The organism is uncultured Duncaniella sp., from assembly GCF_910578445.1.
Lineage (GTDB): Bacteria > Bacteroidota > Bacteroidia > Bacteroidales > Muribaculaceae > Duncaniella.
The window spans coordinates 47,135-99,426 of record NZ_CAJTQC010000009.1 but is presented as its reverse complement, the minus strand read 5'-3'; the positions used below and the strand labels follow the sequence as shown (position 1 = coordinate 99,426).

General features: G+C 50.9%; 37 protein-coding genes, 1 tRNA gene and 1 rRNA gene (1 of these 39 cut by a window edge). 19 read left to right on the top strand and 20 right to left on the bottom strand.

What is annotated here, in order from left to right:
• The 3 genes from QZ311_RS05840 to serC all read right to left on the bottom strand — a co-directional run.
• A 16S ribosomal RNA gene (locus tag QZ311_RS05840) occupies positions 1–83 on the bottom strand; its annotated part reaches 219 nt to the left of the window's first position; the annotation flags it as partial.
• Between the two features lie 657 nt (positions 84–740).
• On the bottom strand, positions 741–1,661 hold the full coding sequence (locus tag QZ311_RS05835; RefSeq protein WP_297065316.1) for an NAD(P)-dependent oxidoreductase: 921 nt from the start codon (positions 1,659–1,661) through the stop codon (positions 741–743).
• Positions 1,662–1,698: 37 nt separating this feature from the next.
• Positions 1,699–2,769: a 3-phosphoserine/phosphohydroxythreonine transaminase gene (gene serC / locus QZ311_RS05830; RefSeq protein WP_297065312.1), complete on the bottom strand. Its 1,071-nt coding sequence runs from the start codon at positions 2,767–2,769 to the stop codon at positions 1,699–1,701.
• Positions 2,770–3,238: 469 nt separating this feature from the next.
• Between serC and QZ311_RS05825 the strand changes: the two genes are divergently transcribed.
• The 3 genes from QZ311_RS05825 to QZ311_RS05815 are packed head-to-tail and all read left to right on the top strand — an operon-like array spanning position 3,239 to position 9,044.
• Positions 3,239–4,525 carry an efflux RND transporter periplasmic adaptor subunit gene (locus tag QZ311_RS05825; RefSeq protein ID WP_297065309.1) on the top strand — a complete coding sequence of 429 codons (1,287 nt, stop codon included), beginning with the start codon at positions 3,239–3,241 and terminating at the stop codon, positions 4,523–4,525.
• 2 nt (positions 4,526–4,527) lie between these two features.
• The gene (locus QZ311_RS05820) at positions 4,528–7,668 is read left to right on the top strand and encodes a multidrug efflux RND transporter permease subunit (protein ID WP_297065307.1); all 3,141 of its coding nucleotides are present in this window, start codon (positions 4,528–4,530) and stop codon (positions 7,666–7,668) included.
• The gene (locus tag QZ311_RS05815) at positions 7,665–9,044 is read left to right on the top strand and encodes an efflux transporter outer membrane subunit (RefSeq protein WP_297065304.1); all 1,380 of its coding nucleotides are present in this window, start codon (positions 7,665–7,667) and stop codon (positions 9,042–9,044) included. The genes QZ311_RS05820 and QZ311_RS05815 overlap by 4 nt, the downstream gene beginning before the upstream one ends.
• 104 nt (positions 9,045–9,148) lie before the next feature.
• Here the strand turns inward: QZ311_RS05815 and QZ311_RS05810 are convergent, their stop codons facing one another.
• The 4 genes from QZ311_RS05810 to QZ311_RS05795 all read right to left on the bottom strand — a co-directional run bounded on the left by QZ311_RS05810 (position 9,149) and on the right by QZ311_RS05795 (position 14,927).
• The gene (locus QZ311_RS05810) at positions 9,149–10,435 is read right to left on the bottom strand and encodes a replication-associated recombination protein A (protein ID WP_297065301.1); all 1,287 of its coding nucleotides are present in this window, start codon (positions 10,433–10,435) and stop codon (positions 9,149–9,151) included.
• A 692-nt stretch (positions 10,436–11,127) separates the two neighbouring features.
• On the bottom strand, positions 11,128–11,682 hold the full coding sequence (locus QZ311_RS05805) for a DUF308 domain-containing protein (RefSeq protein WP_297065298.1): 555 nt from the start codon (positions 11,680–11,682) through the stop codon (positions 11,128–11,130).
• 207 nt (positions 11,683–11,889) lie between these two features.
• On the bottom strand, positions 11,890–12,819 hold the full coding sequence (locus tag QZ311_RS05800; protein WP_297065295.1) for a transporter substrate-binding domain-containing protein: 930 nt from the start codon (positions 12,817–12,819) through the stop codon (positions 11,890–11,892).
• A gap of 131 nt (positions 12,820–12,950) precedes the next feature.
• Positions 12,951–14,927: a putative porin gene (locus QZ311_RS05795; protein ID WP_297065292.1), complete on the bottom strand. Its 1,977-nt coding sequence runs from the start codon at positions 14,925–14,927 to the stop codon at positions 12,951–12,953.
• A 2-nt stretch (positions 14,928–14,929) separates the two neighbouring features.
• Here QZ311_RS05795 and QZ311_RS05790 point away from each other — a divergent pair, with 2 nt between their 5' ends.
• A complete protein-coding gene (locus QZ311_RS05790; protein WP_297065289.1) occupies positions 14,930–15,079 on the top strand; it encodes a hypothetical protein in 150 nt (49 codons plus the stop codon).
• A gap of 145 nt (positions 15,080–15,224) precedes the next feature.
• On the opposite strand, the gene QZ311_RS05785 is transcribed toward QZ311_RS05790, so the two are convergent.
• The 7 genes from QZ311_RS05785 to QZ311_RS05755 all read right to left on the bottom strand — a co-directional run bounded on the left by QZ311_RS05785 (position 15,225) and on the right by QZ311_RS05755 (position 24,364).
• Entirely contained in the window at positions 15,225–16,709 is a 1,485-nt protein-coding gene (locus tag QZ311_RS05785) for a leucine-rich repeat protein (protein WP_297065287.1), read from the bottom strand.
• A gap of 8 nt (positions 16,710–16,717) precedes the next feature.
• On the bottom strand, positions 16,718–18,511 hold the full coding sequence (locus QZ311_RS05780) for a leucine-rich repeat domain-containing protein (protein WP_297065284.1): 1,794 nt from the start codon (positions 18,509–18,511) through the stop codon (positions 16,718–16,720).
• A gap of 34 nt (positions 18,512–18,545) precedes the next feature.
• Positions 18,546–19,178, bottom strand: a complete 633-nt coding sequence (locus QZ311_RS05775; RefSeq protein ID WP_297065281.1) for a hypothetical protein — start codon at positions 19,176–19,178, stop codon at positions 18,546–18,548.
• 1,296 nt (positions 19,179–20,474) lie between these two features.
• Positions 20,475–20,987: an ECF transporter S component gene (locus QZ311_RS05770; protein ID WP_297065277.1), complete on the bottom strand. Its 513-nt coding sequence runs from the start codon at positions 20,985–20,987 to the stop codon at positions 20,475–20,477.
• Between the two features lie 14 nt (positions 20,988–21,001).
• A complete protein-coding gene (locus QZ311_RS05765; RefSeq protein WP_297065275.1) occupies positions 21,002–21,439 on the bottom strand; it encodes a DUF1893 domain-containing protein in 438 nt (145 codons plus the stop codon).
• Positions 21,439–22,851 carry an aldo/keto reductase gene (locus tag QZ311_RS05760; protein WP_297065272.1) on the bottom strand — a complete coding sequence of 471 codons (1,413 nt, stop codon included), beginning with the start codon at positions 22,849–22,851 and terminating at the stop codon, positions 21,439–21,441. The genes QZ311_RS05765 and QZ311_RS05760 overlap by 1 nt, the downstream gene beginning before the upstream one ends.
• Positions 22,852–22,864: 13 nt before the next feature.
• Positions 22,865–24,364 (bottom strand): 4Fe-4S binding protein, encoded by a 1,500-nt coding sequence (locus tag QZ311_RS05755; RefSeq protein WP_297065269.1) that lies wholly within the window; start codon positions 24,362–24,364, stop codon positions 22,865–22,867.
• Positions 24,365–24,726: 362 nt separating this feature from the next.
• Here QZ311_RS05755 and QZ311_RS05750 point away from each other — a divergent pair, with 362 nt between their 5' ends.
• The 9 genes from QZ311_RS05750 to QZ311_RS05710 all read left to right on the top strand — a co-directional run bounded on the left by QZ311_RS05750 (position 24,727) and on the right by QZ311_RS05710 (position 37,843).
• Positions 24,727–25,770 (top strand): endonuclease/exonuclease/phosphatase family protein, encoded by a 1,044-nt coding sequence (locus QZ311_RS05750; protein WP_297065266.1) that lies wholly within the window; start codon positions 24,727–24,729, stop codon positions 25,768–25,770.
• Positions 25,771–25,781: 11 nt separating this feature from the next.
• Positions 25,782–26,450, top strand: coding sequence for a cytidylate kinase-like family protein (locus tag QZ311_RS05745; RefSeq protein ID WP_297065263.1), 669 nt, complete (start codon positions 25,782–25,784; stop codon positions 26,448–26,450).
• Between the two features lie 177 nt (positions 26,451–26,627).
• Entirely contained in the window at positions 26,628–29,387 is a 2,760-nt protein-coding gene (locus QZ311_RS05740; RefSeq protein WP_297065260.1) for a carboxypeptidase regulatory-like domain-containing protein, read from the top strand.
• Positions 29,388–29,447: 60 nt separating this feature from the next.
• Positions 29,448–30,821, top strand: coding sequence for a DUF5689 domain-containing protein (locus QZ311_RS05735; RefSeq protein ID WP_297065255.1), 1,374 nt, complete (start codon positions 29,448–29,450; stop codon positions 30,819–30,821).
• 20 nt (positions 30,822–30,841) lie between these two features.
• Positions 30,842–33,319 (top strand): DUF6359 domain-containing protein, encoded by a 2,478-nt coding sequence (locus QZ311_RS05730; RefSeq protein WP_297065250.1) that lies wholly within the window; start codon positions 30,842–30,844, stop codon positions 33,317–33,319.
• Positions 33,320–33,677: 358 nt separating this feature from the next.
• Positions 33,678–35,141 (top strand): Na+/H+ antiporter NhaC family protein, encoded by a 1,464-nt coding sequence (locus QZ311_RS05725; protein WP_297065247.1) that lies wholly within the window; start codon positions 33,678–33,680, stop codon positions 35,139–35,141.
• Positions 35,142–35,226: 85 nt separating this feature from the next.
• Positions 35,227–36,261: a linear amide C-N hydrolase gene (locus QZ311_RS05720; RefSeq protein WP_297065244.1), complete on the top strand. Its 1,035-nt coding sequence runs from the start codon at positions 35,227–35,229 to the stop codon at positions 36,259–36,261.
• Positions 36,262–36,539: 278 nt separating this feature from the next.
• Positions 36,540–36,860, top strand: coding sequence for a T9SS type A sorting domain-containing protein (locus QZ311_RS05715; RefSeq protein WP_297065241.1), 321 nt, complete (start codon positions 36,540–36,542; stop codon positions 36,858–36,860).
• A 20-nt stretch (positions 36,861–36,880) separates the two neighbouring features.
• Positions 36,881–37,843, top strand: a complete 963-nt coding sequence (locus QZ311_RS05710) for a diacylglycerol kinase family protein (RefSeq protein ID WP_297065239.1) — start codon at positions 36,881–36,883, stop codon at positions 37,841–37,843.
• A gap of 169 nt (positions 37,844–38,012) precedes the next feature.
• Here QZ311_RS05710 and QZ311_RS05705 read toward each other — a convergent pair whose 3' ends face one another.
• On the bottom strand, positions 38,013–38,564 hold the full coding sequence (locus tag QZ311_RS05705; RefSeq protein WP_297065236.1) for a DJ-1 family glyoxalase III: 552 nt from the start codon (positions 38,562–38,564) through the stop codon (positions 38,013–38,015).
• Positions 38,565–38,807: 243 nt separating this feature from the next.
• Here QZ311_RS05705 and QZ311_RS05700 point away from each other — a divergent pair, with 243 nt between their 5' ends.
• From QZ311_RS05700 to QZ311_RS05680, 5 genes are all read left to right on the top strand, one after another.
• Positions 38,808–39,833: an FAD:protein FMN transferase gene (locus tag QZ311_RS05700; RefSeq protein WP_297065233.1), complete on the top strand. Its 1,026-nt coding sequence runs from the start codon at positions 38,808–38,810 to the stop codon at positions 39,831–39,833.
• A gap of 1,042 nt (positions 39,834–40,875) precedes the next feature.
• Positions 40,876–42,012 (top strand): vWA domain-containing protein, encoded by a 1,137-nt coding sequence (locus QZ311_RS05695; RefSeq protein WP_297065230.1) that lies wholly within the window; start codon positions 40,876–40,878, stop codon positions 42,010–42,012.
• A gap of 264 nt (positions 42,013–42,276) precedes the next feature.
• Entirely contained in the window at positions 42,277–44,373 is a 2,097-nt protein-coding gene (locus QZ311_RS05690; protein ID WP_297065322.1) for a prolyl oligopeptidase family serine peptidase, read from the top strand.
• 109 nt (positions 44,374–44,482) lie between these two features.
• Positions 44,483–45,409 carry a hypothetical protein gene (locus QZ311_RS05685; RefSeq protein WP_297065227.1) on the top strand — a complete coding sequence of 309 codons (927 nt, stop codon included), beginning with the start codon at positions 44,483–44,485 and terminating at the stop codon, positions 45,407–45,409.
• 96 nt (positions 45,410–45,505) lie between these two features.
• Positions 45,506–46,234: an MBL fold metallo-hydrolase gene (locus tag QZ311_RS05680; RefSeq protein WP_297065225.1), complete on the top strand. Its 729-nt coding sequence runs from the start codon at positions 45,506–45,508 to the stop codon at positions 46,232–46,234.
• A 236-nt stretch (positions 46,235–46,470) separates the two neighbouring features.
• On the opposite strand, the gene QZ311_RS05675 is transcribed toward QZ311_RS05680, so the two are convergent.
• The 4 genes from QZ311_RS05675 to zupT all read right to left on the bottom strand — a co-directional run bounded on the left by QZ311_RS05675 (position 46,471) and on the right by zupT (position 51,170).
• Positions 46,471–47,481, bottom strand: a complete 1,011-nt coding sequence (locus QZ311_RS05675; protein ID WP_297065223.1) for an ROK family protein — start codon at positions 47,479–47,481, stop codon at positions 46,471–46,473.
• Between the two features lie 171 nt (positions 47,482–47,652).
• The gene (locus tag QZ311_RS05670) at positions 47,653–49,833 is read right to left on the bottom strand and encodes a TonB-dependent receptor (RefSeq protein ID WP_297065220.1); all 2,181 of its coding nucleotides are present in this window, start codon (positions 49,831–49,833) and stop codon (positions 47,653–47,655) included.
• A 125-nt stretch (positions 49,834–49,958) separates the two neighbouring features.
• The gene (locus QZ311_RS05665) at positions 49,959–50,276 is read right to left on the bottom strand and encodes a hypothetical protein (protein ID WP_297065217.1); all 318 of its coding nucleotides are present in this window, start codon (positions 50,274–50,276) and stop codon (positions 49,959–49,961) included.
• A 90-nt stretch (positions 50,277–50,366) separates the two neighbouring features.
• Positions 50,367–51,170, bottom strand: a complete 804-nt coding sequence (gene zupT, locus QZ311_RS05660; RefSeq protein WP_297065214.1) for a zinc transporter ZupT — start codon at positions 51,168–51,170, stop codon at positions 50,367–50,369.
• Positions 51,171–51,255: 85 nt separating this feature from the next.
• Here zupT and QZ311_RS05655 point away from each other — a divergent pair.
• Positions 51,256–51,329, top strand: a tRNA-Arg gene (locus QZ311_RS05655).
• Positions 51,330–51,414: 85 nt separating this feature from the next.
• On the opposite strand, the gene QZ311_RS05650 is transcribed toward QZ311_RS05655, so the two are convergent.
• Positions 51,415–51,585, bottom strand: coding sequence for a hypothetical protein (locus QZ311_RS05650; RefSeq protein WP_297065211.1), 171 nt, complete (start codon positions 51,583–51,585; stop codon positions 51,415–51,417).
• Between the last annotated feature and the right edge of the window lie 707 nt (positions 51,586–52,292).

Genomic DNA, 52,292 nt, shown 5'->3' with positions numbered 1-52,292 from the left:
CTACTCCCCCGCTGCCCCTCGACTTGCATGTGTTAAGCCTGTCGCTAGCGTTCATCCTGAGCCAGGATCAAACTCTTCGTTGTTGTCTATTCTTTATTTTCTCTTTTCTATTTTATAAATAGAGCATGGAAAGCAAGAAAGACCGTCTGTTCTGTTCTTTATTTTGCCTTCACAGAAACAGCGCCGGATCCTGTCTGACTTATTCGGTTGAACACCGGATTTTTTTTTCGGAAATTTGACAGAGTTCACTTTTAAATTATGACTCTTGTACTACTTCGTTATTGTTGCAATTATTTCAATGTTCTCTTTATCGCTCTCTTCAGAAGCGCCTCTCGTGGCGTCTATCGGAAAACTTTGCAAAGGTACGTCTTATTTTCGAAACCTGCAAATCTTTTCGAGATTTTAACATTTGTTTAACATTTCATCGTCGAACAATTCAATGTCTTTCAGCGTTTCAATCTCTAGCCCCTCACCGCTGTGAGGTTTGCTTCTCAAAAGCGAGTGCAAAGGTAGGAACTTTCTACATTCCCTCCAAATTTTATACGGTATTTTAACAGAATTTTAACACTTTTCCGCGATTTTGCCTCAAAATAGCCCTAAAACGGTCCTTTTTCATGCAAAATCGCCTATTTTTAACATAGCCCTCTCCTATTGCAAAAAAAGCGCATCAGCAATAGACTTGCCGATGCGCTACATAAAAACATTTAATTTTTTATCCGTTCTTTTTTTCGAAAAGAAGCTTATTTGTTAACACGGAAACGCTCTTCACCGGTGGTGAGGAAAGAAATCACCTGACGCGCGGCTGCAATTCCGGCGTTGATATTTGCTTCCGAAGTCTGCGCTCCCATCTTTTTGGGAGTAAAGAACACCCGGTCGCCAAAACGCTCCTTAATCTCTGCGGCGCGGTCAGGAGCAACATCAGCCGCATACTTGATGTCGCCACGCTCATCAAGAGCCTTGATGAGACCTTCCTCATCAATCACCTCCTTACGCGCGGTATTAATAAGAAGACCGCCCTTGGGCATTGACGTGATAAGCTCATAACCGATCGACTTGCGCGTTTCGGGAGTTGCAGGGATGTGAATCGACACAACCTTATTGTTGCGATAAAGCTCCTCGACGGAATGCACCGCAGAAACACCGGCATCTTCCATCACGTTGTCGGGACAATACGGGTCAAGAGCCGAGACATTCATCTCGAAGCCACGCGCTATGCGGGCCACATTACGTCCCACCTGTCCGAATGCCTGTATTCCGAGCGTCTTGTCTTTAAGCTCAGAACCGGAAGTGCCGTTATACATGTTGCGACACATCATCACGGCCAGACCGAACACAAGTTCAGCAACGGCATTGGAATTCTGCCCCGGAGTGTTCTGGACACATACACCATGTTCGGTAGCAGCAGCGAGATCCACATTGTCGTAGCCGGCTCCGGCTCTCACCACCACCTTGAGGTTGGGTGCGGCAGCGAGAACTTCGCCATCGACTTTGTCACTGCGGATAATCAGCGCATCCACATCGGCAACCGCAGCGAGAAGTTCCTTGCGGTCGGTATATTTTTCAAGAAGCACGAGTTCTGCTCCGGCATCCTCGATAACCTTGCGCATTCCGTCGACTGCGACAGCTGCAAAAGGCTTTTCTGTTGCTATAAGGACTTTCATAGTTGAATTGTCTTATCTGAATTTATAAATCGTGCGATCAATGAGCCTTTTCGAAATCATTCATCGCGTCGACAAGTGCCTGCACGCTTTCAATGGGGAGTGCATTGTAGAGCGACGCACGGAAACCGCCAACCGAACGGTGGCCCTTGATGCCGACGATGCCTCTGGCAGCGCAGAAGTCAACGAAGTCTTTTTCAAGTTCCTTGTATTCGGGTGTCATTACGAAAGTGACATTCATGATTGAACGTGAATCAGGATCAGTCACAGTGCCGACAAACATCTTGGAGGCATCGATAGCATCGTAGAGAACCTTGGCCTTGGCTACATCGCGCTTTTCCATCTCTTTCACGCCACCCATTTCCTTATAATAACGGAGGGTCTGGAGTGCGGAGAATACGGGAAGCACAGGAGGAGTGTTGAACATCGAACCCTTCTTGATGTGGGTGCGGTAGTCAAGCATGGTGGGAATCACACGGTCCACATGACCGAGAGCGCTCTCCTTGACAATCACAAGTGTCGCACCTGCCGGGCCGAGATTCTTCTGCGCGCCGGCATAAATGAGATCATATTTGGAAACGTCGACTGGACGCGAGAAAATATCTGACGACATGTCGGCAACCAGAGGCACTTTCACGTCGGGATCTGTGCGCAGCTCTGTTCCGTAAATAGTATTATTGGTGGTGATATGGAAATAGTCGAGATCTTCAGGCACTGTATATCCCTTCGGATAATAGGTATAATTGGCCTCCTTTGATGAAGCAAGCACTTCTACCTCACCAAAAATCTTGGCTTCCTTGATAGCGTTAGCCGCCCATGTTCCGGTGTCGAGATAGCCGGCCTTGGTGCGCAGGAGGTTAAAGGGAGCCATGCAGAACTGAAGGCTCGCGCCACCGCCGAGATAAAGCACATGATAACCCTCGGGAACATCAAGAAGTTCCTTAACCAACGCCTGAGCTTCGTCCATTACAGCTACAAACTCTTTGCCGCGGTGTGAAACCTCAAGAAGAGAGAGACCTGTGTTGGCAAAATTAATGACAGCTTCGGCCGTATTCTTAATAGTGTATTCACTAAGAATTGAAGGGCCGGCGGAAAAATTATGCTTCTTCATATTATTATATAAATTTGTATGAAAGTTGACGTTTACAATTGATGTGATGAACTACATGAATAATGTGTGTCATGTTGGTTCACTTTTTATATTCCGCAAATATAGCGATTTTTTCATTCGAGCCAACAAAAATTATGAAAATTATGGAAATTTTTCATTAATCCATGTTGACAGTCAATTTTTTTCTCATCCACTACTTCCGACAGTCAAATCCATCAATCCACCGGCGACCATCACTCCACTCTTGCTTCGGCACGACATTCATTGTCACATTCCGTGCGTTCATTGACACATGCTTTGCCGCCTCAACTTTTAAATTTAACTTTACTTCCGAAGCAAATATACCGGACTATCCGACATTAAACATTTTTTAATACATAGCCATTCAACTTTATGGCTACTTCGGTGTTTATACAATGTTTTAGTTCTACCGGTGCAAAAAAATAATAATCATCACTCAACAGACACAATGAATCTAAACTTTAACGGCAAATCTCTTGGCTCGAAAGTATCCACTGGCCTCAAAACCGTAAAAAGCCATTCGCCCCATACCACTAAAGCTTGGCTCGTAATAATCCTCGCGGGACTCATTGTTGCCGCCGCGATATATTTTTTCACGCGCCCAAAGACACAGCCTGCATCAATCCCGAACGTTGAAGTCGAGACTGTCGGCACAGCTAACGTAAATATATATGGTGAATACGTCGGCCGCATCCGCGCACAGCAGTTCGTCGAAATCCACGCCCGTGTCGAAGGCTATCTTGAAAGCATGCTCTTCAAGGAAGGATCATACATCGAAAAAGGCCAGACCCTTTTCGTGATTGACCCTCGTCTCTATAAAGCGCATGTCAACAAAGCACGCGCGCAGCTCAACAAGGCACGCGCACAGGCACAGAAAGCCGAACGCGACCTCAACCGCATTAAGCCCCTCTATGCTCAGAACGCAGCATCGCAGCTCGACCTTGACAATGCTACGGCAGCCTACGAAAGCGCCACCGCTGAAGTCATCGTCAGCGAGGCCGATCTCACACAGGCCGAACTCACTCTCGGCTACACCCGCGTCAGCTCTCCGATTTCAGGCTATATCTCCGAACGAGTGGCCGATATCGGCACTCTTGTCGGCCCGTCAGGAGGCAAGTCGCTCCTCGCCACAGTGGTGAAAAGCGACTCCGTGAGAGTCGACTTCTCGATGACAGCACTTGACTATCTCCGCAGCAAGGACCGTAACGTAAACCTTGGCGAGGCCGATTCGAAACGCAAATGGAATTCATTTGTGACCATCACTCTCCCCGACGGTTCTGTCTATCCCCACAAGGGTCTTGTCGACTTCGCCGACCCACAGGTCGACCCGAAGACAGGCACATTTTCCGTCCGCGCAGAGATGCCCAACCCCGACCGCAGCCTGCTGCCGGGCGAATTCACCAAAGTGAAAGTGCTTCTCGATGTACGTGAAAATGCAATCGAAGTCCCGACAAAATCACTTGTTATAGAAAAAGGTGGAGCCTACGTCTTTGTCGTGCGTCCTGACAGCGTGGTCGAAAAGCGCTTTATCGAGCTCGGACCTGAAGTCGGCAACAAGACAATCGTCGAACGCGGTCTTGCCAAAGGCGAGAAACTCGTAGTGGAAGGTTACCATAAGCTATCACACGGAATAAAGGTAAATCCGATTCCAGCCCCGAAGAAAAAAGAAGAAGAAACTACCGACGAAACCGCCGACGTAGTCATCACACAGCAAACTGAAGTCAAGGAGGATTGAACATGAAAAAGAACTTCTTTCTCGAACATCCGGTATTCTCCATCGTAATATCCATCGTGATATTCATCATCGGAGGTATCGGCCTGACTCTCCTGCCCGTTGATCAATATCCCCAGATAGTCCCTCCGGTCGTAAAAATCAGCGCATCCTACCCCGGCGCCGACGCACAGACCGTAACTCAGGCCGTGGCAACTCCTATCGAACAGGAACTTAACGGCACACCGGGCATGATCTACATGTCGTCGACAAGTTCCAACTCCGGCGGCTTCTCGGCACTTGTGACATTCGACATCGACACTGACCCCGAACTCGCCGCCGTCGACATACAGAACCGCGTCAAGAAAGCCGAATCCCGTCTTCCTGCCGAAGTCGTACAGAACGGCATATCCGTCTCAAAAGAGACCGCAAACCGCCTCATGACGATTTCAATCCTGTCAGACGACCCTAAATTTGACGAAATATATCTCAGTAATTATACCACCCTCAACGTTCTTGACCCGATTCGCCGTATTCCCGGTGTCGGTAGCGTGAGCAACGTCGGCAGCCGTTACTATGCAATGCAAATCTGGGTCGAACCCGACAAGCTCGCCGATCTCGGACTCACCGTCAAAGATGTGCAGAATGCCCTAAAGGACCAGAACCGCGAATCGGCAGCCGGAGCGCTCGGACAAGCACCGGCGACAGACATCGACGTGACAATGCCGATCATCGCGCAGGGCCGACTATCATCGGTCGGTGAATTCGAGGACATCGTGCTCCGCGCCAACCCCGACGGCTCGTTCATCCGTCTGCGCGACGTCGCCCGAGTATCTCTCGAGGCTTCCAGCTATGCAACCGAGAGCGGTATCAATGGCGGCAACGCAGCCGTGCTCAACATCAACATGCTTCCCGGCGCTAACGCCATGGAAGTGGCGAAAGCAGTCAAGGCCGAGATGGAAAACATTGCGAAGAACTTCCCTGAAGGCATCAGCTATGAGATTCCGTTCGACATGACCACATATATATCGGAGTCTATCCACCACGTCTACCGCACATTCTTCGAGGCTCTCATACTCGTGATTCTCGTGGTGTTTCTCTCTCTTCAGAACTGGCGTACCACCCTCATTCCGATTATCGCCGTCCCGATTTCGCTTGTCGGCACGTTTGGTGTAATGCTCATATTCGGGTTCTCGCTCAACATGCTCACCCTCCTCGGCCTCATACTTGCAATCGGTATCGTGGTCGACGATGCCATCGTAGTCGTCGAAAATGTCGACCGCATCATGAACACCGAGCATCTTTCGCCCAAGGAAGCCACGGCAAAGGCCATGAGCAATCTGGGCAGCGCCCTCATCGCAATGTCCCTCGTACTATGTGCCGTGTTTATCCCTGTGAGCTTCCTCCCGGGAATCACCGGACAGCTCTACCGTCAGTTCACCGTGACAATCGCAGTGTCGGTCATCATCTCGACAATCGTTGCGCTCACACTATCGCCTGTCATGTGTGCCAAACTGCTTAAACCTGCGTCAAAACGCAAGAAGGCAAAGATTTTCCGTCTGATCAACATCTGGCTTAACCGCGGCAACAAGACATATTGCCGCATGATAGCCCGGACTCTCAACCATCCCAAGCGCATGTACACGGCTTTCGGACTTGCACTTGTATTCATCTACATGATGAATTCACTGATGCCACGAAGCTTCATGTCGCAAGAGGATCAAGGCTACTTCACAGTCGAACTGGAGCTGCCTGAAGGATCGACCATCGAGCGTAGCCGCGAGGTGACGGAACGAGCCATGGACTATCTGCTTGCCGACCCCGACGTGGCCTACGTGCTCAACGTCACAGGTTCGTCGCCACGCGTCGGAACTAACCCGGCCCACTCACAGCTGACAGTCATACTGAAGCCGTGGGAGGAACGCACCACACACGACATAACCGAAATCCGTTCGCGTGTCCACGCCGAACTGTCTAAATATCCCGAAAGCCGCGCCTACGTGTTCTCTCCCTCAATCATCCCTGGCCTCGGAAGTTCAGGCGGTTTTGAAATGGTGCTTGAGGCCAGAGGCGACGCTACATACGCCGACCTGCAAAATGCTGTCGACACTCTGCGCCACTATGCCTCCACCTGTCCCGCCGTGGCCGACATCTCGACATCAATGCAGGCCGATATTCCTCAGCTCTATTTCGATGTGGACCGCGACCGCGCGAAAATGCAGGGAATCCCCGTCAGCGACATATTCTCGACAATGAAGGCTTTCACCGGCTCAATCTATGTCAACGACTTCAATATGTTCAACCGCATATACCGTGTCTACATACAGGCTGAAGCCCCCTATCGCTCACGCCGCGACAACATCAATCTCTTCTTCGTGCGAGGAGCCAACGACGTGATGGTCCCCATCTCATCGCTCGGGACATCCCATTTCACCACCGGCCCGGGCACTATCGGACGATTCAACATGTTCAACTCCGCCACGATATCAGGAGAAGCAGCCCACGGCTACAGCACCGGTCAGGCTATGGACGCGCTTGAAGATATAGTACGAGAGCACCTGCCCGAAAACATCGGCGTGGAGTGGAGCGGCCTGTCATATCAACAAAAACACGAAAGCGGAAACACAGGACTCGTCCTCGGACTGGCATTGCTGTTCGTCTTCCTGTTTCTCGCCGCGCAGTATGAAAGCTGGAGCGTACCACTCGCTGTCATCCTGTCGCTTCCGATAGCCGGCGTTGGAGCATATCTCGGCATCTGGGTGTGCGGACTTGAAAACAACATCTACTTCCAGATCGGACTCGTGATGCTCGTCGGACTCGTCGCAAAAAATGCCATCCTAATCGTCGAATTCGCAAAGGAGGAAGTCGACAAGGGTGTCGATGCAGTCCATGCGGCACTGACTGCGGCGCGTCTCCGTTTCCGTCCGATTGTAATGACTTCGCTGGCCTTCATGCTTGGCCTTCTTCCGCTTCTTTTCGCCTCAGGACCCGGCTCGGCCGCACGCCGCGACATCGGCACAGGCGTGTTCTTCGGAATGCTCGTCGCCATTACAATAGGCATCGTATTCGTACCGTTCTTCTTCGTAGCCATCAACCGTCTGACAAAACGTGGCTCGAAAAAACAGATTGAAACTACAAAAGCCAACTCTGAAAACGCTCAACAATGAAAAAATTAATATTTCTCATCATAGCTCTTGCAGCCATGACCGGCTGCTCGGGAGTGAAGAATCTCACCCCTGCCGATTCAGGAATGCCTCAGTCCTACATGCCCGGACTGGAAGCAGACTCGGCATGCGTGGCCGACATGGCTTGGTGGGACTTCTACACTGACTCGACCCTCTGCAATCTGATCCGCCTGACACTCGACAACAACCGCGACCTGCTCAAAGCGGCTGCCAGAGTCGAGGAAGCCCGCCAACTCTACGGCCTCAGCAAAGCCAATCTTATGCCAGAAGTCAACGGACTTCTCAGCGCAGATCACGAAACAAACAAATACAGTGGTGGCCCTACGAAAAAAGATCCTGAATACGACCTAAAACTTACCGTCAGCTGGGAAGTAAACCTATGGGGATCGCTATCATGGGCAAAAAAAAGCGGAGCAGCCCGTTTTGCAGCCACAGTCGATGACATGCACGCCATGCGAATGACCCTCATCGCCGACGTTGCATCGGCCTATTTCCGTCTCGTAGCCCTCGACAACGAACTTGCCATCGTCCGCCAGACTCTCGCCACCCGCGAGGAATCTCTCGAACAGGCCCGGATACGATTCGAAGGCGGACTCACATCCGAGACTGTCTATCAGCAGGCAAAGGTGGAATATGCCTCCGCCGCTTCTCTCATCCCGAATCTCGAAAGCCGCATAACCGAAGCCCGCAACGCCATCACTCTGCTCATGGGCGAATATCCCCGCGAGATTCTCGAACGCGGACAACTCGCGCTCAACATATCCCTGCCCGAATCGCTTCCGGCCGGACTGCCCTCGACTCTCCTCGAACGTCGCCCCGACCTCCGCGCCGCCGAACGCCGTCTGGCTGCGGCGATGGCAGATGTCGGTATGAACTACGCCAACAGATTCCCGAACCTGCGTCTCGCTTTTTCCCCCGGCTTCGAAAACGATGCACTCTCCCGATTCTTTGAGTCTCCGTTTACCTATGCTATCGGCTCTGTAACCGGCTCGGTCTTTGATTTCGGACGCAAAAAACGAAAGTATCAGGCATCTATCGCAGTCTATGACCAAGCCCGCTACGATTACGAAAAAGCTGTAATCACTGCGTTCACCGAAGTCAACAGCGCTCTGTCTACCTATCGGCGCGTGAAGGAGACAAGCCGGCTCAAGGTCGAGCTTCGCGATGCTACCGTGAAATACGTCCAGCTTGCACATCTCCAGTATCGGGCAGGAACGCTCAACTACATTGACGTTCTCGACGCACAGCGCCGCTACTTCGACGCTCAGATCGGTGTCAGCAACGCCCTCCGCGACGAATATCTGGCAATCATCAACCTCTACAAAGTCCTCGGCGGAGGCTGGTCAACCGAAGGCTGACAGACCCGCCCCCTCAGCCCTGTTCCCTACAATCAGATTAACCCTAACCAATACGATAAAGGCGCATCCGAGCAGGATGCGCCTTTATCGTATTGGTTAAATCATCACTCCTTACCCTCACCCGATTGCCATCGCTGATTCTGGAGGGCGGCGGAACGCATCTCGGCCGGATTGTCGCACGGCTGCCACAAATCCACGTGTCCTAACTGGTCGGGCATGAACTGCTGCACAACAAAATTTCCCGGATAATTATGTGAATACTTATAGTCACGCCCATAGCCCATATCTTTCATCAACGATGTCGGGGCATTGCGCAGATGAAGCGGCACAGGCAGATCTCCTGTACGCTCCACCAGATCCATCGCCTTATGGAGAGCCATGTAAGTCGAATTACTCTTCTGTGACAAAGCCAGATAGACCGTACATTCGGCCAACGGAATCCGCCCCTCGGGAAAACCGAGTTTATGAACAGCGTCAAACGTCGCATTGGCCAGCAACAACGCATTGGGATTAGCCAGACTTATATCCTCGGCCGCAAGTATGAGCAGACGGCGCGCGATGAATTCCGGGTCTTCACCACCGTGAATCATACGGGCGAGCCAATAGAGAGCCGCATCCGGGTCTGAACCGCGCACACTCTTGATGAAAGCCGAGATTATATCATAGTGCATCTCACCGTTCTTGTCATAAGCCGCAGGATTCTCCTGAAGCCGGTCGGTTACGATGCGGTCGTTTATGACCACCGGCTCGCCCTGAGGCGTAGACTGCTCAAGCAAATCGAGTATATTCAGCAGCTTGCGGGCATCGCCCCCTGCAAAGCGAAAAAGCGCCGTAGTTTCATCGACCTTCACTCCGTGAGCCATAAGGGTCTCATCGCCATTGACAGCACGGTCAAGCAGCAGTTCCAGATCTGATTGCTCAAGCGGTCTGAGAGTGTAGACCTGCGCACGCGAAAGCAACGGACGTATAACCTCAAACGACGGATTCTCGGTCGTCGCACCAATCAGTGTCACCACCCCGCTCTCGACTGCGCCGAGCAGACTATCCTGCTGCGCCTTGCTGAAACGATGGATTTCATCTATAAACAGGATAGGCCGTCCGCCGGTGAACATGCTCATGGCATCCGACTTGCAGCGCTCTATCACCTCACGCACCTCCTTCACCCCGGCGCTAATAGCCGAAAGTGTATAGAACGGCACATTGACTGAATTGGCAATGATGCGCGCAAGCGTGGTCTTCCCTACCCCGGGAGGCCCCCAGAGTATAAAAGACGACACTTTAGCCGACTCAATCATCCGACGCACCACCCCGCCCGGCCCGACAAGGTGAAGCTGACCTATATAATCATCAAGTGAGCGCGGACGCATGCGCTCGGCAAGAGGCTGATTCATAATGCAAATTTACTCATTTTTCCGGCAAATCAAAAGCCTCCGACAACCTCCGGTTTCATCAGAGTCTGTCACTTAAAGATTTAAGTCTCAATATGTCACTTTCTTAAAATAAATTCTCTTCATTGTGAGAACTGCTATGATACAAACCGTCACCGCACTGCAGACAGCGGCATACGACAACGACTTTGCGAGTCCCAGATGCCGGACAAATAAAAAATACTCCGCAGGAATCACAGCACTTAAAAAACCGGCGAACGGACACCATTTAAATGGTATAGGCTCTTTGACAAGAGCTAATTCCGTATCGCAGTGATTACACCGAACCGTGTACGCCGTGCCCCGCAAAAAATATCTGGAACAAACACCGACAGATACCTGCCGGCGGCAATGTGGACATTCCCTTTCTTTGAGATTCATAACCTGTGAGTATTATCAATGTTTTTCAAAAGTACTACTTATGCTACCCGAAATAAGCCGCATTTTTCATAACTGACTGTAAATATACGAAAAAAGCATCCAATAAGCAAAACTATAGCCATACTCTCCCAAACCGGAGGCCATGTCCTATCACGTCGAATGGCTTCCGGCGCTTGTGCCGGAAGCCATTCAGGTATCATTAATCATATGTATATTTAGCGCTATGACAGCGGGGTAGGAAACTGTCGGCAGCAGGCTAAAGATATGTCGCAGAATCAGCGGCGGTAGACAGGTTTCATATCATACGAGAGCATCGCAATCGAGAAGCCCCAGTAGATGAATGCCAGAGATGTCAGGAAGCTGGTCATAGCCATGTCCTGAAGCCAGCCGGCCTCAATGAAGAAGAAACCGATGAGCATGAGCAGGATACCGTTGACAAGATAGAGCCACCAGTAGCGACGACCGCTCTGCACGACAGCACTGCACACGGCGCTGATGCCCCAATAGATGAAGATAAATGCTATAAAGTAGGGGAACACCATTTCCGAAAGGACTATGCTGCGCACGAGCATGAATCCGATAAAGATGTCAATCACACCACCTGCAAGCCACCATCCCCAGCCACTGCCGCGGTTAGGACCTGAGGCAACCAGAAGCTGGACAACACCGACGAGAAGGAGAAGCCAGCCAAATATCTGTGAAGCAACCGCATAACCGGCTACCGGCCAGAACCAATAGGCAAATCCACAGATAACCATGAGGATTCCCGCGCAGAGGACAACCCACCAATAGCGGGTCTGACCCCAGAATTTTTCAATGAGCGTTTTCATAACGACTTATTTTTTGATTAATAGTTGAAATTTATTTTTCTTATTTTGATTTTCTTCAGAAGTCATCCCTGTCCGTGAGGTTCGCCCGGCTATGTGTCCGGAGCATTTCATGCGGGAAGAAGATTGAGAGCCCGGTGGCTCTGTGCGTTTCATTTTATTATAATAACACTCGCCGGATTAAATTTGTTGATGTCATCTGTCTGATTTTCACTTTTTAGCGGTTGTGTCGTCCGGCAGTGTCACACCGCTCTCAGCCACCTGCATGAGATAGCGCCTGACAAGAGCCTCGTATTCCGGAGTTTCCTTGAACCTGCGTATCTGAGCGTCGAGCGTGTCGGCGAGCACTGAGTCCGACTTGTTTACCACCCACGACTGGAACTGCGTGAACGAGACAGGTGTTGATATGTCGACCTCGGGATAATCCTTTGCGAGAAGCGTGGCTTTCGCTTCATTTATGACCGCACGGGGGATTTTTCCCATTGCCGTCAGCATGAACAGCTGCTCGGCGCTTCTTATAGAGTCGTGGCGCAGGATTATCGTATCGCCGATTTCTCGCGATAGATTCTGCAAGCGCTCGGCAACCGGAGAGTTTTTAAGCGCCCATACCTCTTTTCCGGCAAGGTCGAGGCGCGAACGTATGGTGGTGTCGCGGCTGATCAGCACCTGCTTGTCGAGATAGACCGGTTCGGTGAAACGGAAACTTTCACGGCGGGAGGCCGTGATTGGCAGATCGGAAATCACCACGTCATACTTTCCGCTTTGAAGGTCGTCAAGGGCTTCATTTATTGAGGCGATAGGATAGAATTTCACATGGTCGCCATAAAGAGCTGCCATCCCCTTCATCATTTCGTAGTTGAAACCCGCGAGAGAATCGCCGTAACGATACAGTGACATTGGCGAATAGTCAATGGCCACATTGATGGTGTCGCCGCGACCTCTGACATACTCATATCCACGCGACGGCACAGGCGAAGAGCATCCTTTGACTGTAACCACAACGAAGATTGCCATCAGCAACAGCGACAGCAGTATGCCTCCGAACGGAGCGCGGAAGAGCGAGCGGAGTCCCTTATGTTTGCGAGGGACTGGCTGACCGCCACGGGAAGGACGGTCTGAGATATGATTGTCATTTGACATAAGCAAGGCCGGTCATTTATATATCAACTATATAAACAACCGGCCGGGCTTTATGGGTTTGCTAAAAATTCTCTCCGAAAAGATGTGTGATTCGAATTATTGTTAAAAAACGCAGTTGATAGCGGTATATGTCAGTTCATGAAATCGACAATCACACCCATCTGGAAACGTCGCGGATTGAGCGGATAGTGCGGAAGCGAGAAATAATCGTCATTGCCAAACAATCCTTGGTTGAGATGTGAGTATAATACAAAGAATCGCGCGCGCGAGAGCTTGAAATTGGCATAGGCGTTCATAAACGGATAGTTGCCACACTTGATTTCGCGCTGATTGTAGAAGGCCATCGTCGCCGGCTGGTAGCCGGGCGCGTAATATTCCGTGTAGTAATCCATATCGACACCCATCTGCACCTCAAGCACCTTGGCAACCTTGAAGTTTAGGAAAAGATTGGAGTAGACGGCAAACTGAGGGAGCGGGATGACCGCATCGTCCGACGATTTCTGATAGATCAGCGAATTTTCCCAGTTGAGCGCACGCCAGCGAAGATTTTGCTGAAGCTGCACACTGAACACCTGAACGCTTCCTCCGTTCTGGACCGGAAGCATATCCGGACCGAAATAGATGTGGTTCTGGACATTTTCGACACCCACATCGACATGAGTTCCCGTATGCGGCAGATTCAGTATGCCGCCGAAACGCAGACGGCGCGTCTTGCCGAAATCGTTCATCCATGCAAAGTGGTTCGAGATGTAGTTGTTCATGAGGTAGGGCGCGGTGGTGTTGCTGAAATGACCGTAGCCCTTCACCGTGACTGTATCACCGAGAAGCTTGATTCGGGTCGAGACATTGCCGTCGGCCTTGATTTCGCCGGCCGCCGGGCCGATGAGTCCAAGACTTGCCGTTGCCTCATAATTGAGCAGATGACCCTGCTGCTTGACGAGCTGTGCGCCGACATAGAGGAGATTCTGTGTCTCCTTACCTTTGAGACGCGACTCGAACGGATAGGGAGTCAGCCCCTCCGGACGGTCAGGGCCTGATATGGCAAGAGTGTCGTCGGTCTGATGATAGGTGCGAAGTTCGTGGGTTAGAAACGCCCCGAGCCCGGCCTTGGCATATTTGTTGAAACCTTCGAGCAGGGAGACACCGACGGTGTTGCGCATGGAGCTGTAGCTGGTCTTGTCGGTGGTGGCAGCCGTACTCATGTAGTGGTTTGTCCAGAAACTCTCCTCCTCCGAGGCATTGGAATTTGTGAATTTATGGCGCGCGGCGTTATAATCGAAAGTCCAGATAAAACTCGACACGGGGACATATTCCCGTGCGACTATCGAATCATTCTCGTCCTTCTCCTCGCGCCAGTAGCCCACCTTATAGCGATGGTTCATATAGAACTGCTTGCCGGTCACACGCGAATGTGATGCCGTAAGGTTTGTGGGAATACTTTTGGCATTAATCGACGAGACACCGCCCTGAAGCTGCGCCGGATCAAGGATGTAGAGGTCGTCAGTGATACCGCCATTCTCCTTGTTGAGCATATTGTAGGCATTGAAAAATCCCTGAAACTCATAGCGGTCGCCGGTATATGAGCCTGACAGCCCCCACACCATACCCTTGGCAGCCTGATAGTTGTAGCTGCCTTTCGAATATGGATACGACAATTGCGCACCGATCTGCGTGCGCTTGTTGAGATTGCCCGAAAACATCATGCGCAGCCAGTCTTGGGCGATTTCACGTCCGCCGCCGGTATTATAGCCAAGCTGGGTCATCGGGATGCGCGAATTGTAGAAACGCATGGTCTCTATGTCGGGAATCCAGAACTGCTTTGCATCGCGGAAGAAGAAATCGCTCATCGGATTGCTCTGCATGAAAATCATGTTCTTACCCACCGAAGCCTGATTGCCGGTAGTGGCAAAAGCCGGACTGTATGACGAAGGGACAGCCGTCTTGTGATAGTTGTAGAGAAGAGTGTCAAGAGGCGCACGCTCACGCAATCCGAGCGGCTGAAGGATGCGCCACGAATATGACAGCGAGTCGTCGGGAACATCATCGGCAGCCGCGACACAGAATCCGGCCGCTATTATAGTGAAAATAATTAATAGATATTTTTTCATAAGTGACTGCAAATGTACACAAAAATCAGCGTTTTCCCACCCCCTCAGCCATAAAAAACACTCCCGACCAACCTCCCCGCCACGAAACAACCACCCCGAAAGATGTCCCGCAGGACATCCTCTTACTCATAGCCCAGTACATCGGAGCGTAGCGAAGATGTGCGGGGACGGATGTGCATGGGGGTTGATACCGGGCGCGATGATGAAAAAACAGCGGGAGCACCTTCCCCCTCCGGGGGAAAGCGCTCCCGCGCAATTGCAGTCAGCGGCCACATCCGGCCACCGTGGTATCAGCTATTATCTGACAACGATTTTCTTCACCGCCTTACCCTGACGGACAACATAGAAACCGGCAGGAAGGCCATCGACAGACGCGGCCACGCGCATGCCGTTGATACTATACACCTCAACAGGCTGATTGAAATCAATCTCACCATTCTCCTCTCCGCCAGACACTACCACATCCTCGATGCCCGAAGTATCGTTTGTCACCTCAATCTCAGCCACAGGACCGTTGGCATAGAGCGACTCAGCGATAATCTTGCATGAGTTTGACTGAGAGTCATCGCCCTCGGCCATTGCCATGATGTCGCTAATATCCGCATGGAGAGTCACAAGGCCGTTGGCATCGACGGTGGCGATGTCGGGATTGGTCGAGCGCCAGAAGATATCGGTCAGTGTCACATCCTCGGGATAAAGCGTGGCTGTGAGCTGGAATGTATCGCCGGGTTTGCCGGTGAGCTTCTTGTCGCCTTCCACCTTGAGTTCTGTAGGCTCGATCATCACATGACCCTCGAACTGAAACCAGCAGTAATCAGCATTGTAATATGCCTTGAGTGCATCCTCGCCCTGCACGTAGAGGTTGCCGGTGTATTTGCTGAAAGTATTGTCCGGTGCTGTGGGAGGTGTCTGCGCGGTGATGCTTACGGTCTGAGCCGGGCAGAGGTCAAACGCCTTCTCGCCGATGCTCTTCACATTGTGACCCATGATGATTGAGGCGAGCTTGCTATTGCCGGCGAAAGCCGAAGCGCCAATGGTCTCTACCGACGGCGGCAGGACTACCTCAGTCAGAGCAGTGCAGCCACTGAATGCCTCGTCACCGATAGTGGTTAACCCGCTGCCAAGTTTCAGCTCCCTGAGTTCTCTACAGTTTGAAAAAAGACCGGGAGTTATTTCCTCGACAAGATTACCGACAATGATTGTTCCAATATTTTGGAAACCGGACTCAAGTTCTTTTATTTTTGAAAAATAGCTCCATATCGAGGCATTCTTATACGCGTCAATAGCGCTTGCAGGCACATAGAGCGTGGCGCTGGTTTTCACCGCTCCCCAATTCCGTATAGACGGAGGTGTGGTGTTGCGGCTGATTACCGTCTGCAGAGCTGACAGGCCGGTGTAGAGGTCGGCACCGATAGTAGTGACTCCTGAACCGAGGTCAAGAGTCTTGAGCGACGAGCAATATGCAAAGCTGCCTCCACCTATGGTGGTCACGGTTTCGGGGACAACGATTTCCGTAATGTTCCTACACTCGATGAAGGCATTATCTTCGATTTCTGTGACTGAATAGCTTGAGCCGTTGTTAATCACTGTCGACGGGATTTCAATTTTCCCTGAGAGAGATGTCGAGTTTCCTTGGGATGCGACTTTTACTGTATTGCCGCTGACCACGGAATAATTCAGTCCGTTGTATGTGAACGCGAAAACCGGTTGCCACATACCTGCGACAAACATCGCTACAGCCAAGAGAAGCTGAGAACCAAGATTATATTGTATCTTTTTCATAATGTCAATTAATTTTCAGAGGTTACAAATTCAATCGGACGGCCCATATAAAGGTTATGTATGCCCACCTTATCCCATTCTCCGCTGAATCTCAGTTTGGTCAGACCATCTGTTATGATGAGATTGTCGAAGTTACACCCTTCGAAGCTGTCGGCATTACATTCCGTAAGCGAAGTGCCGATAGTGAGGTTTTTCATGGACTTCTCTCCATAGAAGGCCTGTTGGCCGATAGTGCTCAGCGAATTGGGCAGAATGAGCGAGCTGATGGCATTACAGTTATAGAAAGCTTTATCGCTTATGCTCTGCAACCCTTCGTTGAAGATTAAAGATTCCAATGCGATGCATCCCTCAAAGGCTGATGCTCCTATCGTTTGCAGGGATTCGTTGAAGGTGACGGAATCCAATTCGTTATTGTAGCAGAACGTATAGTCTTTAACAGCCTTCACTGATTCGGGAATAACCAAATCAGTGATTATTTCACCATTCAGATACAGTCCTTTTCTATGAGCTGCAGGATTTGAATTTGAATTTGCAAAATCAATATTACACCATGACGCCAGATCTGAAATATTCACATACCGACAGTTGAAATTGAAGAAAGCGTCTTTTACGACGGACTTAAGAGTTGACGGAATATAAATCGGCTCTACGTTTCTATCAGAATATGCCGAAAAAGCGCGTTCTCCAATTGATTCGAGACCCTCATTGAAAGTCACTTTGCCAAGATTCCGAGTTTCGTAGAACGCATAGTCGCCTATGGTTCTGACGCTCCCGGGAATTTCGACACTGCTCAATAACGAGCACTCGCTGAACGCATAGTCGCCGATTGATTCAAGCCCCCCATTGAAAGTCACTTTGCCAAGATTCTGCGTTTTGTAGAACGCATAGTCGCCTATGGTTCTGACACTCCCGGGAATTTCGACACTGCTCAATGACGAGCACTTGCTGAACGCATGGTCGCCGATTGATTCTATGGTCTTCGGCATTGTGATTGCGCTAATATTTGTACCGGCAAAAGCATACCCACAGATTGTCCTCGCGGCATTCCGGGAGTTGAATGTGACTGTCGTAAGATTCGAACATCCGTTGAAAGCCTTGTAACCGATGGCATCAACGTAATAACGTTCGTTTGAGCCATTGTCAGAATATGTGATTCGCTCGGGAATGGTGACTTCCGTCAAAGCGGAATAATCGCCCGGCATAACTACCGCCAGATTCTTGCCTTCTTCCGATTTAACCGGGGAAAGCCGGTATTTCAGATTGCCTGTCTCAAAAGTCTTTGAAATTTTATCAGAATCGCCGAGACGGAAATTTTCAAACAATCCCCAGTTTGTACCAATATAGTCATTAAAAGCATCCGCGGGCACTGACACGGTTACGGTTGCATAAAGCCCGCCGAATGAGTTGTCTTTTATTTCCGGGGGTGTCATAGCTTTAGTTTTGACCAATGTCAGACTGCTGCAACCATAGAAGGCTTCATCGCCGATTGATGTGAGCGACTCGGGGAAGGTAACCGATCTCAGACCGCTGCAATAAAAAAAAGCACCCTTGCTAAGAGAAGTGACTGTATACCCGGTATCTCCATCCATAGCTATTTCCGGAATAATTAATTCTCCCGAAACATTATTACCGGGCTGATATCCCATCCATGCCCAATCGCCTTCCTTTGTCTTGCAGGTCTTGGCCTCTTCGTCAATGACGGTGTACTTCAGCTTCTGTCCCTCGTACGTGTAGGAGAAGTCGCGGGAGATGCCCGGGAGCGCTATCAGCACACCGAGCAGAGAGAGTAAAACTTTTTTCATTGCTGTTTTAATTGTGTTAAGTTGATATAATGTATTAGTTGTGTTTCTTAAGTGCCCTGAGATAGTTCTTCATGTCGCATAAAAAATTCTCTATGTGCATGGCCCCCAACGCACGCAGTTCTGCGGGAAATGCCTCGACGGGTATCTTCCGGTCACTATTGGCAAAGCTCAGATATCCGGCTTCCCGCAGCCCAAGAGCCCCATCGCGCGCTCCCTGCTGAATATAGACGAATTTTTTCGGCTTTATGCCGTGGCTGTGGCCGTAGCGGAGGGCGAAATCATAGACCGCGAGGCGTCCGAAGCCCTTGACGCGTTTCTCTCCTATCAGCCTTTCCACCTCCTCAACAAGAGCCTCAAAGTCATTGAATTGCCGGGCGTCAAGACTATCGAGCGCGCCGTAGGCCGCCCGGACAGTAGCGGCCGTCATCCGCCGCTGGTGGGAATCCTTGATATATTTCTCCCCATCAATAACCCCGCCGTTGTCTTTACCACAGATGAAATCAATAGTGGTGGAAAGTCTGTCAAGCGCTTCGTCCGACAGATACGCAGCAAAGTTGTCGTTGTAAAATGCAATGAGCCCCGTCAGAGTCATATCGGCGGGATAGTCACAGATTCTTCCGCCACCCCCGGGCTTTACCGGCTTTAGTGTAGCTGGTCTGCAAGCCATTATCAATATGTGTTTGCCTCCGGACTCACTCGTCAGCCTTTATGGTATTAGTAAAAATAAAAGCGTGAGAGCCGTACCTGTTGCCCGTTCTGCTCGCTGAGGCCTTCGCATTGCCCGAATTAGTAGAACGAGCAAACATGCAGAAGCCTCACGCAGAATATGTCTAAAGACACCAATGGCGTGCGCTCACGCGCATGCCGTTGGCGGAATATACATATATCCACAGAGCATCTACCGTTTGCCACATTCCTGACTAATTCTGAAAGTTGCGAAGTTTCAACGAGCCAAGAAAGAGCGCCGATACACGCTTTTTTTATATGTCTGCCGACCCTCCCACATAACCCTTGACCGGGGCTTCTGCAAGGCGGTCTGCAATTGCAAATTTAATAATAAAAAATTAAAATACCTTTTAATTTATGTGGTTTTCTGTCAGACATGCTGCAAAACATATATTTTGCAGGTGTGGGTGTTGCACAACAGCACAGAGTATAGTTAAATAACTATTCTCCTAAAATTTCAATGTCATTGCAGAAACCGCGCATCCTGAGCATGTCGCGATACTCATCCATAAAAGGCCTCACCACATGGTGTGTCTTCTGCGACATAGGTCAGGCATACCGCCAATGCTCCACACCCGGCAAGATGTCCGGCAGGACATCGGTTTACCATCTGATGACAAGGGGGGATATTTACAATATGTGTGGCAAGACAAAGATTATATATAGGTATAAAAAAAATTATCCGTCATCACGACGAATAATCTTCTTACCTTAAATCTAATACCATGAAAAACTGATGCAAAGGTAGGGAGTTTTTGTGAGACTCCAAATTTTTATGTTTAAAAACATCATTACATTAACATTATTTTAACAATCTCGATTTTATCGCCTTTGTTATTAACACTTACATCTAACTTATTGCAATACAATTAACATCTGTTAATATTTCGCCAAATTTGTATGAAAGACTGTGTGTTTATAAACAATTTATGATAAACTGTGAACCGTCATTCATGATATTGACCTCAATAATGTATGCCATTGTTTCTACAGAAAAACAGTAAGTCCCAATTAAAGAGCAGACGATATATCACACACCATCTGCCCCGATATTGAAATATACAATCTTTTTTTCAAGGAACTATCTGAATAGAGTTTACTATAGGGACAGCTTTTTCTGAGAAACAATGCAAAAATAATATCCCTCATGACAACTATTGTTGCACAAATCACCACAATTGTTTCAGATTATTCACCAAACACACTGATTGTCCGATGATTGGGCTATCGGGAAGGCTCAATTGCGACGGATGACGAAATTAATCATAATCCATCCGCCGATAATCTGGAGAATCATGCCGGGAATGCCGATGCGGAAATCCTGACAGGCGGCATAGAAATCAGCTTTCATCACCCATTCGCCCAGAGTCCCGACCACCTGATAGCCGAGCACGACGGCCACAAGCATCAGCAAACCGGCCTTGTTGAAACGCGAGGCCGTCCAGCCCGCAATGAGCGCGAGAAGCACCGACTTGAGCATGATAGCCGGAAGCGCCGCGACCGGAGGCATCCCGAAAAGGACAGAATTGACCACTGGCGAAGTAAGCGCAGTGAGCAGTCCGACACGCCAGCCGTATTTGTAAGCGCCGACAAGCGTAAAGAAGTAAATCGGCAGCCACGTCACCCCACCCTGCGGAACAAGATGGAAGAGCTGCGGGAGAACTATATTGCCTATGACAAACAAGGCGGCTGTCAGATAAGTGCGGACACTGCCGAATGACAGTGAGTGGAGTCGTAGAGTTGCGTCCATTATGATTTGGAGTTTTAATGTTTATAATTCATCTTTTCAATGAAATCCGCTATCAGCGGTAGGCATTCCGAGGCGGAGGCGCAGTCGCGGCAAAGTGTCTCGACCGGACAGATGCCGTCGCCAGTGCGGTTGATGATGTTTGGCACACAGCGGACAAATTCAGGCTCGATGCCCACCGAACGAAACAGTTCGAGAGCCGGGACGCTTATCAGGTCGGTGTAGACCCCGGCAACGCCACCGGCTATCATGAGGGCGGCCGCCCCCTTGCCTATCACCTTGTCGGCAATGAAAGCACCGGAAAGCACCTCGGGCTGCGAGCTATAAATCCTGTAGAGGTCGCTGACCCCGCGCCCGTGGCAGACTGTGACGCTGTCGCCACTGACTATCACACACGAGCATCGCTCGGAATGCAGACGGCCGATGGCCGCCTGACGAGATTCGGGCGCAGTCATCAGCCGTTCTGTTTAAGCTGCTCGACAAAAGCGTCGATACGGTGGAGTTCGGCGGGAATGTCAATCGACTGCGGACAGTGAGGGCCACACTGGTTACAGCCGATGCAGTGGCTCGCCTGACGCAGACGGGGGACGGAACGGTCGTAGCCCACGAGGAAGGCTCGGCGCGCACGGCGGTATTCATCCCCATCGCGGCTTGAAGGAATATTTCCTTCGTTGACACATTTATTATAATGAAGCAATATGGCCGGAATGTCGAGACCGTAGGGACACGGCATGCAATACTTGCAGTCATTGCAGGGAATGGTGGGATATTGCATCATCAGGTCGGCAGTGTCGTAGAGAAACTGCATTTCATCGTCGGTAAGCGGCTTGAACGGAGCATAGGTGCGCAGATTGTCCTCAAGATGCTCCATGTATGTCATACCGCTGAGCACGGTCAGCACCCCCGGATGAGTCCCGGCGAAACGGAATGCCCACGAAGCCACGCTACGGTCGGGTTCGGCCTGCTTCAGACGCGCCACGACATGGTCGTGGAGCTTCGAGAGACGGCCTCCGAGAAGCGGCTCCATGATGATGGCAGGAATGCCTCGCTTGGCAAGCTCGCCATATAGATACTCGGCGTTGGTGTTGCGCGGATTTATTTCCTTGGCATGCTTCCAGTCAAGATAATTGAGCTGAATATGCACGAAATCCCATTTGTATTCGTCATGTTTCGACAGCAGATAGTCGAACACGGCTATGTCGCCGTGGTAGGAGAATCCAAGATTGCGGATGCGCCCCGCCTCGCGCTCCTTGAGCAGATAGTCGAGCACACCGTTGTCGATATAACGGCCGCGGAGCGCCTCCATACCGTCGTCGCCCATGCCGATGCCGTGGAGCAGAAGATAGTCGATATAGTCGACCTGCAGCTCCTTGAAGGAATTGTGATACATGTCGAGCGAAGCTTTCCTGCTCCATGTCGATGGCGAGAAATTTGAAAGTTTAGTGGCGACATAGAAGCTCTCACGCGGATGACGCTTGAGCGCTATGCCGGTGGCACGCTCCGAACGCCCCTTGCAGTAGGCAGGCGACGTGTCGAAGTAGTTAACGCCATGCGAAATCGCGGTGTCGACAAGACGGTTGACCATCTCCTGATCAATATCGTCGGTCTTATCGCCTCCCCCCTCCACACTGATTGTCGGCCACCGCATGCAGCCATATCCGAGAAGCGACACTTTTTCGCCTGTCTTCGGATTTGTACGGTATTCCATTTTATCGGTAGGGATGTCGGGGAGAGCGGTCTGACTGCCGGTCACGGCATTGTTTTTTGAATCACAGCCGACAAGTCCAACGCCAAGCACTGACGCACCGGCGCCCAGACGCTTCAGGAAATCGCGGCGGTTCAAACCCTTTTTATCTTCATGTTTCATAGTTCTGATTTTATTAAATGGTTCGGTGGACCTCATGGCCCTCGACGTAGATTGCGCTGAAGGGACGCGACGGACATAGATTCTCGCACGCGCCACATCCGATGCAGCGCTCAGTGTTGACCACAGGAATCTTGCGCGAACCGTCGGCAGAAGGATCGGATGCCACCATCGTTATAGCACCCACCGGGCAGTGACGGGCACAGTTGCCACACTCGACACCGTCGGTGAGCGGGATGCAGTTTTCACGCACCCACACTGCATGGCCGATCTGCACGGATGATTTATCGGCCACGGAAATCGGACGGATAGCCCCGGCCGGACAGACATCGGAACACTTCGTGCACTCCGGACGGCAATATCCGCGCTCGTAGGACGATTCGGGTTGCATGAGCGTCAGCAGGTCGGTCGACGGACGCAGCACTCCGTTGGGGCAGACCGAGACACATAGCTGGCAAGCGGTGCAATGCGAGGCCATGTTGCGGAGGCTGACAGCACCGGGAGGCACGATACGGGTGCGGCGCGCCGGTATTTTTTTATCGGCAATCACGGCGAGACCGCCGTCGACAGTCTTTTCCTGCGCGCTTGCCACGGCAGCGACGGCAACCGTCGCCGTAGCACCGAGAAACTGACGGCGCGAGGTGTCGGCCTTGTCACCGGTCTTTGCGTCGGTCTTCACACTGTCAGGCTTCAGTGCGGGACGGAGGTGAGTATAGGAAATCGCACCGCGATGACACTTGTCGAGACAGTCCATGCAGTCGACACAGCGCGAATAGTCAATCGAATGGTTCTTGCTGTCGATGCAGGCAGCCTTGCAGTTGCGCGCACAGAGACCGCAGCCGTTACACTTCGAAGTGTCGATTACAGGCCTGAGCCACGCAAAACGGGCGAAAAAGCCGAGGACAGTCCCGACAGGACAGATGGTGTTACAGTATGTGCGGCCATTGCGCCATGCAAGCACGGCGAGAACGGCAAGCGTGAGAGCCCCCACGATGAGGGTCACCGACCCACGCATCCAGAGGTCAATGGAATAGAAAGCATAGCTGTCGCGTGAGGCCGCCCAGTCGGCAAGCTGATTGTTGGCCCACTGCCAGACAGGGGCAAAGAGACTCTGGACTATACGGCCATAGGCACTATAGGGGGCAAGAATAGCCACAAGCGACCCGACACCGAGGATGACGGCAAGCACCATGACGGCCAGCATCACATAGCGGAGCACATTTTTAGCAGGAGAATAGCGGTAGCGGTTTTTCTTGGCCATCCTTCCCAGACGGGCGAAACCGTCCTGCATGATGCCAAGCGGACAGACGACCGAACAATAGAGACGGCCGAACACAAGTGTTAGCACTATCAGCCCGATGATGACCCCGAGGTTGAGAGCAAGCAATGCCGGGAGAAACTGGACTTTGGCCAGCCATCCGAACCAAGCGTGGACCGAGCCTGTAAAGTCAAGGAAAAGCAGCGTTATCAGCACGATTACGACAAACGCCACAGTCTGTCGGATTCTACGAAGCATAAAATGTAATTATTGTGTGAATGATTGGTTTCCGTATCTGACGCCATAAAAATCGACAAGATATCGACCTTGGGTTCAATATCGCAAATATATTACTTTTCCGCCAAATGTCAATGAACTAAATCGCAGAATGTATTACCATTATTACGGTAAAGCCGCTATAAATGAAAGTCCCAACCGGACAAAAACTTATGCGCGAAAAATTTAACACATCGCAAGACGTAAGTTTAATGTTAAAAATTGGGCGTGAATCAAAATTTTCACTACATTTACGGCGTGATTGTGTGCCACGGCTGTCCGCGACTGTCTGACACACCTGTTTTGTCTATTACATATTCTTATTCTCAACTTAATTATTTCGCATGAAGAGGATTCTGCTTTTACCGCTATTGGCGCTGCTGACGGCGCTTGGCGTGTCGGCCCAGTCCGATCCCCGCCAGCCACTCGTGTTCGGTGTGGCCTTCTACAACCTCGAAAACCTCTTTGACACAATCAACAACAACGGCAAGTATGACCTTGAGTTCTCCCCTCAGGGCTCACGCCAATGGAACAGCGAGAAATACTGGAGCAAAATCAACAATCTCGCCTATTGTATCTCAAAGATGGCCACAAAAAACACACCTATGGGACCCGCCATCATAGGCGTGTCGGAGATTGAAAACAAATCCGTGCTCGACGACCTCGTGCGCGCGAAAGACATCAAACAATGGCGTCTGCAGGTGGTCCACCACGATTCGCCCGACCGCCGTGGCGTCGACGTCGGACTTCTCTACAATCCACGCCTGTTCAAAGTGCTCGATGTCACCAACCATACACTCGTAATCCCTGACAACCCCAACTTCCGCACCCGCGACCAGATGTGTGTCACCGGCATACTCGGAGGAGACACCCTGAGCGTAATCGTCAACCACTGGCCGTCGCGCCTCGGAGGTCAGGAACGTTCGAGCTATCTGCGCGAAGCTGCGGGAGAACTTTCAAAACATATCGCCGACTCCCTCTGGGCCATCCGCCCCAATCAGGGTGTGATCGTGATGGGCGACCTCAACGACGACCCGCAGGACAAATCGTGTGCGGTCGCACTCGGTGCAAAGCGTGATCAGGACAAGGTTGAGCCCCACGGATTCTTCAACCCTTGGTGGCGTGTGCTCGACAAGGGCATCGGCACTCTGGCCTACAAAAGCCAGTGGAATCTCTTCGACCAGATAATCGTGTCGGGGACACTGCTAAAACACAACCACGGACCGCTGCAATACAGCTCATGCAAGGTCAACAATTTCGATTTCCTCTTTGACACCGAGGGACAGCGCCAAGGATATCCGAAACGCACATTCGCCGGCGGAGCATGGCTCAACGGCTATTCCGACCACTTCCCCACCATCATTTTCCTACACAAAGCACGAAACTAAAAGGCTGTCAGATGAAAAACGACGAATCAATGCTATCGCCCCACGGCCAACATCAGCCATTCGTAATCACAGTCGGACGCCAGTTCGGCAGCGGTGGCCGGGTTCTTGCAAAAGCTCTTGCAGAGTCACTCGGAATCGCCTACTACGACAAGGAACTGCTGGTGGAATCAGCCAAACATGCCGGCGTTAACCCTGATTTTTTCGAAAAGAAAGACGAACGCTTCCCCTCGTTTCTCCAAGGGCTTTTCAGCTTCTCGATGGGAGTGACCCCGATGTGCTACTACACAGGCGCATCATCAATCAGCGATGACGGACTCTACAAAAGCATCAGCGAATTTCTTCTCCATACGTCACAGGAGAAATCGTTTGTCGTAGTGGGACGCAGTTCCGACTACATCCTCCGCAATCACCCGCGCTGCCTCAACATCTTTGTCCACGCACCGATGGGTGAATGCGTAAAGCGCATTATGGAACGCAACGACGCCATCGACTCCGTCAAAGCCGAGGCCATCGCACGGAAAACCAACAAATGGCGCGCCGACTACTACAACTTTTTCACCGACAAGACGTGGGGCGACGCCAAAAGCTATGACATGACAATTGATTCATCAATCCTCAGTATGGAGGACAACGTAGAACTTGTAAAAACATTCCTGCGGCTGCGAGGCTTCATCGACTGACGCGACCTCCGGCTCTTCTCATAAAACTAAGAGGGTTTTAATAACATCAATATGTCCTTTCCCGAAAGGCTGTAGGGAAAAAACATCCGCCTCTGACCGATTAAGCAAACCGGACATTTTTTCAGACAGCCACCAGCAAAATCATACAATAATTATTTTTCATTTCCAACAGAATCTATGAGACTAAAACTGTTTCTGCTACTGCTTCTGGCGGCAACGTTGCCGTCATTTGCCCAATCGACAGGCGTAGCCGGCACTGTAGTCGACAACAACACCGGCGCACCCGTGGCAGGGGCAAACGTGATGCTCGACAAACAGGGAATCTATGTCACCACCGGCCCGTCGGGCGACTTTTCAATCTCAAACGCCAAACCCGGTGAAGACCTGCTCGTCATTGTGGCCTACGGATACAATGACCTGACAGTCGACATCAAGATGACAAGTGGGAAAATCGTCGACCTCGGAGATCTGAAAATGCTCTCGTCAAACCTCAACAATGTGTTCTACGAGGACCAGAACGACATGTTCTTCGACCAAGCACTCCTTGAAGACGAAGAAGGGAGCGCTCAGTCAATCGCTGCACTTACAGGAGCAAGCGACGACGTCTACTATAACGCCGCAAACTACGACTTCCAGCCCATGCGCTTCCGCGTGCGCGGCTACGACTCGAAGTACACCGAAACCTATATCAACGGCATCAACTTCAACGACCTTGCCCGCGGCCGCTTCAACTATTCGACACTCGGCGGCATGAGCCGTGCATTCCGCGACAAAACCACATCGCTCGGTCTCGGCGCGGCCAACTTCGGCTTCGGCAACATCGGCGGCGCGACCGACATCAACACCCGTGCGGCACACTATGCACCCGGATTCAACGGTTCGGTGGCCTATACCAACTCCAACTACATGCTCCGCGCAATGGCCATGTATTCAACAGGCCTTAACAAGAACGGCTGGGCATTCACAATCTCGGCAATCGGACGATATGCCAAGGAGGGGGTTATCGAAGGTACATTCTACAACTCTTTCGGCCTTTTCGCATCGCTCGAAAAGGTGTTCAACGAGAAACATTCACTCAACCTGACCGTCTGGGGCGCACCCACACAGCGCGCCACCAATTCGGCCACCTACGAAGAAGCCTACGCGCTTACGGGCAACAATCTCTACAACCCCAACTGGGGATGGCAGGACGGCAAGAAACGTTCTGCAAAAATAGTCGAGACATTCGACCCCACAGCCGTGCTCAACTGGATATGGAAACCCGACAAGGGAACAACCCTCAACACAGGAGCTGCATTCCGCGCTGTCAACTACTCGACATCGGCCCTCAACTGGTATAACGCCGCTGACCCGCGTCCCGACTACTACCGCTATCTCCCAAGCTACTTCCGCGCCTCGGGCAACGAGGAAGCCGCCGACCTCTATACCGACCTCTGGAAGCACGACGAAAGCTTCCGCCAGATCAACTGGGGCAATCTCTATCAGGCCAACTACTACAATAGCATATACGGCCGCGGCAACAATCCCGACAACCACTCGTCGAGCTACATTCTTGAGAACCGCCACAGCAACCAGATCAATTTCATGCTCAACTCGGTGCTCAACCACCGTCTGAACGACAACATGACCCTTCAGGCAGGAGTTTCGTTGAACTACACCCGCGCACACTACTACAAGACCATCCGCGACCTGCTCGGAGGTGAATACTGGCTTGACATCGACCAGTACAGCGAACGCGACTTCCCCGACAATCCCGACATGCTCCAGAACAACCTTCTCAACCCCAGCCGCCATGTGGGCAAAGGAGACACGTTCGGCTATGACTACTATATCAACGCTCTCCACGGCAACGCTTGGATACAGAATGTCATCACCCTCCCGCAGTGGGACATCAACTATGGCCTTAAGATAGGCTACACCCAGTTCCAGCGCGACGGCAAGATGATGAACGGCCGCGCACCTAAAAATTCCTACGGCAAGGGAGCGTCACACCGCTTCGACACCGGCGCGCTCAAGGCCGGCGCAACCTACAAAATCGACGGACGCAACTTCATCACCGCCCACGCAGGATACGAGACTGTGGCTCCACTGTTTGAATATGCCTATATCTCACCGCGTATCAAAGACACCGCCATCGACGGACTCAAACCCGAACGAATACTTTCGGGCGACATCTCCTACGCATGGAACTACCGCCGTTTCCGCGGAGCAATCACCGGATTCTGGACTGAAATGTATGACCAGACCGAACGCACCTCATACTACGACGACCAGTATTCGACGTTTATGAACTATGTGCTCAAAGGAGTCCACACCCGCTACAAAGGCATCGAAATCGGCGCTGCCTTTAAGGTGACTCCCTCTGTCACTGTAAGCGCTGCGGCAACCTTCGCACAGTATCAGTACAAGAACCGTCCGAAGGGTACTCGCTCCTATGAAAACGGCATGCGTCCGGACACCACACAGGTTGTCTATCTCAAGAACTTCTACGTTGGCGGCACTCCGCAGACAGCCGTAAATGTCGGCATCGACTGGGCAGCCCCCAAATCGTGGTTCTTCAATGTCAACGCGTCATGGATGGGCGACGCATATGTCAATCTTTCACCGATCCACCACGAGGCACTCCCCAACCTCTGGGAGAAATATCCCTCGATGGACGAGCTTGAAGCAAAAATGGCAGAACTCGCAACTCAAGACAAGCTCAACGACGCATTCGTTGTCAACGCTTCAATCGGCAAGCTGATTTATCTCAACCGCAAGGTGTCGATGAACATCAACCTCAACGTTGACAATATTCTCAACAACAAGAAAATACAGACCTACGGCTACCAGCAGGGACGTTTCGACTACTCGAACTACGACTCGACGAAATATCCCAACAAATATTTCTATGCCCAAGGCATCAAGGTGTATCTCAACGTCGGCATCAGATTCTGATGTAAGGCAACCACACCTTAATATATAATATATGTACATAACATACGAACAATTCCATATATGAAATTATATAAATCAATATTTGCGGTGGCAGCCGCAGGCATGTCGCTCGGTTTCACCGCCTGCGACAATGATTTCGACCGTCCGCCGGTGATTGTGCCCGAAGCTACCTATGAGGTCAACACGGCCATTTCGGAATTCAAAGAAATGTTCTGGGACATAGCCCAGTCCAATTCATCGACCACCATCCCGGTCAATGCCAACGGCGACAGCATCATCCTCGGAGGCCGCATCATCTCGTCGGACAAAGACGGAAATGTCTATCAGCACATCTATTTCCGCGACGAAAGCGGAGCTCTTGACATCCGCGTCCACGGCTATGACCTCTATGAAAGCTATCCGATGGGACAGGAAGTGCGCATCAACGTGACCGGTCTGCTCGTCGGAGGCTACGGCAAGCAGATGCAGATCGGCACACTCTACAATGGAAACGTAGGCGGCATCGAGCCTGAAGCCTTCGGACTCCGCGCCCAGCGCAACGGTCTGCCGTCGCTCACGGACGCCGAGCCTTACACAGTCACCATCTCCGATCTCAACTCATGGATCAACGACAAGTCAAAACTTATCGAATGGCAATGTCAGCTCGTGAAAATCGAGAATGTAAGTTTCGTAGACGGCGGCAAGGCTGCATGGTGTGACAACCCCGGTGCGACAGGCGCTACAAACCGCACCCTGAAAGATGCCGAGGGCAACACCATCGATGTACGCACGAGCAACAAATGTACGTTCTCGTCACAGATTCTGCCAAAGGGTACTGGCACTGTGGTGGCCATTCTCGGCTACTATGCCTCATCGAAAGCTTCATGGCAGCTCACTTTCATGGATCCTCAAACCGGTTGCATAGACGGCTTCGAGTTTGTCGACACGCCTGAGAAACCGGATGAACCGACCCCCGGCACAACAATCTACTCGGCACTTGGCGAGGACGCAGCGACAATCGACTGGAGCTACGAGGCAAACAGCGTCGACGGTGTTGAGGCCGTGTGGACATGGAAAGAATACAGCGGCAAACACTATCTCAACGCCAGCGCATATTCAGGAGGCAAGGCCATTGCATCGAAGGCCTATGCCTACTCGCCCGTCATCGACCTCAGCGCAGCCAAATCGGCCAAGCTCTCATTTGAGCATGCAGCCAAATTCCAGACAACACTCCGCACGCTCTGCTGCGCAGTTGTCCGCGAGGAGGGTGCTGCATCATGGACGGAACTTGCAATCCCTTCATGGCCCGATGCCGGATCATGGACATTTGCGAACTCCGGCTCAATCGACCTCTCGGCCTATGCCGGTAAAAAAATCCATGTGGGATTCAAATACGGTTCTGACGAAAGCGGAGCTGACACATGGGAAATCAGAAATCTGAAAATTAGCGAGTAATCCGATCAAAGACAAAAACTATGAGAAATTTCAAGACATATCTGAGCCTGCTATTCGCCGGTGCGCTCTCGCTGACGGCCTGTCAGGACGATTTCGACGCTCCGGGCATGACAGACCCCGAGTCATCCTGGCTCAACGACACCGAAAACTATGAGGTGAAGACCATCAACGAAATCAAAACCGAATTCTGGGAAGACGCCGATAACTATTACAAGCAAATCGGTGAAGCCGAAAACGGAAAACGCCTTCTGGTAAAAGGCCACGTGATTTCATCGGATGCCTCAGGCAACATCTACAAGTCACTCGTCATTCAGGATGAGACAGGTGCGCTTGCCATGAGCATCAATGCCAACTCGATGAGCAACCAGTATCGCCGCGGACAGGAAGTGGTGATCGACCTCACCGGAATGACAATAGGCAAGTATGCCGGCCTCCAGCAGCTCGGTTCGCCAGAGGACTCTCAGCAATACGGCCAGCAGACCACCTTCATGCCATATCAGGAATTCGTCAAGCACTCGCAGCTCAACGGCCTACCCGATCTGGCGGCTGTCGACACCATCACGGTCAATTCGCTCTCCGAACTGTCAGGCGGCCCCGAAGTGCTCCGCAAATGGCAGAGCCAGCTCGTTAGATTCAACAACTGCTATTTCGCAGATGGCGGCAAGGAAGCGTTTGCAGCGAGCAAGGAAACCGTCAACCGTGCGCTGACACTCTCTGACGGCGGAACAATCAATGTGCGCACCAGCGGCTATTCCAATTTCTATGCCGACATCCTTCCCGAAGGTCATGGCGACGTGGTCGGTCTACTCAGCTACCACTCAAGCGGTGGCTGGCAGCTCCTGCTCCTTGACCGAAACGGATGTATGAACTTCGGCAATCCTACCATCGGCCCGGGCGCTGAAGACAACCCCTACACCGTAGATCAGGCTATCGCGATCATCAACAACGGCGGTTCGGCTTCAAACGTATGGCTGACAGGCTATATCGTAGGAGCTGTAGCGCCCGGCGTACAGACAGTCAGCTCAAACGCCGACATCCAGTTCACCGGCGAACCTGACCTTGACAACACCCTCGTCATCGCCCAGAGCGCCGACTGCACCGACTGGACAAAGTGTATGGTCATCAATCTTCCGCAGGGATCAAAGCTCCGTCAGTACGGCAATCTGCCCGACAATCCTTCTAACTACAAGAAGCAGATGTGGATCAGCGGTAATTTCGGCACTGAGCTCTCAATGCCCGCAGTGACAGGCAACAACGGCTCGGCATCGACATTCCGCATCGACGGTGTCGAAGTGCCCGGCGGCGACGAACCCACCCCCGGAACAGGCGACGGAACAAAGGAGAAACCATATTCGGTCAGCCAGGCAATCGCTCTGAACAACCCAGGCTCTACAGCATGGGTAGAGGGCTATATCGTAGGTTGGGTAGAGGGCGCTGACATCTCGGCAGGAAGCCATTTCAGCGTTCCCGCCTCAAATGCATCGAATGTGCTCATCGCAGCTACCCCGACAGAAACAGACTACACAAAGTGTATGCCCGTACAACTTGTCTATGACACAGAATGTCGCAACAAGGTCAATCTTCAGAACAATCCTGGCAACCTCGGGAAAAAGCTCAAGATTGAAGGTCAACTCACAAAATATTTCAGCCAATCAGGTATAAAAGCTCCTACCGACTTTGTACTCGAAGGCGGTAGTGACACTCCCGACACTCCAGTCACAGGTGACGGTGACGGAACTGAGGCAAAGCCATACAGCATATCTCAAACAATCAGCCTTAACAATCCTGGCTCTGTGTCATGGATTCAGGGCTACATCGTAGGTTGGGTAGAAGGCGCGGCCATCGCTACAGGTAGCCATTTCGAAGTACCTTCGTCAAGCGCGTCAAATGTTCTTATCGCAGACAATCCCAACGAAACGGATTATACGAAGTGTGTTCCTGTCCAACTTGTCGCAAATACCGACATCCGTACAGAAGTAAATCTTATGGACCATCCTGACAATCTCGGGAAACTTCTTAAAATAGAAGGCCAACTCACAAAGTATTTCGGTCAGGCAGGTCTTAAAGCTCCTACCGCATTCAGCCTCGCAGGCCAAAGTGGCGGCGACACTCCGGTGAATCCAGAAGGAAACGGGACAAAAGAAGCTCCCTATAGTGTGCCTTCGGCAATCGCACTTAACAATCCCGGTACGACTTCATGGGTTGAAGGCTACATCGTGGGATGGGTTGACGGAGCTGACATCTCATCAGGAAGCCACTTCGAAATACCGTCATCAAGCGCGTCAAATCTGCTTATAGCCGCGAGCCCAACAGAGAAAGATTATACCAAATGTGTTCCCGTGCAACTCGTAGCAAACACTGATTGTCGCAGCAAGCTTAATCTCAAGGATAATCCCGGAAATTTAGGGAAATTCCTTAAAATAGAAGGCCAATTAGTTGCATATTTCAGGCTACCAGGACTAAAAGCTCCTACTTCTTTTGAACTTTCTGACAAATAACTTTATAGCCTTAAAAAAAAGAAACACCCACATGGGTGTTTCTTTTTTTTAAGACCTACAGTAGATGAATACGGTTACCCAGACATGTGATTGACATACATGTTTTAATAAATCCACGACAAAATACAAGTCGCTTGACGATTAATACATTCTCGAAGCCAAGTCATTAACATGAATTTTAAGATTTTAGCGTGTTTTGTCAGACGCGTGTTGTGAAATACGCCCGATTTTTACTAATTTTGTACTTATAAGCTGTTTTATAGCCTGTTTTTAAATTCTTAGCTTCCGACCGTCACCACACCGGTCACGCAAGCAAGTTTCCATTAGATTACTAACTTATTTTAACGGATTTATAAGATTGAATAAACACAGTATTTTCGGCAGTCGCAATCTCCCCTCGCTCGGCATCTCTCTCATCCCCATAAGCTTTCTTTTCGTAGCCCTCATCTCTATCATTGTCATCAGCGGAGCTGACGCAGTGTCGGAGTCCGGTCCATATATCCTGCTGGCATCCACGGCAATCGCATTGTCTCTCGCACTGATCGGAGGCGTGGCCTCACGACGCGGACTGGCAGTCGGCTTCAAAAGAAGTGCAGTCCAGATTCTACCGGCAATCCCTATCCTCATCTGCATAGCTATGGTGGCCACCACATGGATGCTCTCCGGAGTAGTTCCGACGCTTATATCCTATGGACTCCAGATTCTAAGTCCTAAATTCTTTCTCGTGGTGACCTGCGTGGTCTGCTCGGCGATTTCCGTGCTGACCGGCAGCTCATGGACCACAATCGCCACACTCGGAGTAGCCTTCATGGGCATCGGAGAAGTGATGGGCTACAGTGACCCTTGGATTGCCGGAGCAATCATCTCGGGAGCATATTTCGGCGACAAGGTGTCGCCTCTGAGCGACACTACGGTAATCGCATCGTCGACTGCCGGAGTCGACCTCTTCGAGCACATCCGCTACCTGATGTTCACCACCATTCCAGCCATAGTCATCGCCCTGATTGTCTTTTTCATCGTCGGCATAAACACCGGGACAGAGCATGCACCCGACGCAAGCGCCATGCTGTCGTCGCTCGGCTCTACTTTCAACCTCTCGCCGTGGACGCTTGTAATCCCGGCTGTGACCATGACACTCATCGGCATGCGCGTCCCGACTCTTAAAGTGCTGCTTATCGCCTCGGCGATGGGTGCTGCCGGCATTTTCATCTTCCAGTCACACGAAGGCATGGATGTCGCCACACTTGCGACATCGCTATGGAGTGGAGCAGCCCTCACGACCGGCAATCCGGCTCTCGACGATCTCGTGACCACCGGCGGAATCCTCGGCATGATGCCCACGGTCTATCTCGTCTTAAGCGCCATGCTTTTCGGCTCGGTCATGATCGGGACAGGAATGCTCACAAAACTAACCAACGCGTTCACAAACCGTCTGCGCCGTCGCACAAGCATTGTCAGCGCCACCGTCACCAGCGGTCTGGTGATGAACTGCTGCACGGCCGACCAGTATCTGTCGCTCATCATCACCGGCAACATGTATCGTTCTCTCTACAGGCGCAACGGACTCGAACTGCGCCTGCTGAGCCGCGCAATGGAAGACTCCATCTCCGTCACCTCTGTGCTGATTCCTTGGAACTCATGCGGACTCACACAGGCAACGGTGCTTGGCGTAGGCACGCTCACGTATCTCCCCTGCTGTGTGTTCAACATCCTCACTCCGGTCATGAGCATCATTATAGCCCGTCTGGGATTCAAGATACCCGAACAGGCACGCAACGCTCCAGAATCACAAGTCCGTGTAGCCCGAAACAGTGCCGTCTGAAAAAACGGCCACCCGGACCGAACCTAAAGCCATGGCACGGTGTTAATTACTCAAAACACGTAACACCAGCAATTTTCAACTTATTATGAAAGCTAAATTTATTGCGGCAGCCATGGCCATCGCAGCAGCCAGTCTTCACAACACGGCGGCAGGATGTTCGCGAGTGCTTTATGTCGGCAACGACAGCCTGCGCATCGTGGGCCGTTCGCTCGACTGGAAAACACCGATTCCCACCAACCTCTATGTCTATCCGCGCGGCATGGAGAAAAAAGGCCACGATCTCCCCGGCGCAATCCAGTGGACATCGAAATACGGTGCGGTTTACGCCGTCGGGTACGACGGTGGAGTCACCGAGGGTATGAACGAAAAAGGACTTGTGGTCAGTGGACTTTTCTGCAAGGGAACTGTCTATGTCAACGACTCGACCAACAACCGTCCGCCGATGTCGCTCTCAATGTTCCCGGCGTGGCTGCTCGACATGTGTGCCACTACCGACGAGGCCGTAGCGATGCTGCGCGAGCAGAATTTCACTATCTCAGGCTCGACATTCGACAGCGGCACTGTCTCGACACTCCACTGGGGCATCACTGACGAGACAGGCAAGTCGGCCATGATCGAATTCGAGGACGGAGACCTCCGCATCTATGAAGGACAGGACATCCCCGTGCTCACCAACGACCCCAATTTCCCTGAGATGAACGCCATCAATGAATATTGGCTCGCCAAAGGAGGCACAAATACCCTTCCGGGCACAGTTTCGAGCCCCGACCGCTTCGTGAGAGCCTATTTCTTCGACCATCATGTCGAGAAGACGGGTGATGCCGACCTCGGGCTGACAATCATCCGCTCCATCCTCTTCAACGTATCAGTCCCATACACATATACGGCTGGCGAAGCCAACGTCAGCTCAACCCAATGGCGTTCGTTTGCCAATATCCGCGACCGCCTCTACTATTTCGACATCGTGACCAATCCGGGAATCTTCTATGTCGACCTCAACAAGTGTGACCTCCGTCCGGGAGCACCGGTGATGAAAATCGACACCTCAAAGAGCAAGGACTACTTAGGCGACGAAACCTCGAAGCTATTCAAGGCACAACCGTTCACCCCGATGTATTGACAGGGGATAAAAAAAGCTAAAATCCGGAAATGACATCCGGCTTTCCTTTCCATACTCTTTATCTTATCGGAAATACACATACTAAAAAAACACACACAACCACCAGCAAATCCGCCGCCATCCTTAGAGGAAAGAAGGATGACGGCGGTCTTTTTCATACCGGCCGACATCAGAGTAAAAGAGATAGTTTTTTCAACCCCCGGAACCAATGCTTTTGCAATTCGGGGAAATTTTTCTTAATTTTGCAAAAGAATAAAAAGATAAAACATCTCCGCTCTATGCGTCAACTCATTGTCATAGCGCTCATTGTCATCTCAGCGCTGCTCACTTCGGGAGCAGCCCCACGCTGGGAGGCAGTCGACGCGCCCGGACGCATATTCACCGAACAGCGAAGCGACCCCGAATGGACTGACGTTGCCGTGCGCGACGGGCACATATATGTGATATCCCAGCGAGAGGTCAACGTCAAAGTCTTCACGATTCTCGGCCAGCTTATTTCGCAGGAAACCCTCCCCGCCGGGACTCACCGACTTCACATGAGCGCCAAGGGAATCTATATTCTGAAGATTGGCACTACAACGCGACGCGTAACCATCTGATGCCCTCTCAACACTCTTGCATGAAAGTACGTCTGATTATCAATCCTATCTCCGGCACTCGCAATAAGGCCGGACTTGACCGTCTGGTCGCCGAGTCGCTCAGCCCTCTTGGCTGGGAAGTCGAAACCGTCTACACCAAAGGCCACGGTGATGCCACACGCCTTGCCCTTTCGGCCGTGGAAAAAGGGTGTGGAATTGTACTTGCCGCCGGGGGCGACGGTACAATCAACGAAACGGCTGCGGCTCTTTGCGGGACAGGAGTCGTGCTCGGAATCCTGCCGTGCGGATCCGGCAACGGACTGGCCCGCCATCTCGGAATTCCGATTGACATCCGCGAGGGACTGAAGGTCATAATGGAAAACCACCCGGAAGACATCGACTACGCAACGGTCAACGACAACAAGTTTTTCTGCACGTTCGGCGTAGGGTTTGACGCCGCGGTGAGCGCCGCTTTCGCACGCAAGAAGACACGCGGCAAACTCACATATATCCAGAGTACATTTGAGACATATGCCAATTACGAGCCGGAATACTACACGATCAGCGCCAACGGCAAGAAGCTGACCGAACGGGCATTCCTCGTGGCCGTGTGCAACGCATCGCAATATGGCAACAACGCCTATATCGCCCCGAGCGCCTCAATCAACGACGGGCTTCTCGATGTCACCATAATCCATGCCGGCAACACTTTGTCGACCGCCCTTGTCGGAGTCGACATGATGACAGGCATGATTGAGCGCAACATGCTTATCAACACATTCCGCACCGACAATATAGTTATCGAACGCGAGCGCCGAGGCCCTTCACACCTCGACGGCGAACCGATGGAAATGACCGACCGTCTCGACATCCGCTGCCACCACAATGGTCTCCGCGTATTCACTCCGAGCACTGTCCGTCCGTTCAAACCCATACTCACACCGGTGACGGCGATGTTCAACGATTTCAAAATCGCTGTGTCCAATATATTCCAGAAAGCGTAAGCAGGCACACATTAAAGACATATCCGAAGGTCGCACTGACCGGAATAAAAACAGCATATTTCATTCATTACCTGACAGGAGGACTTCACTTGAAGCCGATTCCGAGGGGAATGAATGAAATATGCTGTTTTTACAAGGCAACGGTCCGGCATCCGTGGCCTATTGATTGTCAGAGGAGGATGCCTTTGGCAACAGTGTCGGCGCTGTCCTGATTCTTGAGGGCCTCGATGATAGAGAGGGCAAAAGGAATAGCCGACGACGGTCCGTTGGCGGTGATGACATTGCGGTCGACAACCACACGCTGGTTCTTGTGACGGGCTCCACCGGCAATCACGCCCTCTTCAAACCCGGGATAGCATGTGGCCTCGTAGCCGTCAATTATACCAAGCGGAGCAAGCACGACCGCAGGGGCGGCACAAATGGCAGCAATCTTGCCTCCGTTCTTGTGCTGGGCGGTGAGCAGACGGCAGACGTGTGCATTGTCGGCCAGATTCTTCGCTCCGGGCATACCGCCGGGAAGTATATACATTTTAGCACCTTCAGGACAGTCGGCAAGCATGATGTCGGCTGCGACCTCAACACCGTGAGCACCCTTTACAGCAAGGGTCGGATTGACGGACACAGTCTCCACATTGACGCCTGCACGGCGGAGAAGGTCTACTGTCGCGAGAGCCTCGATTTCCTCGAAGCCATCTGCGAGAAATACATAAGTCTTTTCCATAATAGTTATCTCTTCTTTCAAGTTTGAGTCAGTCTTAGTTTCAGCACTGGCAGTAGGTTTGCAAAGAACGTACGTAAACAGAGCCATAACAACAAGAGGAAAGAGCAATAGCGAAATTTTTTTCATTGAGAGATGTATAAAGATAGGTTAGTGATATTAGGTTTTTCATATGTAACACAAGTTAATCGCAAATATATCCATTATTTTTGATTATTTTAGTAATTTTGAAGAAAAATTACTGTTATGACCCGTAATATTCTTACAAAATGGAAGATTCTGTACCTGTTTGGTGTACTAATGTCACTCACGCTCATCAGTTCATGCAACGGAGCGACAGCCTACCGCAGCTTTCAGGGAGGAGTCTGGAACACCACCTATAATATATGCTATAATTCAGACCGCGACCTCAACGATTCAATCATCAAGGTGATGAAACAGGTCGAGATGTCGCTGTCGCCATTCAACGACAGCTCCTTGATTTCGCGCATAAACCGTGGGGAGGTCTGCGAGGCAGACTCGCTTGTCAGACGTATATTCCTCAAATCGCAGGAAGTGAACCGCGCAAGCTACGGACGCTTCGACCCGACACTCGCCCCACTCATCAACCTCTGGGGATTCGGCTACAGGAAGACAGGTGTAGAGCCGACACGCGAGATGCTCGACAGCGTGATGTGCTCGGTAGGGATTTCCGAGTGCCGTATCGACAGCGGAAACCACATTGTCCGCAAAACGCCGCAGACAGAGTTCAATTTCTCGGCCATCACAAAGGGCTACGGCTGTGACCTCGTCGGAGAGATGCTGCGACGCAACGGATGTGAGGACTTCATGATTGAAATCGGCGGAGAAATCGCCCTCAGCGGGAAAAATCCACGTGGCGAGGAGTGGCGCATCATGGTCGATGCCCCTCTCGAAAACGACACATCGGTCATCCATTCACGCATGGCTGTAATCGCCGTGACCGACTGCGGAATCGCCACCTCAGGCAACTACCGCAATTTCAAGCAGACCCCTTCGGGACGTGTATGGCACACCATCAGCACCTCCGACGGACTCCCGGCCCACACCGACCTGCTGTCGGCGACAGTCATCGCACCGTCAGCAATGGAGGCCGATGCCTATGCCACAGCCTGCATGGCCATGAGTTCCGACAGTGCCATAGCGATGCTCGACAGTCTCAGTGGCATAGAAGCGCTTCTGGTCACCCTAAATCCGGCTGATTCAAGCTATGTCATAGTCCCGACTCAGGGCTTTCCTGAAATCAGAAAATGACGGCATAAGACGAAAATAAAGGATAAGTGTAGCTTTAACACTTTTAATTAACATTGTTAAAATACCGAAATTAGAGCCGTTTCAGGCAGGTTTTGTGTTAAACAACATATTTTTATAACATAATTCCACAAATTCTATCTAACTTTGCAGCGTATTCGATTGTTTAGTAATTGACGCAAGTCAACAAGCAAGCTGCAAAAGAAACTGAATTTCCATAGAGATGGATTCAGTAAAACAGCCTGCGGAATAAGAAAAAAAGGTAAAGATTGTTTTATTAAAGATTGTTTTTATTAGGTTTAATTTAAAATTCTGCAATTATGAACAACATGTTTAAAGTTCTCAAGGCAGACGTTCACACTTTCTTCCGTACTCTCGGCGAGCGAGACTGTTTTCGTCCTACCGGCGACTGCAGTTTCCGCTCTCTGGACGAGGAAAAATGAACTACACACACCACTACACGCTCCCGAGGCTTTCTCCTCACGTCTCTTGCCTCACGAGCTCAATCAATTAATCCCATGTATGTTTAACTTTTAAAATGAACACATTATGAAAGTAACAAAAATGGTCAAAAAAGCCATCGAGTGGTATTGCGAATCAGCAGCCCTCATGTATCGTGTCAATGACTCTCAGAACTATCACGAGCTCTAAAAGTCAGGCACATACGCCCAAACGGGACATAGAACGTCGGCAAACGACAGATTAAAAGCGGTAATAGTGCCGTCAAACCACCACAGACGTTCAGACTCGTCCCTTATTTAAGTCTATCCACAGACAAAATCCAACAATATCCACGAATGTCGCATTCCTTGTAAAAACTGGTATGCGACATTTTTCATATCCTCTCAACAATAATCGATTGAAAATCAAAGGTCGGCGAGACATCCTATATTTTTTTTACAGATAAGACACTTTTATTAAAAATAATTAATTAATTTTGCATCCGGATACCGCCACAATACACAATCAGCTATAAGTACAAGAAAATAAGTTGCTATAAGCGATATTAGCTATATTTTTTTTAACCTATTTTTATTTACACATCATGAACCTCAAATTTTTGAGCTGTGCAGCACTGCTCTGTGCCTGCGCATTCCCACTCACGTCTTGCTCCGATGACGACAAAACGACTCCCGAAGACCGTACCGACATCCCCAAAGACAATCAGGCCCAGCCGAACCCCGAACTCAACGACGAACCCAACGCCACTATCCCCAACATACAGTATACAACTGTAGATGAGGAGGGAGCTGCCGTTTTCAGAATCGACATGACAGGCATTCAGGACAAAGCAACCCTCGAATGGCTTCGACTGCTCGGCACTGGCGAAATCGGACAAAACATCTGGATTGAAGTCGACGGACAGCCGAAAGGCGTAAAAGTCTACAATACAGCCGACGACAACAACGAACGCACAGTGCCTGTCGACCTCGTTTTCCTCGTAGACAACTCCGGATCAATGTCGCAGGAAGCCAATGCAATAGCACGCGATATAACCGCATGGGCCGAAAAGCTATCAAAGACCAGCCTTGACATTCAGTTTGGTTGTGTAGGCTACGATGGCGCAATCACCGGAGCTATGAATGTAACTTCTTACCAGAACCTCAGCGATTATCTCAACCGTCCGGGCATTTCCGGGACATCTCGAACCATGGGATTTACCGATTCTGACGCTGAGACATTCATCTCTAATGCAGAATCGTACCGCACAGGAGGCAATTCTTCTTATGAATGTGGAATGGCCGCACTCCGCTTTGCTACCGACTTGTTTACGTTCCGCAAAAACGCCAACAGAATTTTTGTAAATTTCACCGACGAGCCTAATCAGAATCGTAACATCGACCGTTTCTCAGTCGAATCACTCCTTAGCGATTGGGACACGACATTGGGTACAATCCATACCGTGTACAGCTCATCAGAGAGCTCAGACAGATATGAAGCAAACCGCCTGATGTCGGAATATACCGGCGGTACTGTAATCTATACAAACAGCAGTTTCACCGGAGTGACACTCGAAGACCTCCCCGTGACTGACGCGATGCGAAACTCTTATGTTGTACGCATAACCAATATCCGCGACCTTATGGACGGTCAGCCACATGAAGTGCGCATAACCATACTCTCGGAAGACGGTACGGTACGCGCCGAACGTACGTTCACCGTTATCTTCGAAGCCCTCTAAACGACAACTGAAACCTCTCCGGCACACAGCCGGATAATCAACACGATGCCAGCCGACAGAACAGGTCCGATTACGGACTATTCTGCCGGCTGTGCATTTGGCATATCCATACAATCCGTTTTCAGCGGTCGCCAGAGCGTGGTTTGTATTAAAAAATTCGAACTGTTGACAAAGATTGGAAATTAAATCGTAAATTTGTGGATGTAAGTCACATTTCTTCAACAAGCAACTATGTCAATATCACGAAACTTAGGCTATTCGCTCATGACCACAATGGCTCTCGCGACATTTGGAAGCTGCTCGCAACAGAAGCAGCTGTCATATCCCGCAGCTCCTGCCGACGGGACAGTCGACACTATTTTCGGTATGGTCGTCCCCGACAACTACCGTCCTCTCGAAAACGACACCGCAGCCGAAACGCTCAAATGGGTCGAGGCCGAGAACGCGGTAACCAACGCTTATCTCTCAAAAATCCCCTTCCGCTCGAAAATCAACTCGCGCCTCACCGACCTCAACAACTACATGAAGCGCGGTCTGACCTATCGTGAAAACGACGGAATGTTTTATTTCTATGAGAACGACGGACTCCAGAACCAGTCGATTCTCTACCGCAAACCGACCCTCGACTCCACCGAGCGCGAAGTTTTCCTTGACCCCAACAAGCTCAGCGACGACGGAACAGTGGCGCTCACCGGCGTATTCCAGTCGAAAGACGGCAAATATACCGCCTACACCATCAGCCGCAGCGGCAGCGACTGGACCGAAATCTACGTGATGGACACAAAGACAAAAGAACTCCTTCCCGACCACATAAAGTGGGCCAAATTCACAGGAGCTTCATGGGACGGCGACGGATTCTACTACAGCGCCTACCCCGCACCCGAGGCCGGCAAGGAATTCTCAAACGCCAACCAGAACCATCTTGTCTACTATCACAAAATCGGAACTCCACAGAGCGATGACACAGTGGCATTCAGCGACCCGGCACATCCGTTCCACTTCCATTCGGCCGACGTGGCTGAGTCACAGCCAGTCTTGTTTGTCAGCGTAGGCGGCCAAGGCGTGGGCAACGAGCTCAAAGTCCGTAAGAACGGAGCATGGGTGACAATGGCTCCGACTCAGGAATACAGCAACGGTGTCATCGACGTCATCAACAACAAGATATACATCCTCACCTCATACGGCGCACCCAAAAACCGTCTTATGGTGGCCGATCTTGCCAATCCCTCAATCGAGAACTGGAAAGAACTCGTCCCCGAAGCCGAAGGCGTGCTGACAGGCGCACAGTTTGCCGGCGACAAGCTCTTCCTCACCTATGAGAAAGATGCAGCCAACCAGATTGCCATCTATTCCATCGACGGCAAAAAGGAGGGCGACATGAAGCTCCCCGGCTATGGTTCGGTCAGCCTCTACACCGAGCGCAAATATCCCGAGGACATCTACTATACGTTCACTTCATTCACCTCACCGGCAGCACAGTATGCCTATGACGTGAAGACAGGTGAAAGCCGCATGCTCTTCCAGCCTGAAATCAAGGACGTAAACCTCGACGACTACGTAACGGAACAGGTGTTCTACACCTCGGCCGACGGCACTAAAGTCCCCATGTTCCTCACCTATAAGAAAGGTCTTGAGCGCAACGGAAAGAATCCCGTCTACCTCTACGGCTACGGCGGTTTCAACGTATCGCTTACCCCGGGATTCTCGCCCAACCGTCTCTTCCTGCTTGAAAACGGTGTCATCTATGCGCAGGCCAACCTCCGCGGTGGCTCTGAGTATGGCGAGGCATGGCACGAAGCCGGAACAAAGATGAACAAGCTCAACGTGTTCAACGACTTCATCGCTGCAGCCGAATATCTCATTGACGAAGGCTGGACCTCACCCGACTATCTCACAATCGAAGGCGGCAGCAACGGCGGTCTGCTCGTAGGCGCGACAGTCAACCTGCGTCCCGACCTGTTCAAAGTCGCAATCCCCCGTGTGGGCGTAATGGACATGATGCGCTACCATCTCTTCACCATCGGCTGGAACTGGGCTTCGGACTACGGCACAAGCGCCGACTCACCCGAAATGGCCAAGTATCTCTTCGAATACTCGCCCATCCACAATATCAAGAACGACGGCACACCCTATCCCGCAATCCTCGTCACCACGGCTGACCACGACGACCGCGTAGTGCCCGCACACTCATTCAAGTATGCCGCAACCCTTCAGGCATCGGATACCGGCGACGCTCCCAAACTCATCCGCATCGACTCCAAGGCAGGCCACGGAGCAGGCAAGCCCATAGCCAAGGTGCTTGAGGAATACACCGACATGTACTCGTTCATGTTTGACAACCTCGGCATAGAGCCTAAATGACACGAATGAGTCGCAGATTTTTTAAGATGTAAAATTTAACGCCTCCAAAGGCCACTGAAAAGTTTATGGTTTAAGGCATGACATGCCTTAAACCATAAACTCAATTATAATGGATAAGTTACGATTTCTCCCAGCAATCCTGCTCACAGCTTTTCTCAGCAGCTGCTTCACCGGAGTGGAATACACCCCGCGAGTGGGCGACCGCGAAGTGAAACGCGAAAATATCACAGTCACTCCTGAGGACACATTTCTCGCCCATGTCACCGACGAAAGCCTCGGGGAATGGAAACCCGGGAAGCGCTTCAGAGTGACCAACGACAAAATACGCCTGATTTTCGGGGCTACTGCATCGCCCTACGACTCGCTCGGGGGAAAGACCCTCATATTTACCGGCGCGAAGGAAGCGCCTTCAATCACAGGAACGTCAGTCACCGATATCAGTTTCATCGCAGAACCGGGCGACGGACGCACCTTTGTCTACCGTATCAGCCGCCCCATCGCCAAAGTGATGGAGCAAGGACCACTCAGCGTGCCTTTCACCATTCAGGAAAGCCTCGTCGACGATGCCCGCCGCCTCATGGACGGACAACATTATTATGTGCTCACACGCACATGGCGCGACGACACCGACAATTCGCTCAACGGCCGTCAGTTTGTCCCGGTGACAGTCGATTCAGTGACTCCGGGCAACGACATCTACCCTATCAAGGTGTCATTCACAGACGAACGCGGCACTTCAGCACGCCTTTTTCTCCATCCCGGTCCGCGAAGCTATACTCCGCGTTCCTTCCCGGCCTTATTCTCATTCACAAACCCGAGGCTGAAATATCCGTCGATCACCGATGAGATGTGGGACAAGATAATCAACGGACGCGTGGCGCTCGACATGACCCGCGAGGAATGCCGTCTGGCACTCGGCTCACCGCGCGAAGTAGACCGTGGAGCAGACAATTCATACATCCGCGAAGTGTGGCTCTATGAAAATGGCATCTACCTTGTGTTTGAGGACGGAATATTGAAGTTGTACCGTCATTGAACCCCTCCCCCCGGCTCTGTGTTAGATATAATGGAGGCTGCCCGACGGCGGCCGGTCGCATTGAAAACATATCTAAACAAAAAATATAACAGAGCTATGATTACTGTAACATATCTTGACCACAGCGGGTTTGCTGTCACAACCCCGCAGGCAGTCATGGTGTTTGACTACTACAAAGACCCCGACAGGAAACTCGAAAAGGTATTGAACGACAATCCTTCGAAAGACGTGGTGTTCTTCGTGTCACACCATCATCCCGACCACTTCAACACCTCGATATTCGAACTTGCTCAGGAACGCAAGCGCACCTATGTGCTTTCCAACGACATATTCTCGAAACTCGTCCCCAAAAAGGGACTTTCGGTTGCTTGGATGTCGGCCGGGGATGTCATCGACCAGATTCCCGGCACGAAGGAAGTCAGAGCCTATGGCTCGACTGACGCAGGCGTAAGCTACGCCATCACCACCGCTGAAGGAGATGTTATTTTCCATGCCGGCGACCTCAACGACTGGCACTGGAGCGAGGAATCGACCGAGCGCGAAGTTGCCGAAGCTCAGGCCAAGTTCGAAAAAATCGTCAACCGTATAGCCGAGGATATCCCTGAAATAAAAATCGCGATGTTCCCCGTCGATGCCCGAATGGGTGCGGATTTCGCAAAAGGCGCTGAAATCTTCCTCTCGAAAGTCAAGGTCGACAATTTCTTCCCGATGCATTTCTGGGGCGAACCACAGAAAGCATGTGATTTCCAGTCGTATGTCCCGGCTGGCTCATCAACCAAATGCCACTGCCTCGACAAACCCGGCTTCAGCGTGGAAATCAGGTAAGACTATCATGAAACTGAATTTCACACCGGGAATATAAACCTCAAGTCATCTCCAAAACCGCCAAAAAACATAACACCCCCGGTCATCGGATTGTAGTTCCGATGACCGGGGGTAATCATATTGAACCAACTGTCTCTTACAACAAAACTACTCTATGTCGCCAATCCGACACAGAGTAGTTTCCTATAAATAATGTATGGTTTTGTCTGTTACTTATGACCGATAAAATGCAATGCTCATTCATTAACCTTGACGGGGACCGCTACGGGGTTGGGGGCGGAATTAGCCTTGCCTGCCTCCCAGCCGAGAGCGCTCGCTCCGAGGACAGCGGCATCAGCCTCCTTGAGTTCCGAAGGAATCACTTTGACTTTGCCCTTGAAGATATGGAGCATGTTTTTCTCCATCGACTCGCGGAGAGGACGCATCAGCAGGTCGCCCGACTTTGCAAGACCGCCGAACAGGATAATAGCCTCAGGCGAAGAGAACACGGTGAAATCGGCAAGCGCTTCGCCAAGAATATTACCTGTGTATTCAAAAATCTCCTTTGCAAGCTTGTCGCCCTTCATGGCAGCGTCATAGACATCCTTTGACGTGATAGCGTCAATCGGAAGCTCGCGCAACAGTGAATCATCCTCGCGGATTTCAAGGAATTCGCGGGCGGTGCGTGCGACACCTGTAGCCGAGCAATAGGCTTCGAGACAGCCAGTGCGTCCACATCCGCAAAGACGGCCGTTGTTGCGGCGGATTATGGTGTGGCCCAGCTCACCGGCAAAACCGTCGTGACCATAGACGAGCTGGCCGTTGATGACGATACCGCTGCCTACGCCAGTGCCGAGTGTAATCATGATGAAATCGCGCAGACCGCGGGCAGCTCCGTAAGTCATCTCGCCGATAGCAGCAGCGTTTGCGTCATTGGTGATTGCAACCGGGATGCCGAACTTCTCGCTTACGATCTGTGCGAGTGGCAGAGGAGACGGCCAAGGGAGATTTACCTTGCCTTCGATCGTTCCGGTATAATAATTCGCATTCGGAGCGCCGATGCCGATTCCGAGAATCTTGTCGACAGCATCGTTAGCTTCAAGAAGACGAATCACTTCTGTGTGAAGCTCATCAAGATAAGCATCAAAATCTGCATGCTTCTGGGTTTTGATTGATGAACTTGCAAGAACAACGCCACGGGCGTCAACAATGCCAAACACGGTGTTGGTTCCACCTATGTCGATACCTAAAACATAAGGTTTACTCATTGGATTTGATTTTTGAGATTGTTTTATTAGGATTTGTGGATTACAAAATTACAAAATCTTTCGTGCTACCGAAATGTTTTAAAAAATTTATGAGTTATTTAACGCAAAAAAAGAGACTCGAACCAACCGGATGGTCCGAGTCCCCTGTTTGAGCCATGTGGCTTACTGCTATCAGAATTTCAATATTACACCGGCATTAGCCACGAAACCGTCGAGCGGCGCGTAAATGTCGCGAAACTCCGGGTTGGTCACACTTCCGGTATAGATGGTGTCGAAGCGCGTCTGGCGACGATCGGTGAAGTTTTCAAAATTGGCATAAACCGAAATCCCGTCCCATATTTTCTGAATCATGAATCCCATGGTCACATAGTCTTTGCCCATGAGTCCATCGGTCAGATGCTGACGGCCGACATAGTAGAGTTCATAACCCACACGCCAACTGTCCTCAATCTCATACATGAGCATCGAGTTGAGCCTGTGTTTCGGAGTGAGAGTCTTGGCCCGGCTGCTACCGCCCTCCCTTACGCGGGCATCGGTGTAGGTGTAACCGAGGAAAAGGCTGAAATCCGAATACATCACTTTGACATTGGTCTCCGCACCCTTGCTGTTCATATTGCCCGCTATGTTGTAGAAGCGGTAAAGTCCGTCGGGCTCACGTCTCAGTTCGAGAGGGTGGCGGAGATATGTATAGAAGAAAAGCTGGTTGACTGTAAAAATAACGCGTCCGTCGGCAAACGAAGTGCGATAGTTGAAATCGACATTAGCTCCGTAGCTGCGTTCGAGTTTGTTGAATTTACTGTCGATAGGCAACACGTTTTCATATTGCAGTCTCTCGCTCTCCTCCGAGAAAATGGACGGCGGCTTGTAGCCGAATCCACCGCCGATACGGGTCGAAAACTTATCGGTGAGTTTAAACAGAGCCGACAAGCGCGGGAGCACGGCGAAACCGTAGTCATGCACATAATCACCGCGCAATCCGGTCTCAAGTATGAATCTGTCGCTTATATTAGTGGTATTCTGCACAAAAAGGCCAAAGGTGTTAATCGAGAAATCACGCACCGGCATCTGGGTCAGGCGTTTCTCGCCGAAATGCTCGGTCCAGACGTTGAGACCGCCCACCCACTCGCTGCGGTTGCCGGAACGCAGGAAGGAAACTTCGCTGAAAGTCGACCACTGGTCACCGTCGAAGCGGTAATCGGGGATGGCAATCTTACGGCGGAAGAGGGTCACGCTGTTCTTGACATTCAGGCTGGTGCGGTCATCGAAACTATGGCGGACAGACAGGCGCGAACTATAGCGCTGCGAACGGTTGCGTTCAAAATAGGGATGCTCCTCGGTGTGACCGTGTTTGATGTAATACATATCACCTCCGAGACGGTCCTCGACCATGGCCTCGATGCCGAGGCTTGCAGTTGTCTTGTCGCCCGGATAGAGAAACAATGTCGGGTTGAATGTGAAACGGTCAAATTCAGGGATGGCCGTGAAGCCGACATCCGAAGGGTCATAAGCCCAGTTGCGATTGTAGGATGCAAAAATCGTCGTGCCTACCTTGCCGAAACGCTGTCCGAAGAATGAATTGACATCGAGGCCTTTGGCCGTCGTGCCGTTGAGCTGAACCTGAAAGTCGCGCTTCTCCTCCGGGGTTTTCGACACGAGGTTGACGAGACCGGCAATCGCACCGCCACCATAGAGCGTGCTCGACGAACCTTTGATAATCTCGACCTGCTTGAGATCGAGCGGAGGAGTCTGAAGCAAACCGAGTCCGGCTGCCGCTCCCGAGAATGCGGGGAAACCGTCTTTGAGAATCTGTGTGTATTTGCCATCAAGACCCTGAATCTTAATCAGGGAATTGCCGGAAATGGCAGATGTCTGCTGCGTCTGTATGCCGGTGCTTTCGCTCAGGAGCATCCTGATGTCGCCCGGTTTCATAAGACTTTTTTCCTCAAGCTCCTCCGAACCTATAAATTCCACACGCGTTGGAAGATCCTTGAATGTACGCGTACCGCGCGTGGCAGTCACCACCACCTCATCAAGCTCCATCTCCTCTTCTTCGAGAGAAATGACCACTATTTCATCCGGATTAGCGAGAGGGAAAGTGAATTTCTTCTGCTCAGTCTCGTAGCCGGTACATGAGAATATGATTGTCTGCAGGCCATCAGGAATTCCGGTAATCGTCAGAAACCCTTCGGCATCCGCAATAGCACCTCTGTCAGTCCCTTGAACGATGGCTGTCGCCCCGACAAGCGTCTCTCCGCAATCGCTATCAATTATTTTAGCTTTAAATATATTTTCGGCATAAGCCATCTGAAGCGATAAGAGCATTATCGCCATGAATATTATTGTCTTTTTCATTGTAAGCTGAGTTTTTTGATTGGATTATTGCACATTAATCACTGCCACGGCTACGTATGTGAAACCGTGGTCCTGTCCATGCAACGGCAATGACAGCACGTGTCATCACCATAGCCGGAAGAAACTCAGCAATAAAGCGGGGGTGGTGTATCGACCGAAATAAAGGCTTCCGGTATGCGTCGGACCGGAGTATATATCCTCACAGCATAGTCAATCACAACCGGAGTGGCAACGACCGTCTGAGCAATCGCGACAAATCCCGAGCATGTCGTACATGCTATGAACGGAGAGCAGCAGTCGCATCCGCCACTGTCACAAGCGTCGTCACATCCGTCACCACAGTCACACTCCACGCTGTGGAGGGCACACATGTCAGCCTCAAATGCAGGCGCTGTGCACATGAGCATGACAAACATGGCTATGACAAATGAAAGGAAACGCATTGAATTGATGACTATACTTTAAAATCAAGTGCAAAATTATGAATAAAAATCAGTATTTCCAAACTCGTCGCTCATCAGCCACTCTAATTCTCACAGAACCAGAATGGTAAATGCCATCAGAGCCATGCCGATAATCACCCCAAGAAGCGAGAGATGGTGGTGACCGAAACTCTCCGCGCTTGGCAGGAGTTCGTCGAAAGCGATATAGACCATAATACCGGCAACAGATGCCAGACAGATGGCATTGACCATCGGTGACCAGAACGGCAGCAGGAAAGCCATGCCGACAAGCGCGCCGACCGGCTCGGCAAGTCCTGAGATGAGTGAATAGCGCAAAGCCTTGCGACGGTTGCCGGTGGAATGATAGATGGGGACAGAGACCGCAATCCCCTCCGGAATGTTGTGGATGGCTATCGCGACCATAATCGGAAGCGCAACTTCGAGTCCGTCGAGACATGAAATAAAAGTGGCCATGCCTTCAGGAAAATTATGTATCCCTATGGCAAGTGCAAGCATCGTGCCGGTACGTTTCAGTTTATGGTGGCTGCCGGATGTCTCAAGTTCGCTCAGGCTATGGGTCTCATGAGGGTTCTCGTCCTCCGGGACAAAATAGTCTATGACAGCGATAAGACCGATTCCGCCAAAAAAGGCAGCAAGCATTATTGAAGCTGCCACACGGTCTGAATAAATAGCCTCGAGCGATTCGACCGCCTGAGGCATAAGCTCCATGAATGAAATGTAGACCATGACACCTGCCGACAGACCGAGTGCGCCGGCCAGCAGACGCGTATCGGTGCTGCGGGTGAAAAAAGATATCAAAGCCCCGACACCGGTCGAAAGACCGGCCAATGCCGTAAGTCCCAAGGCAATAAGTATGGTTGAAAATTCAGGCATGAAAAAAATGTTGAAGCGCAATTAAAAAAAGTTGTCAAAAAATTTGGCAGAATAAAAACAAAGCAGTAATTTTGCACTCGCAAACGGCTCCTTAGCTCAACTGAATAGAGCATCTGACTACGGATCAGAAGGTTACAGGTTTGAATCCTGTAGGAGTCACTAAGGTTAAGGAAAAAGCCATTCCGACGGGTCTACTTCGGGATGGCTTTTGTATTTTTTCACAATTCGTGCATGCAGGTTATCGTCATTTGCGGTGCAACATCTTGACTTTCTGATGAAGCTTTTCGACCTCAGCAAGAGTGACGGCCGCTACAGCAAGAGTCGCAACCTGAAGGGTGGCATGAATAATGCAGTGGAGTAGTTTGTGACGGTGGCAAGATGCCTCCTCGTGCTCGTGATGTTTGAGAATTTCCATAATAGATAGTTTTTATTATATTCGTAAATCAGTACCGGGCGAAGGCTCAATCACCAGAGCGAGACAAGACCGTCACCCTTACATCATCTAAAACGCGCTACCGCTTTTTCGGTTCAAACAATTAACTTTTATTGCAATTCAACTTTCCGACCGTAAAAAAAGACTACAGGGCTGTCATCGCGACAGCCCTTTTGTTCTTTAACCTTAAATCTAATACCATGAAAACACAGTGCAAATATAGTAACTTGTCTTTAGAACGATCTTCGAGGCAAAATGGTTCACGGATATTTCTTTTTTTTGAAAAAATTTTTTCTACCCCCAAAAACGATAGTGCAGACCGACGGCAGAGAGACGGAAGGACCTACATACCCTCACAGAAAAATATGAAAAAACAAAGGGCTGTCATCACGACAGCCCTTTTGTTCTTTAACCTTAAATCTAATACCATGAAAACACAGTGCAAATATAGTAACTTGTCTTTAGAACGAACTTCGAGGCAAAATGGTTCACGGATATTTCTTTTTTTTTGAAAAAATTTTTTTCTTCTCCCCAAAAACGACAATGCCGACCGACGGCAGAGAGACTGAAGGGCCGACGTACCTCACAGAAAAATATGAAAAAACAAAGGGCTGTCATCGCGACAGCCCTTTTGTTCTTTAACCTTAAATCTAATACCATGAAAACACAGTGCAAATATAGTAACTATG

What these genes read in the sequence shown, in the direction of transcription:
- QZ311_RS05760 (WP_297065272.1), bottom strand. Translation starts at nt 22,851, where the DNA reads ATGAAACATGAAGATAAAAAGGGTTTGAACCGCCGCGATTTCCTGAAG.
- QZ311_RS05765 (WP_297065275.1), bottom strand. Translation starts at nt 21,439, where the DNA reads ATGACTGCGCCCGAATCTCGTCAGGCGGCCATCGGCCGTCTGCATTCC.
- QZ311_RS05690 (WP_297065322.1), top strand. Translation starts at nt 42,277, where the DNA reads ATGACCACAATGGCTCTCGCGACATTTGGAAGCTGCTCGCAACAGAAG.
- serC (WP_297065312.1), bottom strand. Translation starts at nt 2,769, where the DNA reads ATGAAGAAGCATAATTTTTCCGCCGGCCCTTCAATTCTTAGTGAATAC.
- QZ311_RS05740 (WP_297065260.1), top strand. Translation starts at nt 26,628, where the DNA reads ATGAGACTAAAACTGTTTCTGCTACTGCTTCTGGCGGCAACGTTGCCG.
- QZ311_RS05700 (WP_297065233.1), top strand. Translation starts at nt 38,808, where the DNA reads ATGACCCGTAATATTCTTACAAAATGGAAGATTCTGTACCTGTTTGGT.
- QZ311_RS05730 (WP_297065250.1), top strand. Translation starts at nt 30,842, where the DNA reads ATGAGAAATTTCAAGACATATCTGAGCCTGCTATTCGCCGGTGCGCTC.
- QZ311_RS05815 (WP_297065304.1), top strand. Translation starts at nt 7,665, where the DNA reads ATGAAAAAATTAATATTTCTCATCATAGCTCTTGCAGCCATGACCGGC.
- QZ311_RS05775 (WP_297065281.1), bottom strand. Translation starts at nt 19,178, where the DNA reads ATGGCTTGCAGACCAGCTACACTAAAGCCGGTAAAGCCCGGGGGTGGC.
- QZ311_RS05685 (WP_297065227.1), top strand. Translation starts at nt 44,483, where the DNA reads ATGGATAAGTTACGATTTCTCCCAGCAATCCTGCTCACAGCTTTTCTC.
- QZ311_RS05710 (WP_297065239.1), top strand. Translation starts at nt 36,881, where the DNA reads ATGAAAGTACGTCTGATTATCAATCCTATCTCCGGCACTCGCAATAAG.
- QZ311_RS05745 (WP_297065263.1), top strand. Translation starts at nt 25,782, where the DNA reads ATGAAAAACGACGAATCAATGCTATCGCCCCACGGCCAACATCAGCCA.
- QZ311_RS05770 (WP_297065277.1), bottom strand. Translation starts at nt 20,987, where the DNA reads ATGGACGCAACTCTACGACTCCACTCACTGTCATTCGGCAGTGTCCGC.
- zupT (WP_297065214.1), bottom strand. Translation starts at nt 51,170, where the DNA reads ATGCCTGAATTTTCAACCATACTTATTGCCTTGGGACTTACGGCATTG.
- QZ311_RS05750 (WP_297065266.1), top strand. Translation starts at nt 24,727, where the DNA reads ATGAAGAGGATTCTGCTTTTACCGCTATTGGCGCTGCTGACGGCGCTT.
- QZ311_RS05705 (WP_297065236.1), bottom strand. Translation starts at nt 38,564, where the DNA reads ATGGAAAAGACTTATGTATTTCTCGCAGATGGCTTCGAGGAAATCGAG.
- QZ311_RS05835 (WP_297065316.1), bottom strand. Translation starts at nt 1,661, where the DNA reads ATGAAAGTCCTTATAGCAACAGAAAAGCCTTTTGCAGCTGTCGCAGTC.
- QZ311_RS05825 (WP_297065309.1), top strand. Translation starts at nt 3,239, where the DNA reads ATGAATCTAAACTTTAACGGCAAATCTCTTGGCTCGAAAGTATCCACT.
- QZ311_RS05735 (WP_297065255.1), top strand. Translation starts at nt 29,448, where the DNA reads ATGAAATTATATAAATCAATATTTGCGGTGGCAGCCGCAGGCATGTCG.
- QZ311_RS05820 (WP_297065307.1), top strand. Translation starts at nt 4,528, where the DNA reads ATGAAAAAGAACTTCTTTCTCGAACATCCGGTATTCTCCATCGTAATA.
- QZ311_RS05680 (WP_297065225.1), top strand. Translation starts at nt 45,506, where the DNA reads ATGATTACTGTAACATATCTTGACCACAGCGGGTTTGCTGTCACAACC.
- QZ311_RS05715 (WP_297065241.1), top strand. Translation starts at nt 36,540, where the DNA reads ATGCGTCAACTCATTGTCATAGCGCTCATTGTCATCTCAGCGCTGCTC.
- QZ311_RS05805 (WP_297065298.1), bottom strand. Translation starts at nt 11,682, where the DNA reads ATGAAAACGCTCATTGAAAAATTCTGGGGTCAGACCCGCTATTGGTGG.
- QZ311_RS05670 (WP_297065220.1), bottom strand. Translation starts at nt 49,833, where the DNA reads ATGAAAAAGACAATAATATTCATGGCGATAATGCTCTTATCGCTTCAG.
- QZ311_RS05695 (WP_297065230.1), top strand. Translation starts at nt 40,876, where the DNA reads ATGAACCTCAAATTTTTGAGCTGTGCAGCACTGCTCTGTGCCTGCGCA.
- QZ311_RS05800 (WP_297065295.1), bottom strand. Translation starts at nt 12,819, where the DNA reads ATGTCAAATGACAATCATATCTCAGACCGTCCTTCCCGTGGCGGTCAG.
- QZ311_RS05720 (WP_297065244.1), top strand. Translation starts at nt 35,227, where the DNA reads ATGAAAGCTAAATTTATTGCGGCAGCCATGGCCATCGCAGCAGCCAGT.
- QZ311_RS05665 (WP_297065217.1), bottom strand. Translation starts at nt 50,276, where the DNA reads ATGCGTTTCCTTTCATTTGTCATAGCCATGTTTGTCATGCTCATGTGC.
- QZ311_RS05780 (WP_297065284.1), bottom strand. Translation starts at nt 18,511, where the DNA reads ATGAAAAAAGTTTTACTCTCTCTGCTCGGTGTGCTGATAGCGCTCCCG.
- QZ311_RS05755 (WP_297065269.1), bottom strand. Translation starts at nt 24,364, where the DNA reads ATGCTTCGTAGAATCCGACAGACTGTGGCGTTTGTCGTAATCGTGCTG.
- QZ311_RS05785 (WP_297065287.1), bottom strand. Translation starts at nt 16,709, where the DNA reads ATGAAAAAGATACAATATAATCTTGGTTCTCAGCTTCTCTTGGCTGTA.
- QZ311_RS05650 (WP_297065211.1), bottom strand. Translation starts at nt 51,585, where the DNA reads ATGGAAATTCTCAAACATCACGAGCACGAGGAGGCATCTTGCCACCGT.
- QZ311_RS05675 (WP_297065223.1), bottom strand. Translation starts at nt 47,481, where the DNA reads ATGAGTAAACCTTATGTTTTAGGTATCGACATAGGTGGAACCAACACC.
- QZ311_RS05810 (WP_297065301.1), bottom strand. Translation starts at nt 10,435, where the DNA reads ATGAATCAGCCTCTTGCCGAGCGCATGCGTCCGCGCTCACTTGATGAT.
- QZ311_RS05795 (WP_297065292.1), bottom strand. Translation starts at nt 14,927, where the DNA reads ATGAAAAAATATCTATTAATTATTTTCACTATAATAGCGGCCGGATTC.